Origin of the sequence: Streptosporangium sp. NPDC005286 (assembly GCF_040607515.1) — a bacterium.
In the GTDB taxonomy this organism is placed as follows: domain Bacteria; phylum Actinomycetota; class Actinomycetes; order Streptosporangiales; family Streptosporangiaceae; genus Streptosporangium.
On the sequence record NZ_JBEXGU010000080.1, the window covers coordinates 1 to 41,204 of the forward strand.

Here is a 41,204-nt window from a genome sequence, read left to right on the forward strand (position 1 = left end):
GGTGGCCCGGTACCGGGCCACCGCACCACCGGCCTCCCGGCACGGGCGGACGGGTCAGCCGGGAAGGTCCCGGCGGTCGGAGATGCTGTCGAGCCAGGCGCGGTGCAGGCCGGCGTAGCGGCCCGCCCGTCCGGCGAGCTCGCCCGGTGGGCCGTCCTCGACGATCCTGCCGCCGTCCATCACCAGCACCCGGTCGGCGATCTCGACGGTCGACAGGCGGTGCGCGATGATCAGGGCGGTCCGGTCCGCCAGGATCGTCTGCATCGCCCGCTGCACCAGCCGCTCGCCGGCGACGTCCAGACTGGACGTCGCCTCGTCGAGGATCAGCACCGCGGGGTCGGCCAGAAACGCCCTGGCGAACGCCACCAGCTGCCGCTGCCCGGCCGACAGCCGGCCACCCTGCTTGCCGACCTGGGTGTCGTACCCCTCGGGAAGCGCCGAGACGAACGCGTCGGCGCCGATCGACCGGGCCGCGGCCACCACGTCGGTCATGCTCGCGCCCGGCCGGCCGAACCTGATGTTGTCCGCCACCGAACCGCTGAACAGGAAGTTCTCCTGTGTCACCAGGACGATCGCGGCGTGCCGTGACTCCTCGCCGAGGTCGCGCAGGTCGATCCCGTCCAGCAGCACCCGCCCCGCCACCGGGTCGTAGAACCTGGCGACCAGTTTCGCCAGCGTGGTCTTGCCCGCCCCGGTGGTGCCGACCAGGGCCACGGTCTGCCCGGCGGGGACCACCAGGTCCAGCCGGGGCAGTACCGGGGTGCCGTCCAGGTAGGAGAACTCCACGTGCTGGAACTCGACCCGGCCGCGTGGGCGCTCTAGGATCACCGGGTCGCCGGGCTCGGCCACCGAGGGGCGCTCCTGCAGCACGCCGGAGAGCTTCTCCAGCGCCGCCCCCGCCGACTGGAACGTGTTATAGAACTGCGAGATCTCCTGCATGGGCTCGTAGAACTGGCGCAGGTAGAGCAGGAACGCGGCCAGCACGCCCACCGTGACCCCGCCCTGGATCGCCAGCATGCCGCCGTAGAGCAGGACCGCCGCGACCGTCACGTTCCCGATCAGCTTGACGCCCGGGGAGAAGACCGCGATCAGCTGTGAGCCCCGCAGGTTGGCGGCCCGGTAGTCGGCGTTCAGCTGGGCGAAGATCGTCTGGTTGCGAGGCTCCCTGCGGAACGCCTGGACCGCGCGCATGCCGGCCATCGACTCCACGAAATGGACGATCACCAGGGCCACGGCCTCCCGGGTCCTGCGGTAGACGATGCTCGACTGCCGCCGGAACCAATTGGTGAACAGCGCCAGGACCGGCAGCGGCAGCAGCGCGACCACGCCGAGGTGGACGTCCAGGACGAGCAGCAGGACCGCCGTGCCGACCAGCGTCAGCACGGCGGTGACGAGATCGTCGAAGCCCGATTGGAGCATCTCGGAGATGGCGTCGATGTCGGAGGTGAGGCGGGAGACGACCCGGCCCGAGGTGTAGTCGTCGTGAAACGACAGCGACAGCCTCTGGAAGTGGCGGAAGACCCGTCGCCGCAGCTCCAGCAGGATGCTCTGGCCGATGCGTCCGGCCATCCTGAGGAACACCTGCCGGGTCACCAGCTGGATGACCGCCGCGGCCAGGATCGCCGAGACGACGGTCACCAGCGTCCCCGGCCCCGCGCCCGCGACCATCGGCGGGATGCCCGCGTCGATGCCCACCTTGACCAGGTAGGGGATGGCGAGCGAGGCGACGTTGCAGGTCACGATGATCGCGACAAGCAGGACGATCTTCCTGCGGTACGGGCGCAGCAGCTCACCCAGCAGCCGCCTGGACCTGCTGCGCAGCAGGAACGACACCTGTTCCGACAACTCGTCCTGGTTCTCGGCGGCGACCCCGCGCCACTCCCGGGAGCCGTTCTCGGTCTCTGCCGGGATCTTCGCGGAGGTCTCCGCCGGGGGAGTCGTGCCGCTCACAGCCGTGCCTCCTCCGCGTCGGGGTCGGCGGACAGCAGCGCGCGGTATTCGGGCACGCTCGCCATGAGCTCGTGGTGCCGGCCGACGTGCGCGATCGTGCCGTCCAGCAGCAGGGCCACCCGGTCGGCGAGCAGCACCGTGGAGGCCCGGTGGGCGACGACTATGCCGGTCGCCTCGCGCAGTACGTGCCGCAGCGCCTGCTCGACCAAGGCCTCGGTCTCGACGTCCAGGGCCGACAGGGTGTCGTCCAGCACGAGGATCCTGGGACGGCTGAGAACCGCCCTGGCCAGTGCGAGCCGCTGGCGCTGGCCGCCGGACAGGGACATGCCCTGCTCGCCGATCCTGGTCTCCAGGCCCCACGGCAGCTTGTACGCGAATCCGGCCTGGGCGATCCGCAGCGCGGCCGCGATCTCCTCCTCGGTCGCGTCGTGCCGCCCCAGCGTGAGGTTCTCCCTGACGCTCATCGAGAACAGCGTCGGCTCCTCGAAGGCGGTGGCGACCAGCGAGCGCAGCTCGGGCAGCGGCAGGTCGCGGACGTCGACGCCGTCGATCGTGATCCGGCCCGTGCTCACGTCGTACAGTCGCGGTACCAGGGAGGTCAGGGTGGTCTTGCCCGACCCCGTCGCGCCCACGACCGCCACCGTCTCCCCCGGTCGCACCTCCAGCCAGACATCGTGAAGCACCGGCCCGGCGGCGCCGGGGAAGCGGAACCCCGTGCCCTCGAAACGCAGGTGTCCGCGGGGCCGCTCGATCACGCGGGTGCCCCCGACGATCTCCGGTTCGGTGTCGAGCACCTCCATCACCCGGTCCGCCGCGGTCATCGCCTCCTGGCCCGTGGTCAGAATGAAGCCGAGCGCCGAGATGGGCCAGACCAGTTGCAGCATCAGGGTGGCGAAGGCCACCAGCGTGCCCAGCGTCAGGGTGCCGGAGCCGACCGCCAGGGCGCCGAGCAGCAGCACGAGCGCGAGGGTGATGTTCGGGATCACCTCAAGAAAGGTGAAGAACCTCGCGGACAGGCGGACCTTCTCCATCGAGGTCCCGTAGATCTTCACCGCTCCCTCCTCGAAGATCCCCGAGACATGCCGGCCGCGGCCGAACGCCTTGATCGTCCGGATGCCGGCCGCCGACTCCTCGACGACGGTGGCGAGGTCGCCCTGCTCGTCCTGGACCCGGCGGGAGATGAGGATGTACCTGCGCTCGAAGTGCAGCGAGGTGAGCACGATCGGCACCGCAGAGACGACGACCAGCAGCCCGAGCGGCCAGTACATACGGAGCAGCAGCCCGGTCACCGTCACGATCTGGACGGTGACCAGGACGAGGAAGAGCAGGCCGAAGCCGAGAAAACGCCGGATGGCCGACAGGTCGGTCGTCGCCCGGGACAGCAGCTGGCCCGACTGCCAGGAGGCGTGAAAACCCATCGGCAGCCGCTGCAGGTGGCTGTAGAAATCGTCGCGGATGCTGGTCTCCAGGCCCAGGACCGCGTCGGCCAGCAGCCACCGCCGCAGGAAGACGAGCAGCGCCTCGGTCATGCCCAGCCCCAGGGCGAGCAGTGCGAGGGGGAGCAGTGCCTCGCTGTCACCCCGGGCGACGGGGCCGTCGATGATCTCTCTGCCGATCAGCGGGATGGTGATGCCGATCCCGACCGCGGCGAAGGCCGGCACCCAGACGACGACCAGGCGGGTGGCGTAGGGGCGCAGATAGGACTTCAACCGCCACAGGGAGCGGGCCCCGCGGAGGCGGGGGAGGGGTGGGGACTGTCGGGTTCGGGACTCTGTTTCCGTGTCCGGGATTTCTGTGTCCGAAGTATCAGGAGGCATCAACAGGCGGCACGCTCCTCACGGTGCTCACGCCAGGTGATCGCCGCTCGAGGGCATGGCGAACCGGAGGCCCATCCCCGCTCAACCGTTCTCCCGCACCACCGTTCCAGGTGGACGCCCCGTCGGATCACCCTCACCCGCACGGCGCGGGCGACCATTCAGTTTCCGTGCCCGAGTACGGCGTCAGCAACTGATCTGACGGTCTTCATGATGTAACCCCCAGGTCAGACATCCCATGGCCGTTTGTGTCAAGCGGCTATGGGATGTGATGGCTTCATCACGGTGTCCGGCTCGCGCTCGGCGCGGTGAGACCAGGCGGTTGCCTCGTTTAGATCTCAGCATGACGCGACAACGATTCTCACCCCTTTTGATCTGACCGATGAGCGGTGGGTGCCGATCGAACCGCATATCAGAAGATGCGGTGTGCCCGGTCCGCTCTGGACGATGAGGTGGACCAGAGCCGTTTCAGACGCACGAGGATATGCATGCTGTTGCCCACCCTGGACGAAGAGCAGGCCCGGACGATGACGCTTGAGGCGTTCGCCGATACGATCCTCCCCGGCGAGAAGAGGTCGCCCGACGACCGGGCCGTGGCCGGTGCCACCACCGGCGGTGGTGCCGTGGCGGCCGGAGCCATCAGGCTGCTGGAGTGGGACGCGACCGGGATCACCGCCGGGTTGGATGACTTCGCCCGGGCGATGAACGACCACGCGTGTGCCTACGCGGTCGAGCGAGGTCTGGTCGTCGACGATGAGGTCCCGCCGTTCGTCGCGTTGGACTTCGGCCACCGCACCGCGCTGGTGCAGATCCTGACCGCCCCGGAGCACCCGGAGAAGGAACTCTGGATCAGCCTCGCGTTGTTCAGCTACATGGCCTTCGACTCGGCCGCGCACATGAGCACCTCCGACGCGATCGCCGCGGGGCATCCGGGGCTGATGACACTGGGCCTTGAAAAGCCTGACGCAGACGGTCTGTGGCGGTTCCCCGAGTACTCCTACGGCAGGAAACTGGCCGATCCGCACCCGGACACGACCCCTTCAGGGAGCCCCGCATGACCAGTACGGAACGCACCGACGTCCTGGTGATCGGCAGCGGTTTCGGCGGCGCGATCACGGCCTACCACCTGGCCGCCGGCGGCGCGAAGGTGGTGGTGCTGGAGCGTGGCCCATGGCTGACCGGTAAGGACTTCGACCACGATTTCAAACTCGGCTCGTCCTACACGCGAGCGTTCGATTTCGTGGTGGGGGACGGGATGAGCGTCCTCGGCGGTAACTGCGTGGGTGGCGGCAGCGTCGTCTACTTCGCCGCGATGCCCCGGGCCCCCCGCTTCGTCTTCGAGCGCCACGGTGGCATCGGCCGGCGCATGTGGCCGCAGACCATCAGTCGCGACCTCCTTGACCCCTGGTACGACCGGGTGGCCGAGGCGATCCCCATCGCCAAACCGGACTGGAACGACGTCACCTATGCCGGAGGGCTGTGGGCGGCCGCATGCGACCATGCGGGCCGCACGGCCAATCCCGTCCCGGCCGCCGTCGACATGAGCAAGTGCGTGAACTGCAACTGGATGATGGCCGGCTGCCGTTTCGACGCCAAGCGGTCCCTGTTGCTCAACTATCTGCCCGCGGCCCTGGCCCACGGGGCCGAGATCCGCCCCCTGCACGAGGTCCAGTTCATCGCGCGGACCGACGGAGGCGACTATCGGGTTCACTACAGTGTCATCGACGACGACGACTACCGGGTGGAGACCGGGAACGGAACGATCGACGCGAAGATCGTCGTCCTCGCGGCCGGCGCCGGTGCCACTCCCGTGATCCTCCAGCGCAGCGAGGTCACGCTCGGCAAGATGCCGCATGCCGTTGGCCGCTATTTCTCCGGCAACGGCGAGCGCCTCAACACCGCCGTACTGAACGAGGACCGCGTCCGCGAGGTGCTCGGCCTGAGTCGTGGCGACGGTCTGGCCTACGAGGGCAACCAGATCGGCAAAGGGCCGGTCGTGGCGAACTGGGACCATCTGGATGGTTCTTTGCCCGAATACTCGCGTTTCTCCCTGGAGCAGCTTTACTTCCCGCCGGGCCTGGGCACCATCCTGGCCCAGGTGCCCGACGCGGTCGGCCCGAGCTGGTTCGGCGTGGAGAAGAAGGAACTTCTCAAACGCTGGCGCTCGTGGCTGATCATCTTTCAGATGACCGAGGACGACAACGAGGGCGTGTTCGGCCCGCCCCCCGCGCGAGGCAACGCTGATCGGCTCTCGCAGCAGATGCTCGGTATCGGCCGGCTCAAGTACGACCCGACCCCCAACACACTGCGTGGTTGGGCCGCTGCGGACGCCGAGGTGAAGGACATCCTGGAACGCGACGGACTGGCCACGGTGACACCGTGGACCAACGATGTGGTCGGCGCCTACACCGTGCACCCACTGGCCTCCTGCCGTATCGGCGACGACCCGCACACCTCCGCCCTGGACGACCGGCATGAGCTACGGGGGCATCCCGGCATCTTCGTCACCGACGGCTCGGCGGTACCGGGGGCGCTGACGGTCAATCCGGCGATGACCATCGCCGCGCTCGCCGAACGCGCGGTTCCCGGCATCGTCGAGGCCGCGCGTTCGCGCGGCGTGGACGTCAGGTACGGTGCGCCGGCGCCGGACGGTGCCAGCGCCGGCAGGCGTGGCGTGGCGCCGCTGCTGCCGCCCCTGTCGCGTGGGTGACGATGGGCGAGACACCCACCCGGATGATGCCGGGCTGGTCGTCGGGCTGGAAGAGTGGAAGCCATGGCGTGGCGATCGCCGGATGGGCGCGGGCGAGCCGGTCGCGGGAGGCGGTGGCGCGTCACTCCGCGAGCCTGGCAGCGGTACGCGAGATGGACGGCTGGGCGCCGGAACAGGCCACTCCCGTGCTCCCCTGATAAGGCGGAAAGGCACGTCCGAAGAAGACAGGGCATCTCCGTCCGAGAATGCTTGGTCCACCGGGAGCGATGAAGAGCTTCGATCCTTGGACGAGAGGACAGGCGCATGACCGAGCTGGAAGAAGTACTCAGGGACCTGACTCTGGACGGAGGCGAAATCGACGATCTGGTGGCTGGTCTCGAACCGCATCTGTGGAGCCTGCCCACCCCCGCGCCGGGATGGACGATCGCGAACCAGATCGCCCACCTGGCTTTCATCTTCAGGCTGGCGGGTACGGCGGCCTCCGACCCGGATGCCTTCAAGGTCATGACCGCCGAGGCGGCAGAGGACTTCGATGGCGCTGTGAACGCCGCGCTCGCCGACTACGCTGCCGACTCCCCGGAGGTCCTGCTCGGACGGTGGCGTGCGGAGCGCGAGGCGGTGGTCAAGGCGCTGGCCGCTGTCCCGGCGGGTCAGGTGGTGCCCTGGCTGGTCAATCCGCTGCCGCCGATCGTCCTCGCCTGTGCTGGGATCATGGAGCAGTTCGCCCATGGACAGGACATCGCCGACACGCTCGGGGTGAGGCCGGAACGGACCGATCGAATCAAGCACCTGGTCGTGTTCGCTGTGTTGACCAAGGACTTCGGATACCTGGCGCGTGGCCTGCCCCCATCGGACGTCCAGTTCAGATTCGAGCTCACCGCACCCTCCGGTGAGCTGTGGGAGTACGGTCCGGCGGACGCGGAGCAGAGGATCACCGGTCCCGCCGTCGATTTCTGCCTGCTCGTGACCAGGCGCCGGCACCGCGACGACCTCGAGCTCGTCGCCGTCGGCGCCGAGGCCGATCACTGGCTGGACATCGCCCAGGCGTACCGCGGGCCGGCCGGGGCCGGACGTGTCCCGGGACAGTTCGCACCCCGCCCTGCGGCGAGTCACTGAGCGTGGCGTTCCAGAAACCCAGGCCGCTGTCCGGCTCCTGGTCGCGCCTGGGGCGTACGACTCGCGCCGTATCTGACCTGTGCCTCATCCCCGGCCGTGCCGAAGAAAGCAAACCCGGACGAATCCTCGATGCGCCAGGGCCCTGCCCCCTCTGTGCCGGGCCCGGTCGGGGGCCGGGGTGGGAGCGCAATCGGGGAGATGCGTCGCGAAGCTTCGAGAATGAAGATGTCAAGGTGAGAGTCGGCGATTCAGCCGGTGCCGGGACGCCCGTGGCCGACTCCCGGTGATCTCATGTTCTTCCACCCGACAAGAAGGGATGCAGCATGCCCTCCAGTAACTCCTCATCGCCCCTTTCCCCTGACGAGGCTGCCGTGCGTGCGGTCCCGCAGCGCATCATGGCCGCGTGGGCACAGAACGACGCCGACGCCTTCGCCGAGGTCTTCGCCGAGGACGGAACCATGATCCTGCCCGGCGATGTCTTCGTGAAGGGCCGCGAGGGGATCCGCTCGTTCATGGCGGCCGGCTACTCCGGCCCGTACCGGGGAACCCGGGTGTACGGCGAGCCGATCTCGGCCACGTTCCTCGGTGACAGCGCCGGTGTGCTGATCACACAGGGCGGTGTGCTGGCCCCAGGCGAGACGGAGGTCGCGCCCGAGCGTGCGGTCCGGGCCATGTGGGTGCTGTCCAAGCAGGACGGGGAATGGCTCATCGCCGCTTATCAGAACACTCCCATCGGCGTTTCTTGAAGGGTGTTTGAGGGGTTGTCGCAGGGTCCGGTTCTCGAAGGACTCTCGCAAACACCGGATCGCCTTCCTCAACGGCGAGATCAGAATGGATTTCCCGCTGGAGGTGGCACCAAACAATGAGATGTCAAGGTTGGGCTGTGAGAATCGGAAACGGCCGCCGGCTCGACCGCTGTTTTCCAGAAAGGATCTGATGGATACCTCCGCGGCACCGTCAAGGGAAGAACTCGTCTCCCGCGCGTCGAATTTAGTGCCCCTTCTTCAGAAGAACGCTCTCTGGGGGGAGGAGAACAGGCGTCTGCCCGAAGACTCGATTGAGGCGCTGACCGACGCCGGTATTCTGAGGATGAGGGTGCCCGCCCGTCACGGTGGCTACGAGTCCGATATGGGCACCGTGGTCGAGGTGATCTCCGAGCTCGGGCGGGGTGACGGCTCGACGGCGTGGACGGTCGCCGTCTGGGCGATCAACAGCTGGATAGCCGGCCTGTTCCCGGACGAGGTGCAAGAGGAGATCTTCGCCACCTCCGACGTCCGGGTGAGCGGGATCCTGAGCCCGACCGCCATCGCCGTCCCCACCGAGGGTGGTGTCGTCCTCAACGGGAAGTGGTCGTTCAACACGGGATCCCTGCATAGCCACTGGAACGCGAACGCGGCGCTCCTGGCCCTTCCAGAAGGTGGATACGAGCCGATCGTGACAGCTATCCCGCTGTCCGACCTGGAGGTCGTCGACGACTGGCACACGGCGGGCCTTCGTGGCTCGGGCAGTGTCACCACCGTCGCGAAGGACGTGTTCATTCCCCAGCGGCGTGTCCTGCCGATGGCACCGGCGCTCCAGGGACAACACTCCTCGAAGCTGAACGCGACTTCCCCGATCTACCAGGCGCCGTTCACACCGAACGCCTCCGCGATGGCCGGTGCGGTTGCACTCGGTCTGGCCAAGGCCGCCAAAGACGCCTTCTTCGAGCGTCTGCCAGGGCGAAAGATCACCTACACCGGCTACGAGAACCAGAGCGAGGCACCGCTCACTCATCTTCAGGTCGCGGAAGCGATGATGAAGATCGATGAAGCGGAGTTCCACGCTTATCGCACGGTGAACATGCTGGACACCAGAAGCTCCACCGGGGAGCTGTGGACGATGGAGGAGCGCGCTCGAGTCCGTCTCGACCTAGGAGCCGTGTGCCTGCGCGCGAAGGAGGCGGTGGACATCCTCAATACGGCGAGCGGCGGATCGTCGATTTACAACACCGTGCCGATCCAGCGGATCGAACGCGATATCCAGGCCATCAACCTCCACGCCATCATGCACCCGAACACCAATTTCGAGCTGTACGGGCGAGTTCTCTGCGGTTTGGAACCCAACACCCACTACATCTAGTGCGGTGACCGCCCACGTTCACCGAGGGCCGACGACGAGGGCCTCAGAGACGGCCTCGACTCGGATCACCTGGGAAGCCGGTGAGGATTCCTGGACAGAGCGCACTAGCGGGGCGCCTGTTCGCCGTGGGCCGGGTTCCGATGGAGGTACCGGAACCCGGCTCTGCCGGAAACGTGAGCTGAGGGGCGAGCAGGTGACCGTTGGGATGAAGCCGGCGCGTTGATGCACGTGGGGTGACCGAACGCCTCGCCCTTCGGACACCGATGAGAGGCGGTGGCCGGCGCCTGGCCGTCGGAGGAGGAAGGCTTACCATGCGGACTGAGCTCGGTCAGGTGGTGAGGTCGCCGAGCGACTCGGGCAACGCCTCCAGGTCGAGTGTGGTCGATCCGCCGGGCAGGCATTTGGCGCCCCGCGCGTCGGCGATCTTCTGGCCGTTCCTGGACCCCGTCAAGATCTCTCTCCTCAGCGTTGCTCACGTGCCCGGGGCTTGGCCCTGTCGCGCCTGGTGAGAGGGCGCGGGATGAGGCCAGGGGCCGGCACTGGAGACCGACTTGTAGATCACTGGGGCGGCCCCGGCCGCGCGCCGGTGGGGCAGGCGGTGATCTCTGTGATGGTGACCGTCTCGGTAGAGATGATCGCGACGGCGGCGTGATAGCCGGGAACGGGCTTGAGCAGGTGGAGCCGGACATTGCCGGGTGGGGTGTCCCTCAAGGGCCAGCTGACCAGAGCGGGGTTGGTGTGGGGGTAGCTGATATGGACCTGACCAGGAGGAATGCTCAGACCATGGCCGGTTGCCTTGAGCGCGGCCTCCTTGCAGACCCATAAGCGGATGAAGGCGGCGTTCTGGGCGTGGGCGGGAAGGTCCGCCAGGGCCGCCCGCTCGGCAGAGGACAGGGCGCGGCGGGACAGTTCCTCCGGGGGAGTGGTGGGAATGGCCTCCACATCGACCCCGACAGGACCGGCGGTGCTCAGAGCGACGGCGACGCGGTTGCCGGCGTGGGAGACCGATACGTGGAGACCGGTATGGGTGACCTGGGGTTTACCGTGGGGTTTGTTACATCGAGGGCATGAGCGGATGACAGGCACGGCAGCCGGGCTGACACCCAGGTAGGTGGCAGCGGCGGTGCGCAACAACCAGCCGCCGGTGATGAAACGGTGCCTGTCCCCTTCGCGGCGGTAGCGTGCGGCTCGATCCTGTTCGGTGGGGCTCAGGACGCGGGCAATGGTGTCAATGGGGTGGTCGCGTGGGTCGGCCCACCAGACGTGACATTCGGCAGCCTGGAGGAGCGCCGCGTCCGGGGACCGCTGGAAGGGGGCGGTCATGACGAGCCTTCCTGAACAGGGCGGTCAAGGACGGGAGACCGGGCGGGATGTGGCGAACGGTCGAGCTGATCGCGCCGACCGCCGCTCCCGCGACGATCGAGACCTAGCCGACCGCGCAATGTAAGAACATCCCCTTTTTGGGGGATTCGATGTCCATCTGGCGGATGATGACTAATAGGCAAGCGTGCGGTGACCATGTCGTCAGATGCGATGTGGCTCCGTCCCCCAGTGGACGTGTTCGGGTGAAGCGGAAACGCCTTCCAGGACCGCCGACGATGGCATCGGTGAACGCCTTTTGGTCCACGCCTTGTGGCATAATATCAGGTGTTTTGGCTGGGACATCAACTTGACCCGAGGGGAACTCTCGTGACAAAAACCGACCTGATGACTTTCAGGCCCCTTGGCCAGGGTAAACTCTCCGCCCGCCTGATTCGTTATCGCATATTGCGATTTTCCGTACGAACTGGCGGCCCGGTTTGCCTCAGGCATCCAGGTGTCACTCGGTTGCGAGGTTTATGTGGCACCGGAGGGCGCCCTTAGTGAGAATCTCAACCGCCACGACCGAACCGGTCTCCTGCCATACTTGCCGGCTTCGAGGCGGTACGGAGATCCGCGATGGATGTACGTTCGCCAACAACAAATACCGTTTCTTTGCCGACCTGTCAGCATTGCCCGTCGCGTTGCCCGGCCCCGCTGTCGACTGCGGGTGGCAGTGTTTCACCGGGGGCCGTCCAACGTACCCGGACTGAGTATTTGAATTCATAGCCGTCAGCACCTGAAAACATCATCAGCGATACCGTTCGGAGAGTGGAAGACTCGAGGCGATTCATCGAGCATCCAGATGAAGCCTCAGTGTCAAGGCGTCGCATTGCGATCCGTACAGCGATCAGCCGACAGCCCGGACGAGTGAGAACTATTCTTCGGGCAGGCGAGGGTTAATCCCCATCGACAGACTTGGCCGCCGGGTGCGAGATGGACCACCAACACCTGATGCCTGTCTGGGAGTAGGTCGGACCTTTGGGGGCCGGTTCTCCGAGAAGCCTCTGTTCTTCTTTTCCCCTGCAAGCCACGGCTGCGGTATCGATTCCTAAAACTATCTTAGCTCGGCAGGAATAATGGAAAAAGAGATCGAGCAGGCCGTTCTGCGGGTCGTCCGGAGCATGTACGAGAACTTCAGTGAACAACTCACCATCGACGACCTGGCCAGAACGGCGATGTTCAGCAAGTTCCACTTCTCCCGTGTCTTCCAACGGGTCACCGGGCTTTCCCCTGGGCGATTTCTGTCCGCGGTACGCCTTCAGGAGGCCAAGCGGCTCCTCTCCTCGACCTCGCTGACCGTCACGGACATCAGCCACCGTGTCGGATACTCCAGTGTGGGCACCTTCAGTTCACGGTTCACCAGCAGTGTCGGGATCCCGCCGACCGGCTACCGTCAGAGCGATGGCATCGTACCCGTGCCTTTCTGGGGTGACGGTTCAGACCTGTCTGCCCTTGGGGCGACGACCGTCTGCGGCACCGTCTTATCTCCCCTGGAGGACCAACCCGTCTTCATCGGGTTGTTCCCTGGCCGGATCCTCGAAGGACAGCCGATAAGTCACGTGGTGCTGCGCAGGCCCGGCCCCTACACGCTGTCGAACGTCCCCGCGGGTAACTGGCACCTGATGGGGCAGTCCATCATCGCCGACAGGGCGGACGCCGTTGACCACCCGCCGGGCGGGGACGAGGCGCTCTACATCGGGTATGGCGGCCCCATCATCGTCTCCTCCGACAACGACACGCGATTCGTCGATCTCCGGCTGAGGCCCATGCATCCCTTCGACCCCCCGGTACTTCTCACGTTGCGGGACGTGCTCCCGATGGCCGCCACCTGCTCACCTGCGAAACTCGGATAGGCCGCTATTCGAACGCACAGGCGGCTCAACCACCGTCCGGTTCACAGTTCGTGCACGGTCATCGGCAGTCCACCGCGCACCCGCAGGGACAGCATGGCCTCCGGGACCACGTCATACCCGGGCACGCCGACCAGGTGAAGATCGCGGGTGACCATGGCGATCACGAATGTGGCCTCCACTAGGCCGAGGTGGTTGCCGATGCAGAACCGGGGACCGGCGCCGAACGGGATATAGGCGTATCGCGGCCGGTTCCCCTGGCGGTCGGGATCGAACCGGTCGGGATCGAACCGGTCGGGGTCATTCCAGAAGTCCGGATGCCGGTGCAGCGTGTACGGGCTGATCATGACATCGGCGCCGGCGGGTACGTGATAGCCGCCGATCTCGTCGTCCTGCCGGGCCAGTCGAGGCAGGGCCCACACCGGTGGATAAAGGCGCATGACCTCATGCACGACCATCGTGGTGTACTTCAGTCGGTGAAGATCATCGGCGTCCGGCGGCCGGTTCCCGAGCACTTCCACGGCCTCCTCCCGCAATCGGGCCCGCACCTCCGGGTGCCGGTCAAGGAGGTGGAAGGCCCACGACAACGTGCTCGCCGTCGTCTCATGTCCGGCGAGCAGCAGTGTCACCAGCTCATCGCGCATGCGCTGCCGGCCGACGCGCGCGTCGGCCTCCTGGCGGGTTGAGGCGATCAGACGGGATATGACGTCGTCTCCATCGGTGGAACACGCCAAGCGGTCGGCCACGAGATGGTCGACGACCCGGTACAACTCCTTGCGGGCCCTGCGGAAACGCCACTGCTTGGGGAGCGGCGCCCACGTCGGCACCATGCTCAGCGACACCATGTCGAACATGGCCTGGTCCTGGACGGCCTCAAAGGAGTGCCCGATCGAGTCGAAGGTGTCCAGCTCGGCGTCAAGCAGGGTCCGGCCGAGCACCCCGAGGGTGAGCCCGGTCATCTCCTGGACCACGTCAATCGACTTCCCGCCCGAGTATGCGCGCAACCGGTTCACCAGCTTCGCGGCCTCATCCGCGACGACCTCGGCCTGCTGGGCGATCCGCCGGCTCTGGAACATCGGCTGGATGATCTTTCGTTGCTTGCGCCACAGTTCGCCCTCGCTGGTCAGCAGACCGTCGCCGATGGCCCGCCGTGCTTCGGTGAGGCCGATTCCCTTGCGGTAGTTGGCGCTGTTGTCGGCCAGTACGTGCTTGGCGTGCTCGGGGTGATTGAAGAGGTAGAGGGTTTTGGGGCCGATGACCAGCCGGACCGCGTCGCCGTACTTCGACGCGGCCGACGTGAGCAACGCGAGCCGATCTGTCACCAGCTTCCTGAACAGGCCCGCCGCCGCCGTGCGCGGGGGCCCCGGCGGCACCAGATGCCCTGCCTGCGACAGGCTGGATTCCGTCATTCTTCCGCCTCTTTCCACGTGAAAGCCAGTCGGTGAAATGTGTGCCGGTAGACCGGCAGGGCGTCTTGGTCGCCCTGCCGGTCTATGGAGGACGCCTTTCCGATGAAGATCGTGTGATCTAGGTGCGTCGTGACCCACCTCCGAAACGGGTGACGGTGCCATCGAGCGGCGGCGCACCGGTGATCGTGCCAGGGCCAACCGACTGGACGTTCACAGTGATCTCCTGACTCACCGTCTGGATCCGCGTCTACGAGGCGTACGGCTTGAGCGCCCTGACCAGCGATTCGGGAACCCTGGCCGGAACCGTGCGGGTGTTGGGCCCGCGCATGCAGGCCACCCGCTGCCGGCCACGGGCGACGAGTGTCTCCGCTCCGCCGGCGTCGAGCAGGACATAGTCGAAGCCGAACTCGACCTGGGTCTGCGCGAGGTCGACCAGACGCATCCTGATCGACAACTCGTCGAAGGCTGTGATCTCGGTGAAGAACTCACAGTCGACCTTCAGCGTGAAAAGCTTGAGGTCGTCTCGCAAATCGGTGAGCACCTCAGGTGCCCGTTCCTTCAGGAACATCTCTCGGCAGCGTCCCTGCCAGCGAAGATAATTGACGTAGTAGACGTTGCCGACGATGTTGGTCTCTTCGAAACCCACCGTGTGGGTGTATTCGAAGTACTTGCTCATGACCTACGACCGTCCTTCGGTGAGAACTGCGAGCACGACCGGATCCGGGACGTTCCACACCGCCGTGGCGAGCGTCGCGACCCACACACCGTCCGAGGAGAAGACCACCCACGGACCTTGCCCGGCCGGGGCCGGGGCCAGGGGAACGTTCGGTGCCAAGCCTGCGCTCCGCAGCGACTCGACGGCGGACAACACACGTGCCGCCGCGGTGTCGAACCTCTCCCCCGTCCGAGCAACGACCTGTTGAACGAGTGGCGCGCGCGAGCCGAGCAACTCGTTCCACTCGGCCGCCGGCCGCTCGGTCGCCTGAGCGATGGCTCCGCCCACCGTGGACACCGCCGCGAGACCCATCGTCAGCCCCGCGCCATGAGCCGCCACGACCATCCGGTCACCGTCGATCTTCAAGCGCCCGTCCGGCCCGTGCCGCGGCTCCTCCCGGTGACCGAGTGCCCGTCCCACCGCTACCACCGCCCGGACCAGATGCTCCTCGCCGCCTTCCACGCCGTCCCGGTGGTGCGGCTCCACGGCAACCGCCACCTGGACACCGATCAGATCCTGGAGCGTCCGCTCCAGGTAGGGCCCGAGCAGTGGAATCCGCCAGGGGCCGCAGCCGTCTTTCTTCCGCACCGCCTGCAGGCGCAGGCCCTCCCACCGCTCCACGACCTGACCGAAGACGTTACGCACGGCGATGTCGTAGAGGTAGGTGTCGCCGTCGCGCTCTCGCTCGGCGGCGCTGTAGCGTAACTCGCCCGCTGCGGCCAACGCGGCACCACCGGAGTGGATCCGCTCGATCCCGGTGGGCAGCAACGTGGCGTCGGGCACACATATCTGATTGCCGTGCATGAGGGCGTCCCGCATGCCGGGGTCGCCGAGCAGCAGGTCGGCGGGGAGGAATCTGGCGAACCAGTCCGCCTCCTTCAGCACCGCCACGTCAGCGTCGACATGGCGGGCCGAGGCCCGGTGATAGCGGCGCAGCCGCTGGAAGCGCCGCCCCTGAAACAGCACGTCCCCGTACATCTCATCGGCCGGATCCAGGGGAACCGGCGGAAGCCCTTCACCGACCTGGACGGGGGGGCCATCCGGAACATCCTCGTCGGTGAACTTCAGCCGGGCCCGGAAGTGCTCCACCTCGAAGCCGGTCTCCGCACTACGTATGGCCGCCTCCACGGTGTCGTCGTCGGTGACGACGGCGGCGATCCGGATCGTGCCGCTGCCGTCGGGCGGTACGGTGATCGGCCGCATGAACTCGGCGTCCTCGATCACAGGTACGCTACCTCGGCCGATGGCCGCCGACGCCACCTGCGCCATGGCCTCCATGCCGAACACGGCGGGGAAGAGCAGGTTGCCGTCGAGGAGATGGTCGGCGAGGTACAGGTCGGTTCCGGCGTTCATCTCGACCTCGCTGACGAACTCGACCCCGTGGTAACGGATCAGCGGCTTGCCGACGAACCGCAGCAGTGGCAGCTCCGGCAGGTCGTAGCGGACGGTGTCGATGCCCTCGGTGCGCCCGCTGATCACGACGATGGCTGGCACGTCGGGGTCGGAGACCAACCGCCGCATGATCTGCACGCCCTGCTCCGGAGAGATCGGCGTGATGCCCCTGTGGGCCAGGCTGTCCACGACCGACAGCCGTTCTCCCATGCCGACATCGGACCAGACCGACCACTCCATGCAGATGGTGCGGCATCGCGGGTGCCGCTCGGCCACCTCGCGGGTGAGGTCGGCCAGCCATTCGTTGGCGGTGGCGTAGTGAGCCTCGCCCTGCAGTCCGGCCCGGCCGATGATGCTGCCGAAGGACACCAGCATACGCAGCCCGCCGGGTTCGACGGCGGCCAGCACGTTGCGCAGGCCGTCGACCTTGGTGGCGAACGTACGCCGGAACGCGGCCATGTCGAGGCTGGTCAGTCCCGCGGGCTCGTTGCGGCCGGCTCCGTGGAGCACCGCTGTGACGGGCCCCAGTACCATCCTTGCCTTGGCGACGGCGCGCCGTACCTGGTCGATGTCGGTAACGTCGGCCCGGATGTAGTGCACGGTCACCCCGGCATCCGCCATCCGCCGCAGGTTGTCGGCCAGTTCCTGGTCGTCGGCCGGGTCGGAACGGCCCAGCACGGCCAGCTTCGCGCCGCTGTCGACGGCGACGGCCAACGCGCACTCGGCGGTGATGCCCTTGCCGCCGCCGGTGACCAGCAAGACGTCGGTCCCGTCCAAGGGCTGCCGGGTGACGGCGGCGCGTACCGGCAGCGCTCTCATCGTCGGTACCCGCCGTACGCCGTCCGCGTCGTAGTACGCCTCGGAGTGGTCCGCGGTCGCCGCGACCTCGGCCACCGCCCAGCCGACCGCCTCCGGTTCCGGAGGTATGTGCACGATGGTGGTACGGAGGTGCGGGGCCTCCAACCGGAGCGTCTTGGCCAGGCCGGCCGCGCCTCGACCGTGTTGGGCCAGGACGAACCGGCTGCCCGCCGGAGCGTCGACGGCCGCCTTCGCACCCCGGAGCGCCTGCTCCAGATGTTCCACCGTGCAGTCCTGAGGCAGGCAGACCAGCACACCGGCACCGACCTTCTCCCGTTCGAGGGCCTGGCGCAGTGGTTCGGCGAGAGGGGTCTCCTCCGCCGCGTACACCTGCCACCGCCCGTTCTCCTCGGGCGTGGCCCGCGCGGGAAGCGGCAACTCGTCGAGGTCTACGGCGAACGGCCTGACCCAGGGGGCGGATCCCGCCGCCGGTGGCACAGCCGCGGCGCCGGCGGAGTCCGGGGCGGTCCCGGCAACCGCGTCGAGCGCCTCGGCCAGCTCGCGCAGGCTCGCGCCGGCCAGGTTCATCGGCGCCTGGGCCGCAGGAACGCCCAGTCGCTGGGCGGCATGGTCGATGATGTGCATCACCGTGACCGAGCTCAAGTGCAGCTCGTCCAGCAGCCTGCTGTCCTCGTGCACCATGTCGAGCGGTAGCTCGGCACGCTCGGCCGCCAGACGGCGTAGCAGATCGATGCTCGACTCTGCGGTTCGCTCCTCCGGTCGTACCGGGATGTCCTCGGGTGCTTTCTCCGCAACCCGTCGTACGGCTCCGCGGATCGCGACCTCCGGAGCCTGTTCGGCGGGGCTGGCGAAGAACGTGAACTCGGCCCCGACCTCCAGCGGCCGGACCAGTCGACCGTGAAAGAGCTCCTCGTGGAGGACGGGGGCACCGACGACGTAAGCGGCGCCCACCACCCGGAGCAGGCTGGTCAGTGACTCGTCGTCGGTGTCCAGTGCCACCGCGGGCACGTCCGTCACATCGGCGGCCAACCCGCTGAGCACCCGACCAGGGCCGACCTCGATGAGCAGATCGACCTCCTTGGCCGCGCGCTCCACCGCTTGCGCGAACAGCACGGAGTCGGTGATCTGCCGGCGCAGCAGGGCCCGGAGATCGGTGCCCGACGCCAGCACCTCACCGGTGACCGTGGATACGACCCGCCTGAGGAGAGGACCGAAGTCCTCTTCGGCGAGCCGCGCGCCGAAGGCCTCGGCCGCCGGCGCCACAAGCGGGGAGTGAAAGGCGTGGGACACCGGCAGGCGGGTCCACCGGACGCCCGCCTCCGCGGCTCTGCGCTCGACGGCCTCGACCGCGTCGAGCGGACCGGCGACAACGGTCTGAGCCGGCCCGTTGTACCCTGCGATCACCACGGGCAGGCCGCCCACCAGCTCGATCACCACGTCAGGTGTCGCACGAACGCCGGCCATGGCGCCGGTCTCGCTGTGTTCGGTCATGGTCTGGCCGCGCAGGAACGCCAGGCGCAGCAGGGTCTCCTCGCCGATCGCGCCGGCCCACCGCAGGGCCGAAAGCTCGCCCAGGCTGTGCCCCACCGCGATGTCGGCCTCCACCCCGAGGGTGGACAGCGTGCGCAGGCCGGCCAAGGAGCCGGTCACGATACGCGGCTGCGCGACCGCGGTGGCCACCATATCGCCGGTCGCGGGCAACGCGGCCCTGACATAGATCTCCTCGGCTTCGGCGAAGCGTCGGCGCAGCGCGCCGCCGCCGGTGCCATGGCCCGACCCCTGACCGGGGAAGAGGTAGCCGACACGGCCGGTCCCGGCCACGTGGCCGAGGAACGCCCGGCCGCTCGCGGCGAGCAGCCGTGGCTCGCCCGCGTCGTGCGCGTCCAGCACTTTCCTTAGCTGCCGTTCCGCGTCGTCGGGTGAGGAGACGACCACCGCGGCCCGGTGCGGCGAGTCCCGCAGCTCTCGCTGGAGCGTCGCCGCCAAGTCGGCGAGCTGGGCGTAGGACACTCTCGGCACGAAGTCGGCCAGCTCCGCGAGCCGGTCACGCAGCGCCTGCGGCGAAGCCGCGTCGACGAGAAGCAACTCGGCGTCCTGGAGTGATGAGGCCAGCGCCCTGGTGCGGGGGGAAAGCGCGCCGCGCCGCCGCAGGGCCGCGTTCTCCAGCACGATGTGGGTGTTGATACCGCCGAATCCCATGGCCGTGACGCCCGCGCGCACCGGGGCGCCGGCGGGCCAGGCCTCGGCCCTGCGCAGGACACGCAGCGACACCGGTTCCTCGGCCAGCACCGGATGGGGGTCGACACAGCCGATGGTGGGCGGCAGAACCTGCTCGTGCACCGCCATCGTGGCCTTGATCAGGCCGGCCACCCCTGCCGCGGCCTTGGTGTGTCCGATCATCGCCTTGACCGAGCTGATCGCCGCGGGTCTGGTGGGGGGACCGGCCGCGGCTCTGGCGCTCGCCAGTGCTTTGAGCTCGGTCGCGTCGCCAAGCGCCGTGCCGGTGCCGTGGCCCTCGAACAGCTCCACGGTCTCGATGGCGAAGCCCGCCCGGTCATAGGCGCGGCGCAGCGCCAGCTGGTAGCCGGCGGCCTCGGGCCGGGTCATGCCTCCCTTGCCGTCGGAGGAGATGCCCCAGCCGACGACGGTGGCGTAGATCCGCCGTCCGGCGTCGCGGGCGTCCGCCTCGCGCATCAGTACGACGATGCCGCAGCCCTCGCCGGGCCAGAAGCCGTTGGAGCCGCGATCGTAGAGCCGGAACTCGTTCTTGGCCAGGGCGCCGGTCTTGGCGAATCCAATGATCTCGAACGGGTCGATGGACAGGTCGACTCCACCGGCGATCGCGACATCGACCTCACCGTCCGCCAGTGCCCTCGCCGCCGTCGTCACCGAGAGCAGCGATGAGGAACACGCTCCGTCGACCGTGTAGCCGCCGCCGTTGAGATCGAAGTGGTTGCAGATACGGCCGGCGATCGTGTTGGACAGGCCACCGGCGAGGGTGTCCTCGTCGATGGGTGGGAACGGGCTCTTGTAGACGGTCTCGAGGTTGTCGAGAAACCCGGTCAGCCGATCGTCGCCCCAGCCCTCCTCCCTGAGCGCGGCGCCGACCGTGCGGCGCACGTACGGCCAGCGCAGGCGCAGGGTGTTGGCCCGGGTGAACTCGCCGGTGAGGGTGTTGCCCACGATCACCGCGGTGCGCTCGCGGGGAAGGCCCTCGGCCCGGGGAAAGCCCGCGTCGGACAATGCCTGCCCCGCCATATCGAGGGCGAGCCAGTGCGTGAGGTCGGTTGAGCGATAGGTGCTTCCAGCGACCTTGTGAGCGACCCTGTCGAACTCGTACCCGTCGATGACGGCGGCATTACGCGCGTAGAAACGGTCGGGAGCGGCCGGGTCGGCGTCCCAGTAGTCCTCCAGGCGCATACGTACGTCGGGCAGCCGGCGGAAGGCGCGGCGACCGGCGAGGGCGTTCTCCCACAGTTCCTGCGGGGAGGACGCGTCGGGGTAGCGGCATGCCATGCCGACGATCGCGATCCTGGTCATACCTTGACGACCTCTCCTGGGGGAGAGGCGAGTGCAGGGGGCACCCCGGTCTGGGCCTGGGCCGTTTCCTGCTCGCGGGCCTTGTCGACGACGTACAGGGCCCACAGGAACCCGCCGCGGATCAGACAGGCGGCGGCGGTGGAGAGGAACAGCCCGTACGGGATGTTCATTCCGGTGAGCAGGCCGTATATGGCGGCCGTACCGCCGCCGAAGGCGACCTGCGCGAGGGGCCTGGACGGGGTCGTTCCCGGATCGGTGATCATGTAGTTGGTGAAGAGGACGAAGACGATGCCGGTCATCATCGACAGGTTGCCGGAAATTGGGGTGTCGTCGATGATCAAACCTCGGATGATCCCCTGCAGCGCGAACCCGCCAACCCAGGCGCCGATCAGCCACATGCGGTTGGTGAGCTTGGAGTTGAGCATGGTGCCCAAGATGATGATGACGACGGGGATGATCCAGTCGATGGGGTTGGCGACGTTCTCACTGAAGTGGTACGGCGGCGAGATGCTGGCCCATGGGAAAACGATCAGGATCACCGTGATACCGAAGTTGGACGGGTTCATGAAGTGCCGCAGGCGGCCACGGACCGGCGCCCTGAGCACCCACTTCGCGCCGATCGCAACGACGACGCCGAACATCATGATCAGGATCTGGTCATTGACGTAGATCAGCATGTTCAGGGCGATGCTGGTGATATGCGCGGGATAGAGAAACTCCACGAGCCCGCGGAAGCCGTTGCCGAGGAACCTCGGCGCGCGCCCCTCGGTCCGGGCCGCGATGGCCTCCAGGACGATCTCCACAGAGTAACCGGTGGCCAGGGCCACGAACGGCCACGCGTAAGCCTGCTCGAATCCCCACCAGGCATATCCGAGGATGTTCAAGATCGTGATCGAGATCGCGAACCTGTGGAGAGCCTTGATGATCTTCGGGTCGCGATGGGGAGGGGTGTTCGTCTTCTCGGCCATGTCACTTCTCCTTCGCCTGCGAGCCGAGCTTGAGCGAATGCCAGCCCGGGGTGAGCTGGAGATCCTGCTCACGCACCTGGCCGGTCCGGTCGCGCCATGTCAGGTGCACCTTCAGCGGCCCGGTCACCTTCTGCCCGAGACCGATGTGCACCATGTGGCTGCGTTTGCCGGAGTGGCCGCTGCCACCGTCGACATGGCCGATGAACGTACGACCGTGTTGGGTGGTCACCTTCACCTGCGCGCCGACCACGGGCGACCCGGGAGCCGTGAGCGTGTCGGCCGCCGCGCTGTTCGCGTCCGTCGCACTCTCATGGGTCAGCCGGAGTCCGAGGAAGTCACCGGGAGCCGGGCTCTGGTTCTGGTAGAACACCGGCGGGCCGAACTGTCGGGCGACCGCGAAGTCGACCAGCCCGTCCCCGTTCGAGTCACCCGTGGCGATGCCACGGGTGGGGATCGGTACCGCCAGGCCGAGTTCTTCGGCCACGTTGGCGTACTGACCGTCCGCGCCCTTGGCGAAGAAGGCGAGCGTCTGGTTTCCGGCGAGATCCGCGCCCTCCCGGACGACCGGCCATGACGTGAGGTAGCGCAAGACACCGTCGTTGGCGGCCGCCAGTTCCTGCAACTGTGCCCAGCGGTTCACCCAGCCCTTGACGAACCCCGTGGCCTGAGTGATCGCCGGCTCGCCGCTGTTGTTGAAATCCTGGATCTTGACGTCCCAGCCCCAGCCCGACCAGGCGGTGCGCACCTGGGCACTCTGGTCCTCCCACGGGGCCACGCCCTCGCGCAGCCTAGCGCGCAGATCGGCCTGGTCCTTGGCCGTGGAGACGAACTGGAAGTTGCTCTCCTGGATGCCGTACGACGTGGTGATGTTACTGACGAAGAAGTCGTAGATGCCGTCATGGTTGAGGTCAGCGGTATCTGAACCCATCCCCTTGAACGAGTCATGTCCCAGCGTCTTGGACTTGGGGATCCAGGGCGTGCGCTCGCCTTCGACCAGTGAGAACCTGATGTTCCCCGGCGTGGACCTGTTGTGCAGCAGCCGGTCGGGGCCGAAGTCGTTGTTCAGGTACAGCTCGGGCAGCTGGTCGCCGTCGAGATCGAGGGAGGTCGCTCCGAGGCCCCATGCCCGCGAGATGTCCTCCGGCAGAACGTCGTCCAGTCTCTGGAAGGCCGGTGTGCCCTCCGCCGTCCCGGTCCAGCGGAAGAAGTAGTCCCGGCCGCCGTTGAAGGCCCGGGACATGGAGTCGCTCATCTCCACTTCTCCGCCGTTCGCGGTGTCGTCCAGAATCTTCGAGCCGTCGGCGAAGTAGTTTCCGATGAAGACATCGAGGTGGGAGTCACCGTCGAAGTCGGCGACGGTGGCCACGTTGGTGTTCCAGATGGGACCGGTGTACTCGCCGCTGCCGGAGCCCTGCACCAGCTCGGCGGGCTGGAACGCGTCGGCGGAGAGCACCGACGCGCCGGCCCGCTGTAGGTAAAGGATCGGCGAGCGGCCCCAGTAGTAGACCAGCAGGTCCTGGCGGCCGTCCTCGTTGAGGTCGGCGGGGACGCAGCCCATGGGCGCCATGGCCTTGTTCATGGGCAGGGCCCCGGGGGTCAACGCGAACGGCCCGTACCGGTCGGACCGCTCACCCGGTGTAGGTGTGATCACCACCTGGTCTATCCGGGTGTCGACGATGCAGAGATCGTTGTCGAAGCCGTCCCCGTCCAGGTCGTTCATCGCGACCGCGGCGCCGACGGAGGAGATCCAGGCGCTGATCCTCTCGTAGCCCCTGTTCACTTTGCGGATCGTCTGCTGGGGGAATCCGCCGGGCATCGCGACACTCAACGGCGTGAACGCGTACCTGCTCGCCAGGGCCGCTCTCTTGTCCGCGGACGCGAAGTGCGGATTACCCACCACGAACACGGTCGCCATCAGTCCGAGGGCGACGATTCCAGGTAGTTGCCGATACAGCCATTTGGCTTTCGTTGTCACGGGGTGACACCTCCAAGGGATGCGAACTGATCTGCAAGGCGCCGCCGCCATACCTCGTAGGCCGGTAGTTCACCTTGCACCGTCCCGTCGGGACGGGTGTCAAGGCTGATCCACGCGGCGTGTTCCGGCGTGGTGCCACAGAGGACCTGCGTCGCGACCTCGTTCTGCGGCGTCAGCAGGCCCGCTCTGACCCGGGCCTCGGCGGCGAAGGCGCTTCCCTGCGCCAGGTGAGAGCGATAGGTTCCCGCGCGGTCGCACAACCTCTGCAGTTCCTCCGCAGAGGCGCCGCCCGCATACGTGGCGGCGAGCCCGACGCCGCTCCACAGATCGGGGTTACGCCGCTCCGGGAACTTGTCGATCATCGAGGTGACCCGATCGGCGTCGGCCCCGCCGATGAACCACATCGCCCGCCCGATGCCCTGATCGATGGCCCGGCCGGCATAGGACCGGGGGCCGCTGGCAGGCCATGGGAAACCGGGATCCTGATACTGCTCGTCGATGTATCGCCGGGTGTGGAAATAGGCCTGATGGAAGCCGAAGCCGTCGTGTACGAGCCACAGCAGCAGTGGGTCGAGGCCGGTGCTCTTGGGCCAGCGGAACCGCGGCAGTCGCGCCATCGCCCAGCCGATACCGATGTAGATCATGTACACGTGGTTCCGCCCCCGTCCGGCGAGGAGGTCGTCGACCTTGCTCCCGCTCCCGAACGGCAATCCGTCGAGGACGGCACAGCCCATCCCCGCACCCTCGTAGGCGAATCCGCGGAACCGCCGGGGGACCTCCTCCAGGCGCCCCTCCGCCTCGGTGACGGAACGCGCCTCCATGGCGTGCGCATAGCCTTGGAGGAACGTTTCGCCGATCGTCTCCAGCAGTTCCCGGGACTCGGGACTCTTCACGTGGAAACCGCGGGTTTCCATCTTCGTCTCCGAGACGCCGGGCGTCAGAATATGACGCCGCAACGACCGTAGAGCCTTTTTCAATTTCCTTTCCCCCAAAACCCTTCGGTGAGTTCGCTTATCAATCGAATCCAACTTCGGAGCTAATTAAAGAATGCTCGCCCGGCGCCCTCGGCTCACGTTTTCAACAGGAGCCGGCATCAAGCGGAAACGGGGTCGCCGGAGGCCGGGAAGCGCGCCCGCACCCTTTGCCTCCAAAGCTCGTATTGCGGAACGGGGCCGGAGCCGTGAGGGCTCACCTCGGTGTCGTCGGCGAGAGTGACGGCGTCCTGGAGGGACAGGTCCGCCAGGACGCTCACGGCCATCTCGGTATGCGTCGGGATGAAGCCCGCGTAACTGCGGGCCTTGGCCGCGAAGACCGCGCCCTGAGCCAGTTCCGGCCGGTGTGCGCCGGCCTCCCGGCGCAACACGGAGAGCGCCTCGGCCCCGCAGCCCCCGGCGAATGTCGCGGCCAGCCCCACGCCACTCCACAGATCGGCCTGCCGGTGGCTTGCGAAACGCCGCACGGAGGCGGTGACATCCGGCACCTGGCCGCCGTGGATGAACCACAGCGCCCGGCCGACGCCCTGGTCGGCCGCACGTGCGAAGTAGCCGGGTGAGTTTTCCCACGGATACGGCGAGGGAACGTACTGCCCATCCACCCAGCGCCCGGTGTCGAAGTAGGCGCGGTCGAAGCCGTAGCCGTCGACCGCCAGCCAGCTCATCGTCGGGTAGTACGCCGACCCGGTCAGGTCGGGCATGACCTTCTTCCACAGTGGCCTGGGCAGCCGTGCCATGGCGAAACCGATACCGATGTAGGTGAGGAAGATGTGCGGCTGTCCTGGGCCGAGCAGCAGGTCCCGGACACGATGACCACGACCGCCGCTCATGGCGTCGAGGATGGTGAGGGCCATCGTCGCACCTTCGTAGGCGAACCCCTGCAGTTCGGGTTCCACCATGCTCAACCGTCGCTCGACCTCCCATTGACCTCGGGCGTCGATTCCCCATTCGAACCCGCAGACGACTGCCTGGGGGATGGCCTCCAGCCGCTGCGTGGCGTCCGTCTGTGTCACAGGGAAACCTCGCCCGGCGAAAGTCACATCGGCTAGGGGCGGAGCCAGCAGAAGCCTGCGCAAGGAGCCAGATAAAGTCGACATCATGCCTTCTGAATTCGCCTTCGGACCCGATCGGATAATGGTCGTATGTGAAGTCCCCTATGGCGTTTTGGGGCTGCGTTTCTCTGTCGGTGTTTTCCGGCCGGATACGTTCGTGATCGAGGCCGGACCATGGGGAGGTTCACATCGGATTCAAGGGTGAAGTCATCAGGGGCGTCTGGTCGACGAAACCGGTCGGCTGGACGGTCGTGCGCGGGAAGCCGGCGAGATCGCCGAGCAGGACGACCGGCCCGCGCCCGCGCGGGAGATGGCCGTCGATGAACACCAGGGTGACTCACCACCGGGCACCTCTCCTCGGACTTGGGCAGTGACGCCGTCCCGTGCCATGTACCTCTCCTCGGAGATGGGGATCTCATGCGGTGGCGTTTCATCACCTGAACCGTGCGGCACACCACGCTCCTCCTAGGGTGAGGCTCCGGCCGAAGCGACGCTTTTCTCAAAATGCGCTATCGGCTCGGCGGGCCCGGGCGCCGGTGCGCCGGGCCGCACGGCCAGGCATGGCTCGGAAGGTCCTGCCCGGGGGAAGAGTCGGCCACATGAGAGCGCGCTCGACCGGCCTGCCGCTCGGTGGAGTCAGCACGTCCAGAGATGCCGGAGCCCGTCCGGGTGCTGACACTTGGGCGGACACGATGCCATCGCGTGAGGCACGTCGTCCTGCCCCCTACGACGAGGAGGTCACACATGGCCAACCGGACAACTCCGAGGCAGAATGCCATCGTCCAACCGTCGGCGCTCAACGGCCGATATCACAGGATGGCGCTAGGCGTCTTCCTCGTGATCGTGCTGGCCCACTGGGCGGAGCACCTCGCCCAGGCGGTCCAGATCTATTTCCTCGACTGGCCCCTGCCCGAAGCCCGCGGCGTGCTTGGGGTGCCCTTCCCATGGCTGGTGCAGTCGGAATGGATGCACTACGGCTACGCGCTGATAATGCTCGTCGGGTTCCTGCTGCTTCGCAAGGGTTTCACCGGGCGCTCCCGCACCTGGTGGAACGTCGCCCTGGGTATTCAGGCCTGGCACCACCTGGAGCACTTCTTGCTGCTGGCGCAGGTACTGACCGGTAACAACCTGCTGGGCAAGCCGGTGCCCACCAGCATCATCCAGCTCCTGATCCCCAGGGTGGAGCTTCACCTGTTCTACAACGCCATCGTGTTCGCACCCATGGTGGTGGCCATGCTCCTGCACCGGCGTCCCCGTGAATCCGAACGTGCCCGGATGTACTGCGGCTGCGCACTCGCTCCCGCGCGGTGACGACGACGGGCCGACCGGCCGGGCACGGGCACTCGCCGATCTTTACTATGGCGCTGACCCTCATCGGGGCCTTTCTTCTGTACATCGCCGTGCCGAACATCGGTCCAGTCGTGCGTGCGGCCCGTGCGGACGGGACTCCCGGTGTGTTCACCGCGGAGCGTCTCTACTGCGTCCAGCATCCCGGGCACGAGAGTTGCAGTTGGATCGGGAGGTTCCGGTCCGACGACGGTGTGGTGCGTCGGATCGGCGTGACGCTCCACGGCAGCAGTCGCGACTCGCACTACACCGGCAGGGAGACCCAGGCCGTCGACGTCGGGCGGATGAACCGGGTCTACGGCCCGGAAGGCTCGTCGGAATGGGTGTTCACGGTGTTGATGCTCGTCGCTGGGACGGCGATTCTGGCCTATCCGCACGCCCGCTTGTTGCGCCGGCCGATTGCGGGGCCACCGGCTCCAGAGCCGATGGCCTGATCGGCGTTTCGCGACGAGGGAGAGGGGAGGGGGCGGTCGGGGCCGCCTCGCCCGCCCCCGGAGGTTCCCCGTCTCCCGCCCCGCTGTACTCACCGGGCCTGGCCCGGCCCGGTCAGGCGCACCTCTGTGCCCTGCTCCTGGCCGGGCCGGTCGGAGAAGAAGCCGACGGTCATCTCCAACGTCGGCGTGTTCCTCACCGTGTACAGGCGTCAGTGGATCCGGTCGAGGAGTGCGGCCAGTTCGTCCGGCGCGGTGAACATGGGCCAGTGACCGGTGTCGATGGTATGGAAAGTCCAGGTCGGGGCGGTCCGCAGAGCCGCGATATCAGGCGTCAGCTGATCGTCGACATGGTCCTTGGCACAGACCACGTAGGTGGCGCGCTGCTCGGCGAGGGGTCGCTGCAGAACGGCCGGCTCAGTGATCGTGCGACCGGGATGGCCGACGCAGCGGTCGGCCAGCCACTGCGCCTGGTACGGGGTGAGGTCGGTGTCCTCGGAGAGGAGGTCGGCGTCGGGGGCGGGCCAGCAGCCGTGGTTGTCGGCGATGAGGGCGTTCTCATCAGGCTGCTGATCAGGGGGGAACGCCTGGAGCATCGACCGGCCGTGGCGGGGAAGGACCGCCTCGACGTAGACCGTATGAGCGACGCGGTCGGAGGCGCGGTCGGCGACCTGACCGGCGACGATGCCGGAGTAGCTGTGGCTGACCAGGACGACGTCGCATAGGTCTGCGGTGACGAGTACGGCCAGAACATGGTCGACATGGCTGCTCAGGCCGATGTGGGAGACGTCGCCGCAGAGCCTGTCCAGGCCTGGCAGGGTCAGAGGGCGAGCCTGGTGGCCCAGGGCGCGCAGGCGGGTGGCGACCGGTTCCCAGGCCCATGCCCCCATCCAGGGGCCGGGGAGTAAGACGAAGATGGTCATGGGGTCTCTCCTTTCTCGGTGGATAGGACGCGAGGCAGGCGGTGCGGTGCCATGGGCCACGATCGGAACGAATGGCGAGTCGGCCGTTGCCTGATCGCGGATCTCCTGAGCTTGATCTAACTCGAAGATCAGACCTTAGCCGGGCAGATGGCGGCGAATCTCAGCCGATGATCGGGAGATGAGGCTGCGAGTGTGAGGAGTGGTCAAGGGTGACCTCCTTACCGGTGAGCCGTTCAAGCTCTTGGGCGGAGATCATCCCGACACCGACGATCTCGTCCAGACGCTCGGCCGCCGCGGCGAACGGGGTGATCGGCTCTTCGGCCCGGGTGGTCGCGGCCGAACCAGAAAACAGGAGGCGGGAGGGTAGGGTCGGTGGTATGACCTGGCGACATTGATCCTGAACGATAGGTCGGTCTGGCGCGTGCTGCCGCGGACCTCCGGAGATGCCGAGCATCCCGAGTCCGTACAGTCCCCGCGAGAAGGACCTCATGACCACTTCTTCTCTTCGCGCGCCCGGCGGGCGCGCGAAGCGCTTGGCCGCGACGCTCTACGCCTACACCTTTCTTGATGAGTTCGTCCTGCTCTACCCGTTCTATACGCTGCTCTTCGTCGACACGGGCCTGTCGACCGCCGAAATCTCCTCGCTCCTGGTGGTCTGGTCACTGACCTCCGTCGTTATGGAGGTCCCGTCAGGAGTGTGGGCAGATGCCGTCTCGCGGCGTGGGCTACTCGCCCTCGCGCCGCTACTGGCCGCCGTCGGCTTCGGCCTGTGGGTCGCCGCCCCCTCCTACTGGGTGTTCGCCGCGGGCTTCGGCCTGTGGGGCGCCTCGGGAGCGCTGCAGTCGGGCGCGCTGGAGGCGCTGGTCTACACCGAACTCGACCATCTGGATGCCACCGGTCGCTACGCCGCGGTCATGGGCCGCGCCCGCGCGATCGGCACGGGCGCCGTCATGACGTCCATGGCCGTGGCCGCCCCGGTGTTCGCCCTGGGCGGCTACCCGCTGGTCGCCGTGGGCAGCGTCCTGGCGTGCGTGCTCGCCACGGCCGTCGCACTGACCTTTCCCGAACATCGCCTACGCGGGCAGCGGGAGGAGACCTCGCCGGGCGGCTACGTCGCGACCCTGCGCGCCGGGCTGCGGGAGGCGCGCGCCGACCGGTCGACGCGCCGGGCGCTGCTGCTGGTGCCGGCGGTGACGGCACTGTGGGGATCGCTGGAGGAGTACGTCCCGCTGCTCGCGGTCGGTGCCGGGGTCGCCACGCAGGTCGTGCCACTCGTGGTGCTTCTGGTCTCCGCGGGGATCGCGGCCGGCGGCGTGCTCGCGGCGACCGGGCGGCGCTTCACCGACAGGGAGTTCGCGGCCCTTCTCGCGTTCGGAGCGCTGGCGCTCGGCGCGGGTGCGGCCAGCGGGGTCGCGGTGGGGTTCGTCGCGGTCGCGGCGGCCTTCTGCGCCTTCCAGATGGCGGGGGTACTGGCCGACGTGCGGCTGCAGGAGAGCATCACGGGTCCGGCCCGTGCCACCGTGACCTCGCTGGCCGGGCTGGGCACCGAGTTGGGGGCCATCCTCGTCTACGGCGGCTACGCCGCGGCCTCGGCGCTGACCGATCACGCCACGATCTTCACCGTCTCCGCGGTGCCGTACGCCGTCCTGGCCCTGGTGCTGTTCCTCGGCGGGTCCCGTTCACGGAGAGCGGTCCGTGAACCCGGGTGATCCGAGCCGGGCCCATCACGCTCTGTCCCGGACCGTGATGGGCCCGGCCTGGCTCAGCGGCCCGTGAACCGGGGCAGGCCGAGTTCGGCGAAGACCGGGCGGTGGTCGGTGTCCGGCAGGGGGTGGACGCCGAAGCTGTTGACCGCCATGCGCGAGTCGGCGAGCACATGGTCGATCGTCACACCGGGCAGGGGCTCCCAGCCCTGCTGCGGCCAGGTGGGGATCAGGCCGTTCCCGGTGACGTCGGCCGCGTCGCGGTAGCCGCTGCCGAGCAGGTCGCGTACCAGCCCGTGGTCGAGGGTGGCGTTGAAGTCGCCGGCCAGTACCCGCAGCTGCCCGCCCGGCCTGGGCAGTGCCCGCAGCCCCTCGTCCCAGCACCAGACCTTGTAGTCGTACCTGGGCGCGCAGGGGTGGACCGAGACGACCTCGATCTCGTGGCCGCTCGGATGCCTGATCACCCCCCGTGCCTGCCGGAACCTGCCCAGCGCGATCAGGGGTTTCTCGGTGATGGGATGCCTGGAGTAGATGCCGGAGCCGTGTACCCCGTCGACCGCGCGATCCACCACATGGGGCATGCGCTTGCGCAGGCCGGCCGCCTCCAGGCGCTCGCGTGCGGCGGGGGTGAGCTCCTGGAGGGCCAGCACGTCCGGATCGAGGGAGCGCACGAGATCCATCAGGGCGTCGGTGTCTCCCGCGCCGACGGCCAGGTTCGCGGCGAGCACCCGGAGCCGCTCGTCCGAGGCGGGCTGGTCGCCGTCGGCGAAGTAGCGGGGGAGCACGGCCGTCGCCAGCACCGCGCTGGTGACCAGGGCGAGGGCCGCGGCCGCCCAGCGGCGCAGCCCCAGGGCCAGGAGCAGCGGGATCACCGAGGCCACCGCCGCGTACGGGGTGAAGGCCACCAGGGGGACCCACTGCCACAGCGGGGTCCACCCGCCGGTCCTGAGCACCGCCCACACCGCGAACGGCAGCACCATCGGCCAGACCAGCAGCAGGCCCACCCATCTCGATCTGATCATGAACCGGGAGCGTAACGGTCTTCTGTGCAGATTCGGTGGAGATTGGCAGCTTTTATCCGCGCAAGTCGGTGGCTTCAGGTGAGGTGGTACGCCTGGGCGATTTAGCCGGATTTCCGGGATGAAACTGATCTTGTGGACTTATCTCATTTGAGTCAATATCTGGTCGAGAAATTTGAAAATCCCCATAACGCCGCGGACACGCTTCCTCACCCCCTCGGAGGCCGCCTTGCGTTTCCCCGCCCCTCTCGCCGTCATGACCACCCTGGTCGCGTCCATGACCGCGGTGATCAAACGACAACAACTGCGAGCAGGGCGCGACCGTCGGGCAGCTGCGCGACTCCTCCCGCGGCCAGCCGCTCAACTACTGCCTGGACAACATCAAGGCGTGGCACGACGCCAACCCCGATCACGAGCTTCTCGTCATCAAGCTGGAGGCGAAGGGCCGCTGACATGCCCACGCGTACCGGGAACCGCGGCCGCTCACCGGCCCTGGGCGCGCACGAACGCGCGAACTCGAGGAGAAGCTCAGGCTTCCTGAAAGCGGCGGCTGTACGCCACGCGCGAAAGACAGGTTCGTCTGAGGTGGGTGAACCGGTTGGAAACGGTGCCGGGGGAAGGCCGGAGCCCGTCGAGCGCGATCCGCGGTGGCCGCTCGCCCTTCCTCGCGACCGGTACAACGACCGATCATGTCCGAGGACTCGGCCGACCCCATTCTGTCGGGATTTCTCAGAGGATGGGGTCAGGCGTATCCCGGCTACGTCAACCGGAGGGGGGCGAGTTCGGAGTGGTCACCGGCGCGACGCAGGCCGGGGCACTCGGGACGGTCGGCGATCGACCGGTCTTACAGCAGGTCCCACGTCACCGGCTGCGCCATCGCCTCGGGGTACTTCTTCTCCACATAGCGCAGGTACTCCTGGATGTGCGCTTCCATCGCGGCCATGGACGAGTCACCGTCATGAGCGCTGAGCGCCTCGAAGATGCGTGTGTGCGCTTTGAGCACGGCGGAACGGCGGTGCAGAGGATAGTTCACCCCCAGCGCGGTGCCGTCGATTATGCCCAGCAGCGCGTCGATGAGAAAACCGAAGAGCGCGTTGCCCGACGACCACGCGATGATGTCGTGGAACGCCTTGTTGGTGTCGAGAAATATCTCGCGATCATTGAGATTCTCCCGCATCCCGTCGACCGACTCGGCCAAACGTTGCAACTGCTCGCCCGTCATCCGCTCGGCCGCGAGTCGGGTCATCATCGGTTCGAGACCCACTCGCGCCTCGACCACGGAACGGAACGGCGCATTCTCGAACTGCAGCAGTAGCACGAGGGCGGTGGCGAGGTTGGACGCGTCGGGCTTTTCCAGCGTGGGGCCGCCCCCCGGCCCCGGCTTGAGGGAGATGACCCCCTGCAACTCCAAGAAACGCAACGACTCGCGTAGCGTGCCCCGGCCCACCTGGTAATCCTCCAGCATGAGCCGTTCGGACGGTAGTCGGTCACCAACGGAGTATCCGTTGCGCCGTACGTCGTCGATGATCCGTCGGGCGATCAGCACCGCGGTCTTCTGCGGGCGTGTCCTTGAACTGTTGTTCATCGCGTCTCCGGAGAGCTAATCGAAGATGAAATGGTGCACCCACATCTGATGCTAATTATCGTATGCATCAATCTCGCCACACGATATCGATCAGGAAGTGATCAAGGATAGTACTGGCTTCCTGCCCGTTGGCATGTGATTCCCGGTGACCGCCGCGCCCCTTCACGGACGCCCCGCGACCGGCGCACCGTATCGACGCATTCCTACCGGTACGCGAACACGCCTTGCCCGCCGTCCGCTCGGCGAGGCGAGCCGGTTGCTCAGAGCCGCTCCCGGCCGCCTCCGGTGCGGGCCCAATGACGGTGATCACCGATTCCCAGCTTCACGGCTTTGACCTCTATCCCACACGATCGCCCCTGCGGGAGTTCCATGAGAAAGGGCCGGGATGACCATCCCGGCCCTTTCTCATGGAACACAAGGTTAGCGCGCCCACGGCGAATCGACGCCGAGGACCCGCGCGATCGTCCCGCCCAGCACCGACTTGCTCTCGTCGTCGGTGAGTCCGAGCGCCTCGATGGCGGCGATCTCCGCCCCGGGGTCGGTCATCGGCCAGTCGGAGCCGAACACGATCCGCTCCGCGCCGTGGTTCCGGATGAGCCGGCGTACCCGGTCCGGTCGCAGGGTCGCGAGGCTCGGCGGCCAGGATGTCTCCAGCACGACGTCCGCGCCGGAGAGCATCTCCTCGGCATCGTCGAGGATCTTGTAACCGCCGAAGTGACAGGCCATCAGCCGCAGATCCGGGAACTGCCTGGCGATGTCCGCGATCATCTTCGGGCTCGACAGACTGTTGGTGCGCGCGTCGCCGCCCTCGCCGACATGGGTGATCACGGCGATGTCGCCGCCGAAGGCCTCGAGGATCAGCCAGAGCCGTTTGTCGTCGAGCGCGAAGTTCTGGAACAGCGGGTGCAGCTTCACCGCCTTCACACCATGCCGCTGCAGGCTCGCCATGTTCTCCTCGACCGGCAGGTCCACATGCACCGTGCCGAAGCCGATGCGCTTCTCCGACATCAGCCCGGCCACGAACGCGTTGACCTTGTCCACGTGCCGGGCCTCGTTGGCGATCCCGAGGCAGCAGCTGATGTCCACGCCGGTCGACTCCATCTGGCGGGTCAAGCCGCCGACCGTTCCGTCACCGCGGGGCTCAAGACCCGGGACCCGGTTGCTTCCCAGCGCGATCCCGGCGATCTTGTCGGGCCAGACGTGCGTATGAGCGTCAATGATCATGGGGATACCCTCACAACTTGCCGGACTCGCCGCCGTCGACCACGAAGATCGCACCTGTGGTGAACGAGGAGAGGGGCGAAACGAGCAGACAGGCGAGGGGGACGAGTTCGGAGGGGTCCGCCATCCGGCCCGCGGGAATCTTCGCGACCCGCCGCCGGAGCAGTTCGGGGGACTCGAGCACGGCCTTCTGGGCGTCGGTCTGGAACGCGCCGGGAGCGATCGCGTTGACCCGCACGTTCTTCGAGGCCCACTCGGCGGCAAGCGCCTCGGTCATCCGGATCATCGCGCCCTTCGAGGTGGAGTAGCCGACCAGGTACGGCTTGCCGCGCACACCCGTCGTCGAGGCCACGTTGAGAATCCGGCCGTCACCTTGCGCGATCATGTGCCGGCCGGCGGCCTGGGCGAGCAGCATCGGCGCGATGACGTTGACCGTCATCGTGTCCTTCCAGATCTGCGGGTCCTGGTCCACGAACTTCCCGGCGGGCGCGACCCCGGCGTTGTTGATCAGCCCGTCGATCCGGCCGTGCCGCGCGATGACCTCGTCGACGAGGCCGACGACGGAAGCCTCGTCGCGCATGTCCGCCTCGATGATCGAGATGCGGCCCTCACCCCTGGCCGCCAGGTCGCTGAGGCTGTCCTTGGAGCGGGCGGCGGCCACGACGTATGCGCCCTCGGCCGCGAGCTGGATGGAGATCGCCGCTCCGAGCCCCCGGCTGGCACCGGTGACGAGGACGACGCTGTCACGCAGTCCGAGGTCCATCAGGAGACTCCCTTCGACAACCGGCGCGCGAGCGAGTCGAGCAGCACCTCGGTGGCACCCTCGTAGACCCGCAGCGGACGGGCGTTGCGATACAGACGTTCGATCTTCGAACCACGCACCAGGCCGAACCGGCCCATGATCTGCACTGAGCGGTCGACCACGCGGCCGGCCGCCTCGGTGGCGCTGACCTTCGCGATCGACGAGTAGTCGAGGTGGGCGAGCGGGTCGGACTGGGCCAGTGCCGCCGCCCGATAGGTGATCGCCCGGGCCGACTCCACCTCGGTCCAGGACAGGGCCACGCTCTGCGAGACGGCACCAAGGTCGATCAGCGGCCGGCCGAACTGCTGCCGCGTCTTCGCGTGCCGCAGCGCCTCGTCGAGTGCGGCCTGGGCGAGGCCCACCGCGGAACCCGCAACCGTCACCCGGAAGACCGCGAGGGTCTGCAGCATGAGAGAGAACGCCTTGCCCGGTACGCCGAGCCGGTTGCCCTCGGGCACCACGACGTCGTCGAAGTCGAGCTCACCGAGGATGTGAGGCGCGATCAGGTCGTCGCCCCGCGTGATCGTCAGGCCGGGTGTGTCAGCGGGAACGAGGACCATCGAGTAGCCCTCGTCCTCCTTTCCGAGCACGCAGTAGAAGTCGGCGGCGCCGCCGTTGGTGATGAACGACTTCCGCCCGTGCACGCGCACTCCGCCGGGAACGGCCTGGATCGTCGTGGTCACCCCCCGCAGGTCCGAGCCGACGTCCGGCTCGGTCAGCGCCAGACCGGCAATCGCGTCGAGCCGGGCCACCTGGGGCAGCCACCGGCTCTTGAGCTCGTCGGAGCCTCCTACGGCGAGCGAGTAGCTGCCCACCCCCTGCATGCCGAACAGCGAGTCCAGGTGAGCCGAGCTGTACATCAGCGCCTCACGGACGACCACGATCGACAGCGGGTCGAGGACCTCGGTCTCGCCGCCGTACGCCGCCGGCACCACCTGCCGGGCGAGGCCGCTTTCACGCAGTGCCCGCAGGACACCCGGGTGCACCTCGACACACTCATCGGCCTCGTTCGCGAACTCGTCGACCTGAGCCGCGACAGCACGCGCGATCTCCTGGATCTTCCGATGACGCGGGCTCAGATCGAACATCTGCCCATCTTCCACGATGCTGTCTCTCCTGTTGAGGTCTCGGCGGAGTACGGCTGGGCTCAGCGACGCTGGTCGAACCTGCGACCGAGCAGTTCGGTGACGATGCGGATGCGCTGCATGGTCGGCGTACCGCCGGCGATGGCCCAGCCGTGGGCGTCACGGTGCAGGCGCTCGATACCGTACTCCTCCGTGTAACCGTTGCCGCCGTGCAGCTGCATGGCCAGGTCGGTGACCCGCTTGGCCATCTCGTTGGCGGTGCACTTGGCGAGCGACACCTGCAGCGGGTCGGGCAGGCCGGTGTCGGCGCCGGCTGCCGCGCGCTGAAGGAGCAACCGGGCGGCCTCGACCTGGAGCACCATGTCAGCGAGGATCACCTGGACGCTCTGGAACTCGATCAGAGGCTTGCCGAACTGCTCGCGCTCCTCGACATATCGCATCGTACGGTTCAGCGCCTCCTGGCCGATCGCCAGGCTCATGGTGGAGTTGCCGAGCCGCTCGATCGAGAAGACACCAAAAAGCTTGCCGAAGTCACCGGCGGGAACGACGACGTTCTCCTTGGGCACCTGCACGTTGTCGAAGATGACATCGGCGGAGGGGATGCCACGGAAACCCATGAGGCGTTCCGGAGCGCCGAAGCTGAGGCCCGGCATGCCCTTCTCGACGAGGACCGCGCCAATGCCCTTGGAGCCGGGGGCGTCGCTGAGCCGGCAGTACACCAGGTACTGGTCGGCCTCGCCGCCGTTGGAGATCCACCGCTTGCCGCCGTTGATGACGTAGCCGCCGTTCATCGGCTTCGCGGTGGTACGCATGTCCGTCGCGGCGGAGCCCGCGTCAGGCTCGGAGATCGCCACGGCCATGGTCCTGTCACCGGAGATGATGGCGGGCAGCCATCGCTCGCGCTGCTCCTCGGTGGCGAGGTGGTTGATCACCTGTGCGGGGCCGGTGTTAGCCTCGAAGATCTGGAACGCGGCCGGACGGCATACCTTGCCGAACTCTTCGATCACGGCCAGGGCCTGCGAGAGCGGAGCTCCCGAGCCTCCGAACCGCTCCGGGTGGGCGATGCCGAGGAAACCGAGGTCGCCCAGCCGCTTGCGCTGTTCCAGTGAGATCGGCGTCCGATCCACGTCGAGCTGTTCCGCCATGGGGGCGTACACCTCTGCGGCAACACGCGCGGCCAGCGCACGGATCTCCTGATGCTCATCGACACTGGCAGACATGGCATCCGTTCTTTCGAATGTAATCATTATTCTAGATTCCTCGCGTGTGGCCGTCAACGGTCGCGGAGGAGGGGGTGGTGACCGGGCGGCCACCATGGACACTATGATGAATATCATGATAAACAATACCCATGGGAGTTGCGCAAGTTCTTGCTGATGTTGTGATCGTCGACGCGGTCCGGACCGCAAGTGGCCGCGGCCGTAGCGGAGGTGCTCTTGCGGACGTCCATCCGGTCGACCTCCTGGCCCAGACCCTGACCGGCCTGCTGGCCCGCAATGACCTGGACCCGGGCATCGTGGACGATGTGCTGATCGGTTGCGTGTCGCAGGTGGGTGAGCAGTCCGCCACCCCCGGCAGGATGGCCTGGCTGGGCGCGGGTCTCCCGCCACACGTGCCCGCCGCCACGATCGACCGCAAGTGCGGATCGGGTCAGCAGGCCGTGCACTTCGCGGCCCAGGCGATCAGGGCGGGCTCGTACGACATCGCGATCGCCGGCGGCATCGAGTCCATGAGCCGCGTCGTCATGGGTTCCGCGCGCATGGACGCCGACCCGTACGGCACGCAGGTCGCGGAGCGCTTCGCGCCCGGACTCGTCTCCCAGGGCGTGGCGGCGGAACTCGTCGCGGCGAAATGGAAGCTCGACCGTACCGCCCTCGACGAGTACTCCGTACGGTCACACCGGCTCGCCGGCGCGGCACAGGACGCCGGGTGGTTCGATCGCGAGATCCTCGCCATCCAGACCCCGAACGGCGTCGTGGACCGAGACGAGACGATCCGCCCCGGCAGCACCGTTGAGAAGCTCGCGACCCTGAAGGCGGTCTTCGAACGCGACGACCTGTCCCGGCGCTTCCCGGAGATCGGCTGGAGCATCACGGCCGGCAACTCCTCACAGATCACCGACGGCGCCGGCGCACTGCTGGTGATGAGTCGCGAGAAGTGTGACGAACTCGGCTTCACCCCGCGTGCGCGCGTCCATTCCATGGCCGTGTGCGGTGACGACCCCCTGCTGATGCTGACCGCTCCGATCCCGGCGACGCACCGGATCCTCGAGCGCTCCGGACTCACGCTCGACGAGATCGACCACATCGAGATCAACGAGGCCTTCGCACCGGTTCCGCTCGCCTGGCTCGCTGAGTTCGACGTCGATCCGGCCAAGGTCAACCCCAGGGGCGGAGCGATCGCGCTCGGTCATCCGCTCGGCGCCTCCGGAGCCCGGATCATGACGTCGATGCTGCACGCGCTTGAGGACAACGGGCAGCGCTACGGTCTTCAGCTCATGTGCGAGGCAGGTGGTATGGCCAACGCCACGATCATCGAGCGCCTGTAGCCATTACCCCATCACCATTTCCGAACAGGAGATTCATCGTGGATGTCAACGGAGCCTCGGTCGTCGTCACCGGTGGCGCCTCCGGCCTGGGAGCCGCCACGGCCGCCCGGCTCGCCCAACGGGGTGCCCACGTGGTCATCCTCGACCTGCCGGAGTCGCAGGGGAAGACAGTGGCGGAGGACCTCAACGGCCGCTTCGCGCCCGCTGACGTGACCGACCCCGACGGGGTGAACGCCGCACTCGATCTCGCCGAGGCCGTGGCTCCGCTGCGGGCGGTCGTCCACTGCGCAGGGCGTGGCGGTGCGGTCCGTCTGGTCGACCGGGACGGCAACCCCGGGTCACTGGAGACATACGAGAACGTCGTCCGGATCAACCTGATCGGCACGTTCAACGTGCTGCGGCTCGCCGCGACCCGGATGGCGAAGAACGACCCGGTCGACGAGGAGCGGGGTGTCTGTGTGCTCACGGCGTCGGTCGCGGCGTACGAGGGCCAGATCGGCCAGATCCCCTACGCCTCCGCCAAGGCCGGGGTGGTCGGCATGACGCTGGTGGCCGCGCGCGACCTGGCCTCGAAGCTGATCCGGGTGACCACGATCGCTCCGGGGCTCTTCGACACCCCGATCCTGGCCCGGCTCCCCGAAGGGGTGCGTGATTCCCTCGGCAAGTCGGTCCCGCATCCCAGCCGCCTGGGCCTCCCAGACGAGTACGCCTCGCTGGCGCTGCAGATCATCGAGAACAAGATGCTCAACGGCGAGACCATCCGCCTCGACGGCGCCATGCGCATGGCTCCCCGCTGACCAGGGGACCCATGACGGACACCAACGCCGTCGTCGACGGCATCGGACCCCGGGGGCGCGAGCCCGCCCACCGGCGCGCGACCGCCGGCCTCAGCGGGGTCATCGGCTCCCGTGGCGCGGACCGGGTCAAGAAGAAGGTCGAGGAAGAGAAAGCATGAGTGAGACAGCCGCGAGCACCGAATCCCCCGAGCTCCTCGTCGAGGAACGCGGCCGGGTCCTGGTGCTCACCATGAACCGCCCCGAGGTCAGGAACGCCATGTCGATGGCGATGGCCCACCAGATCGCCGACGCCCTTGAGATGCTCGACGAGCGTCCCGACCTCAGCGTCGCGGTCATCACCGGAGCTGGAGGCACGTTCTGCGCGGGCATGGACCTGAAGGGTTTCGCCCGTGGGGAGCGGCCGGTCGTCGAGGGCCGCGGTTTCGCCGGGCTGGTGCGGCGCCCCCCGAACAAGCCGCTGATCGCGGCGGTCGAGGGCTACGCGCTGGCGGGCGGCTTCGAGATCGTGCTCTCCTGCGACCTCGTCGTCGCCTCCAGCGAGGCCAAGTTCGGGCTTCCCGAGGTCAAACGCGGGCTCACCGCCGCGGCCGGCGGACTCCTCCGCCTTCAGCACCGCGTTCCCTACCATCTGGCCATGGAGCTTGTCCTCACCGGGCGTATGTGGCCGGCTCCCGATGCCGCTGAGGTCCATCTGGTCAACCGTCTGGCGGAGCCGGGCGGCGCGCTGCGGGCCGCGCTCGAGCTTGCCGAGGAGATCGCCGCGAACGCGCCGCTGGCGCTCGCGGCCTCCAAGCGGGTCCTGGTGAATTCCACGGACTGGCCGCTCGACGAGAAGTTCGACCGCCAGGAGGAGTACGTCAACCCGATCCGCGAGTCCGCCGACGCCAAGGAGGGGGCCTTGGCCTTCGTGGAGAAGCGCGCTCCTCGCTGGACGGGTCGCTGAACGCGCGGCAGTGAGGCGGCCGGGTTGGCTGAGACCTGCCGACTCCGGTGACCAAGCCCCTTGCCCGTTCATCCCGGCGCTCCTGCGCCCGGCATCGCGCCGGGTCACCCGGTCAGCATGATGATTGTAATTATTAATATTTAAGCCGGCCGATGCCGGCGAGTGGAGAGGGAAGGGCCTCAATGTCTGACGAACGATCTCTGGCGGCGCGTCTTGCGAAGCTCGAGGACCGGAACGCCATCCAGGAACTCGGCGTTCTGTACGGCTACGCGATGGACGAGCGCGACGAGGCGATGATCCGCAGGATCTTCTGCGAGGACGCCACACTCCGTTCCCAGGACGGAGTGTTCGCCGCCACCGGCATGGAGGAGATCGTCACCACCTATCTGGGGCGGTTTGCTGTCCTAGGCCCGACAAATCACTTCACTCACGGCCATGTGATCCGATTTGATGAGTCCGACCCGGACGTCGCCTACGGTCTGCTCGCGTCACACGCCGAGGTGGCTCGGAACGGGGTCACCATGCTCGTGGCTCTGCGCTACAAGGACGTCTACCGCCGAGTCGACGGTGCCTGGCGGTTCGCGGCCCGTCTCATGTCCTACATGTACTACCTGCCGGTTACCGAGTATGCCGAGGGCCTGGGGGACAGGAACAGCGTCCGGGCCTACGGCGATCACCGTCCGGCGGACTGGCCGGAGTCCCTGTACTCCGACGGCGCCAAGAACGACTGGCTCTGGGACTTCCTCGACTGAGGGTCCGACGCCCCTCGGCGGTCAACCCCGATACGGAACTCCACCCTGGCCACGAGCACGGCGACGCCCGGCCTGGCCGGACTGCTCGTTGCCGTGGCTGCGAACGCCGACTCGGCCGGGACGGAGTGAGTTCCACTCCCGGGGGTGACCGCCAGAGGTTGTGGATGCCTGGTCCTGGTGCCGCCACCGAGCTGATCCCCGGTCGTGTTCACACCCCCATTATGAACCCTTGCGCAATCGCTTGTTCACCGAAACGCGCCAGCTCA

35 protein-coding genes are annotated in these 41,204 nt (G+C 67.6%); 15 read left to right on the forward strand and 20 right to left on the reverse strand.

Features of this window, described 5'->3' with window-relative positions:
- Positions 1-54 precede the first annotated feature (54 nt).
- Positions 55-1,950 (reverse strand): ABC transporter ATP-binding protein, encoded by a 1,896-nt coding sequence (locus ABZU75_RS26175; RefSeq protein ID WP_355559297.1) that lies wholly within the window; start codon positions 1,948-1,950, stop codon positions 55-57.
- Complete coding sequence (locus ABZU75_RS26180; RefSeq protein WP_355559300.1) at positions 1,947-3,659, reverse strand: ABC transporter ATP-binding protein; 1,713 nt, start codon at positions 3,657-3,659, stop codon at positions 1,947-1,949. Before ABZU75_RS26180 ends, ABZU75_RS26175 begins: the two co-directional genes overlap by 4 nt.
- Positions 3,660-4,252: 593 nt before the next feature.
- Here ABZU75_RS26180 and ABZU75_RS26185 point away from each other — a divergent pair.
- The 6 genes from ABZU75_RS26185 to ABZU75_RS26210 all read left to right on the forward strand — a co-directional run bounded on the left by ABZU75_RS26185 (position 4,253) and on the right by ABZU75_RS26210 (position 9,708).
- On the forward strand, positions 4,253-4,822 hold the full coding sequence (locus ABZU75_RS26185) for a DUF5987 family protein (protein ID WP_355559303.1): 570 nt from the start codon (positions 4,253-4,255) through the stop codon (positions 4,820-4,822).
- On the forward strand, positions 4,819-6,474 hold the full coding sequence (locus tag ABZU75_RS26190; protein ID WP_355559306.1) for a GMC family oxidoreductase: 1,656 nt from the start codon (positions 4,819-4,821) through the stop codon (positions 6,472-6,474). The genes ABZU75_RS26185 and ABZU75_RS26190 overlap by 4 nt, the downstream gene beginning before the upstream one ends.
- A gap of 2 nt (positions 6,475-6,476) precedes the next feature.
- Entirely contained in the window at positions 6,477-6,671 is a 195-nt protein-coding gene (locus tag ABZU75_RS26195) for a hypothetical protein (protein ID WP_355559308.1), read from the forward strand.
- Between the two features lie 106 nt (positions 6,672-6,777).
- Entirely contained in the window at positions 6,778-7,590 is an 813-nt protein-coding gene (locus tag ABZU75_RS26200; protein ID WP_355559311.1) for a TIGR03084 family metal-binding protein, read from the forward strand.
- Between the two features lie 371 nt (positions 7,591-7,961).
- Positions 7,962-8,336, forward strand: coding sequence for an SgcJ/EcaC family oxidoreductase (locus ABZU75_RS26205; protein ID WP_355559313.1), 375 nt, complete (start codon positions 7,962-7,964; stop codon positions 8,334-8,336).
- A gap of 190 nt (positions 8,337-8,526) precedes the next feature.
- The gene (locus ABZU75_RS26210; protein WP_355559315.1) at positions 8,527-9,708 is read left to right on the forward strand and encodes an acyl-CoA dehydrogenase family protein; all 1,182 of its coding nucleotides are present in this window, start codon (positions 8,527-8,529) and stop codon (positions 9,706-9,708) included.
- Positions 9,709-10,036: 328 nt separating this feature from the next.
- On the opposite strand, the gene ABZU75_RS26215 is transcribed toward ABZU75_RS26210, so the two are convergent.
- The gene (locus ABZU75_RS26215) at positions 10,037-10,159 is read right to left on the reverse strand and encodes a hypothetical protein (protein ID WP_355559318.1); all 123 of its coding nucleotides are present in this window, start codon (positions 10,157-10,159) and stop codon (positions 10,037-10,039) included.
- A 107-nt stretch (positions 10,160-10,266) separates the two neighbouring features.
- Complete coding sequence (locus tag ABZU75_RS26220) at positions 10,267-11,031, reverse strand: 4'-phosphopantetheinyl transferase superfamily protein (protein ID WP_355559321.1); 765 nt, start codon at positions 11,029-11,031, stop codon at positions 10,267-10,269.
- Positions 11,032-12,146: 1,115 nt separating this feature from the next.
- Between ABZU75_RS26220 and ABZU75_RS26225 the strand changes: the two genes are divergently transcribed.
- On the forward strand, positions 12,147-12,923 hold the full coding sequence (locus tag ABZU75_RS26225) for an AraC family transcriptional regulator (protein WP_355559323.1): 777 nt from the start codon (positions 12,147-12,149) through the stop codon (positions 12,921-12,923).
- 41 nt (positions 12,924-12,964) lie between these two features.
- Here ABZU75_RS26225 and ABZU75_RS26230 read toward each other — a convergent pair whose 3' ends face one another.
- The 8 genes from ABZU75_RS26230 to ABZU75_RS26265 form a co-directional block, all read right to left on the reverse strand.
- Positions 12,965-14,329 (reverse strand): cytochrome P450, encoded by a 1,365-nt coding sequence (locus tag ABZU75_RS26230; RefSeq protein WP_355559326.1) that lies wholly within the window; start codon positions 14,327-14,329, stop codon positions 12,965-12,967.
- 247 nt (positions 14,330-14,576) lie between these two features.
- Positions 14,577-15,005: an acyl-CoA thioesterase gene (locus ABZU75_RS26235; protein WP_355559328.1), complete on the reverse strand. Its 429-nt coding sequence runs from the start codon at positions 15,003-15,005 to the stop codon at positions 14,577-14,579.
- 3 nt (positions 15,006-15,008) lie between these two features.
- The gene (locus tag ABZU75_RS26240) at positions 15,009-20,795 is read right to left on the reverse strand and encodes a type I polyketide synthase (protein WP_355559331.1); all 5,787 of its coding nucleotides are present in this window, start codon (positions 20,793-20,795) and stop codon (positions 15,009-15,011) included.
- Entirely contained in the window at positions 20,792-21,763 is a 972-nt protein-coding gene (locus tag ABZU75_RS26245; RefSeq protein WP_355559334.1) for an enediyne biosynthesis protein, read from the reverse strand. The genes ABZU75_RS26240 and ABZU75_RS26245 overlap by 4 nt, the downstream gene beginning before the upstream one ends.
- Position 21,764: 1 nt before the next feature.
- On the reverse strand, positions 21,765-23,738 hold the full coding sequence (locus tag ABZU75_RS26250) for a CRTAC1 family protein (protein WP_355559337.1): 1,974 nt from the start codon (positions 23,736-23,738) through the stop codon (positions 21,765-21,767).
- Positions 23,735-24,730 carry a DUF1702 family protein gene (locus ABZU75_RS26255; protein WP_355559340.1) on the reverse strand — a complete coding sequence of 332 codons (996 nt, stop codon included), beginning with the start codon at positions 24,728-24,730 and terminating at the stop codon, positions 23,735-23,737. The genes ABZU75_RS26250 and ABZU75_RS26255 overlap by 4 nt, the downstream gene beginning before the upstream one ends.
- A gap of 101 nt (positions 24,731-24,831) precedes the next feature.
- Positions 24,832-25,830 (reverse strand): DUF1702 family protein, encoded by a 999-nt coding sequence (locus tag ABZU75_RS26260; protein ID WP_355559343.1) that lies wholly within the window; start codon positions 25,828-25,830, stop codon positions 24,832-24,834.
- A gap of 136 nt (positions 25,831-25,966) precedes the next feature.
- Positions 25,967-26,110 carry a hypothetical protein gene (locus ABZU75_RS26265; protein ID WP_355559345.1) on the reverse strand — a complete coding sequence of 48 codons (144 nt, stop codon included), beginning with the start codon at positions 26,108-26,110 and terminating at the stop codon, positions 25,967-25,969.
- A 416-nt stretch (positions 26,111-26,526) separates the two neighbouring features.
- Here ABZU75_RS26265 and ABZU75_RS26270 point away from each other — a divergent pair, with 416 nt between their 5' ends.
- Both ABZU75_RS26270 and ABZU75_RS26275 read left to right on the forward strand, forming a co-directional pair.
- On the forward strand, positions 26,527-27,093 hold the full coding sequence (locus tag ABZU75_RS26270; protein WP_355559348.1) for a hypothetical protein: 567 nt from the start codon (positions 26,527-26,529) through the stop codon (positions 27,091-27,093).
- A 47-nt stretch (positions 27,094-27,140) separates the two neighbouring features.
- A complete protein-coding gene (locus ABZU75_RS26275; RefSeq protein WP_355559351.1) occupies positions 27,141-27,563 on the forward strand; it encodes a hypothetical protein in 423 nt (140 codons plus the stop codon).
- Positions 27,564-27,772: 209 nt separating this feature from the next.
- Here the strand turns inward: ABZU75_RS26275 and ABZU75_RS26280 are convergent, their stop codons facing one another.
- Together ABZU75_RS26280 and ABZU75_RS26285 are read right to left on the reverse strand one after the other, a co-directional pair.
- Complete coding sequence (locus tag ABZU75_RS26280; protein WP_355559353.1) at positions 27,773-28,483, reverse strand: alpha/beta hydrolase; 711 nt, start codon at positions 28,481-28,483, stop codon at positions 27,773-27,775.
- Between the two features lie 160 nt (positions 28,484-28,643).
- On the reverse strand, positions 28,644-28,937 hold the full coding sequence (locus ABZU75_RS26285) for a hypothetical protein (RefSeq protein WP_355559356.1): 294 nt from the start codon (positions 28,935-28,937) through the stop codon (positions 28,644-28,646).
- A 34-nt stretch (positions 28,938-28,971) separates the two neighbouring features.
- Between ABZU75_RS26285 and ABZU75_RS26290 the strand changes: the two genes are divergently transcribed.
- Entirely contained in the window at positions 28,972-30,192 is a 1,221-nt protein-coding gene (locus tag ABZU75_RS26290) for an MFS transporter (protein ID WP_355559359.1), read from the forward strand.
- 53 nt (positions 30,193-30,245) lie between these two features.
- Here ABZU75_RS26290 and ABZU75_RS26295 read toward each other — a convergent pair whose 3' ends face one another.
- The 6 genes from ABZU75_RS26295 to ABZU75_RS26320 all read right to left on the reverse strand — a co-directional run bounded on the left by ABZU75_RS26295 (position 30,246) and on the right by ABZU75_RS26320 (position 37,118).
- A complete protein-coding gene (locus ABZU75_RS26295; protein WP_355559361.1) occupies positions 30,246-31,208 on the reverse strand; it encodes an endonuclease/exonuclease/phosphatase family protein in 963 nt (320 codons plus the stop codon).
- 841 nt (positions 31,209-32,049) lie between these two features.
- Positions 32,050-32,751, reverse strand: a complete 702-nt coding sequence (locus ABZU75_RS26300; protein ID WP_355559364.1) for an FCD domain-containing protein — start codon at positions 32,749-32,751, stop codon at positions 32,050-32,052.
- 459 nt (positions 32,752-33,210) lie between these two features.
- Positions 33,211-34,014 carry an amidohydrolase family protein gene (locus tag ABZU75_RS26305; RefSeq protein WP_355559366.1) on the reverse strand — a complete coding sequence of 268 codons (804 nt, stop codon included), beginning with the start codon at positions 34,012-34,014 and terminating at the stop codon, positions 33,211-33,213.
- Between the two features lie 10 nt (positions 34,015-34,024).
- Positions 34,025-34,774 (reverse strand): SDR family oxidoreductase, encoded by a 750-nt coding sequence (locus ABZU75_RS26310; RefSeq protein ID WP_355559369.1) that lies wholly within the window; start codon positions 34,772-34,774, stop codon positions 34,025-34,027.
- Positions 34,774-35,901: an acyl-CoA dehydrogenase gene (locus ABZU75_RS26315; RefSeq protein WP_355559372.1), complete on the reverse strand. Its 1,128-nt coding sequence runs from the start codon at positions 35,899-35,901 to the stop codon at positions 34,774-34,776. The genes ABZU75_RS26310 and ABZU75_RS26315 overlap by 1 nt, the downstream gene beginning before the upstream one ends.
- Before the next feature lie 59 nt (positions 35,902-35,960).
- Positions 35,961-37,118, reverse strand: a complete 1,158-nt coding sequence (locus tag ABZU75_RS26320) for an acyl-CoA dehydrogenase family protein (protein WP_355559375.1) — start codon at positions 37,116-37,118, stop codon at positions 35,961-35,963.
- Between the two features lie 131 nt (positions 37,119-37,249).
- Between ABZU75_RS26320 and ABZU75_RS26325 the strand changes: the two genes are divergently transcribed.
- The 5 genes from ABZU75_RS26325 (at position 37,250) to ABZU75_RS26345 (ending at position 40,938) form a co-directional block, all read left to right on the forward strand.
- Entirely contained in the window at positions 37,250-38,446 is a 1,197-nt protein-coding gene (locus tag ABZU75_RS26325) for a thiolase family protein (RefSeq protein WP_355559378.1), read from the forward strand.
- Between the two features lie 38 nt (positions 38,447-38,484).
- Positions 38,485-39,243 carry an SDR family NAD(P)-dependent oxidoreductase gene (locus ABZU75_RS26330; protein WP_355559381.1) on the forward strand — a complete coding sequence of 253 codons (759 nt, stop codon included), beginning with the start codon at positions 38,485-38,487 and terminating at the stop codon, positions 39,241-39,243.
- Between the two features lie 11 nt (positions 39,244-39,254).
- Complete coding sequence (locus ABZU75_RS26335) at positions 39,255-39,401, forward strand: hypothetical protein (RefSeq protein ID WP_355559384.1); 147 nt, start codon at positions 39,255-39,257, stop codon at positions 39,399-39,401.
- Positions 39,398-40,186 carry a crotonase/enoyl-CoA hydratase family protein gene (locus ABZU75_RS26340; RefSeq protein WP_355559387.1) on the forward strand — a complete coding sequence of 263 codons (789 nt, stop codon included), beginning with the start codon at positions 39,398-39,400 and terminating at the stop codon, positions 40,184-40,186. The genes ABZU75_RS26335 and ABZU75_RS26340 overlap by 4 nt, the downstream gene beginning before the upstream one ends.
- Positions 40,187-40,368: 182 nt before the next feature.
- The gene (locus ABZU75_RS26345) at positions 40,369-40,938 is read left to right on the forward strand and encodes a nuclear transport factor 2 family protein (protein ID WP_355559390.1); all 570 of its coding nucleotides are present in this window, start codon (positions 40,369-40,371) and stop codon (positions 40,936-40,938) included.
- Positions 40,939-41,204: the final 266 nt, after the last annotated feature.

What these genes read in the sequence shown, in the direction of transcription:
- ABZU75_RS26185 (WP_355559303.1), top strand. Translation starts at nt 4,253, where the DNA reads ATGCTGTTGCCCACCCTGGACGAAGAGCAGGCCCGGACGATGACGCTT.
- ABZU75_RS26190 (WP_355559306.1), top strand. Translation starts at nt 4,819, where the DNA reads ATGACCAGTACGGAACGCACCGACGTCCTGGTGATCGGCAGCGGTTTC.
- ABZU75_RS26195 (WP_355559308.1), top strand. Translation starts at nt 6,477, where the DNA reads ATGGGCGAGACACCCACCCGGATGATGCCGGGCTGGTCGTCGGGCTGG.
- ABZU75_RS26200 (WP_355559311.1), top strand. Translation starts at nt 6,778, where the DNA reads ATGACCGAGCTGGAAGAAGTACTCAGGGACCTGACTCTGGACGGAGGC.
- ABZU75_RS26210 (WP_355559315.1), top strand. Translation starts at nt 8,527, where the DNA reads ATGGATACCTCCGCGGCACCGTCAAGGGAAGAACTCGTCTCCCGCGCG.
- ABZU75_RS26220 (WP_355559321.1), bottom strand. Translation starts at nt 11,031, where the DNA reads ATGACCGCCCCCTTCCAGCGGTCCCCGGACGCGGCGCTCCTCCAGGCT.
- ABZU75_RS26225 (WP_355559323.1), top strand. Translation starts at nt 12,147, where the DNA reads ATGGAAAAAGAGATCGAGCAGGCCGTTCTGCGGGTCGTCCGGAGCATG.
- ABZU75_RS26230 (WP_355559326.1), bottom strand. Translation starts at nt 14,329, where the DNA reads ATGACGGAATCCAGCCTGTCGCAGGCAGGGCATCTGGTGCCGCCGGGG.
- ABZU75_RS26235 (WP_355559328.1), bottom strand. Translation starts at nt 15,005, where the DNA reads ATGAGCAAGTACTTCGAATACACCCACACGGTGGGTTTCGAAGAGACC.
- ABZU75_RS26240 (WP_355559331.1), bottom strand. Translation starts at nt 20,795, where the DNA reads ATGACCAGGATCGCGATCGTCGGCATGGCATGCCGCTACCCCGACGCG.
- ABZU75_RS26245 (WP_355559334.1), bottom strand. Translation starts at nt 21,763, where the DNA reads ATGGCCGAGAAGACGAACACCCCTCCCCATCGCGACCCGAAGATCATC.
- ABZU75_RS26260 (WP_355559343.1), bottom strand. Translation starts at nt 25,830, where the DNA reads ATGATGTCGACTTTATCTGGCTCCTTGCGCAGGCTTCTGCTGGCTCCG.
- ABZU75_RS26270 (WP_355559348.1), top strand. Translation starts at nt 26,527, where the DNA reads ATGGCCAACCGGACAACTCCGAGGCAGAATGCCATCGTCCAACCGTCG.
- ABZU75_RS26275 (WP_355559351.1), top strand. Translation starts at nt 27,141, where the DNA reads ATGGCGCTGACCCTCATCGGGGCCTTTCTTCTGTACATCGCCGTGCCG.
- ABZU75_RS26280 (WP_355559353.1), bottom strand. Translation starts at nt 28,483, where the DNA reads ATGACCATCTTCGTCTTACTCCCCGGCCCCTGGATGGGGGCATGGGCC.
- ABZU75_RS26285 (WP_355559356.1), bottom strand. Translation starts at nt 28,937, where the DNA reads ATGCTCGGCATCTCCGGAGGTCCGCGGCAGCACGCGCCAGACCGACCT.
- ABZU75_RS26290 (WP_355559359.1), top strand. Translation starts at nt 28,972, where the DNA reads ATGACCACTTCTTCTCTTCGCGCGCCCGGCGGGCGCGCGAAGCGCTTG.
- ABZU75_RS26295 (WP_355559361.1), bottom strand. Translation starts at nt 31,208, where the DNA reads ATGATCAGATCGAGATGGGTGGGCCTGCTGCTGGTCTGGCCGATGGTG.
- ABZU75_RS26305 (WP_355559366.1), bottom strand. Translation starts at nt 34,014, where the DNA reads ATGATCATTGACGCTCATACGCACGTCTGGCCCGACAAGATCGCCGGG.
- ABZU75_RS26310 (WP_355559369.1), bottom strand. Translation starts at nt 34,774, where the DNA reads ATGGACCTCGGACTGCGTGACAGCGTCGTCCTCGTCACCGGTGCCAGC.
- ABZU75_RS26315 (WP_355559372.1), bottom strand. Translation starts at nt 35,901, where the DNA reads ATGTTCGATCTGAGCCCGCGTCATCGGAAGATCCAGGAGATCGCGCGT.
- ABZU75_RS26320 (WP_355559375.1), bottom strand. Translation starts at nt 37,118, where the DNA reads ATGTCTGCCAGTGTCGATGAGCATCAGGAGATCCGTGCGCTGGCCGCG.
- ABZU75_RS26325 (WP_355559378.1), top strand. Translation starts at nt 37,250, where the DNA reads ATGGGAGTTGCGCAAGTTCTTGCTGATGTTGTGATCGTCGACGCGGTC.
- ABZU75_RS26335 (WP_355559384.1), top strand. Translation starts at nt 39,255, where the DNA reads ATGACGGACACCAACGCCGTCGTCGACGGCATCGGACCCCGGGGGCGC.
- ABZU75_RS26340 (WP_355559387.1), top strand. Translation starts at nt 39,398, where the DNA reads ATGAGTGAGACAGCCGCGAGCACCGAATCCCCCGAGCTCCTCGTCGAG.
- ABZU75_RS26345 (WP_355559390.1), top strand. Translation starts at nt 40,369, where the DNA reads ATGTCTGACGAACGATCTCTGGCGGCGCGTCTTGCGAAGCTCGAGGAC.